The organism is Neisseria subflava (genome assembly GCF_024205745.1).
Taxonomy (GTDB): domain Bacteria; phylum Pseudomonadota; class Gammaproteobacteria; order Burkholderiales; family Neisseriaceae; genus Neisseria; species Neisseria flavescens_B.
In genome coordinates this window covers 287,050-344,720 of sequence record NZ_CP073117.1, presented here as the reverse complement: position 1 = coordinate 344,720, position 57,671 = coordinate 287,050, and the positions used below count along the sequence as shown (strand labels likewise).

Annotated in this window: 47 protein-coding genes, 2 tRNA genes, 3 rRNA genes and 2 pseudogenes (2 of these 54 only partly in view); 27 read left to right on the top strand and 27 right to left on the bottom strand. The window is 48.3% G+C overall.

Annotated features, from left to right (window positions below):
• The 6 genes from KCG55_RS01640 to KCG55_RS01615 form a co-directional block, all read left to right on the top strand.
• Window positions 1-77, top strand: the 3' end of a protein-coding gene (locus tag KCG55_RS01640; RefSeq protein WP_049329536.1) for a histidine triad nucleotide-binding protein. The gene continues 247 nt to the left of window position 1, outside the view; the window shows 77 of its 324 coding nt (coding positions 248-324); its start codon lies beyond the left edge, outside the window; the stop codon is at window positions 75-77.
• Between the two features lie 35 nt (window positions 78-112).
• Window positions 113-316 carry a Sec-independent protein translocase subunit TatA gene (gene tatA, locus KCG55_RS01635; RefSeq protein ID WP_003679438.1) on the top strand — a complete coding sequence of 68 codons (204 nt, stop codon included), beginning with the start codon at window positions 113-115 and terminating at the stop codon, window positions 314-316.
• Window positions 317-319: 3 nt separating this feature from the next.
• Entirely contained in the window at window positions 320-982 is a 663-nt protein-coding gene (tatB, locus tag KCG55_RS01630; protein ID WP_254323199.1) for a Sec-independent protein translocase protein TatB, read from the top strand.
• A 15-nt stretch (window positions 983-997) separates the two neighbouring features.
• A complete protein-coding gene (tatC, locus tag KCG55_RS01625; protein ID WP_254323198.1) occupies window positions 998-1,774 on the top strand; it encodes a twin-arginine translocase subunit TatC in 777 nt (258 codons plus the stop codon).
• A gap of 575 nt (window positions 1,775-2,349) precedes the next feature.
• Window positions 2,350-3,735 (top strand): GntP family permease, encoded by a 1,386-nt coding sequence (locus tag KCG55_RS01620; protein WP_254323197.1) that lies wholly within the window; start codon window positions 2,350-2,352, stop codon window positions 3,733-3,735.
• Between the two features lie 90 nt (window positions 3,736-3,825).
• Complete coding sequence (locus tag KCG55_RS01615) at window positions 3,826-4,347, top strand: gluconokinase, GntK/IdnK-type (RefSeq protein WP_254323196.1); 522 nt, start codon at window positions 3,826-3,828, stop codon at window positions 4,345-4,347.
• 56 nt (window positions 4,348-4,403) lie between these two features.
• Here KCG55_RS01615 and dtd read toward each other — a convergent pair whose 3' ends face one another.
• From dtd to KCG55_RS01585, 6 genes and pseudogenes are all read right to left on the bottom strand, one after another.
• Window positions 4,404-4,865 (bottom strand): D-aminoacyl-tRNA deacylase, encoded by a 462-nt coding sequence (gene dtd / locus KCG55_RS01610; protein WP_254323195.1) that lies wholly within the window; start codon window positions 4,863-4,865, stop codon window positions 4,404-4,406.
• Window positions 4,866-4,960: 95 nt separating this feature from the next.
• Window positions 4,961-5,725 carry a peptidyl-prolyl cis-trans isomerase gene (locus KCG55_RS01605; RefSeq protein WP_188209891.1) on the bottom strand — a complete coding sequence of 255 codons (765 nt, stop codon included), beginning with the start codon at window positions 5,723-5,725 and terminating at the stop codon, window positions 4,961-4,963.
• Window positions 5,726-5,767: 42 nt separating this feature from the next.
• The gene (locus KCG55_RS01600; RefSeq protein WP_254323194.1) at window positions 5,768-6,640 is read right to left on the bottom strand and encodes a peptidylprolyl isomerase; all 873 of its coding nucleotides are present in this window, start codon (window positions 6,638-6,640) and stop codon (window positions 5,768-5,770) included.
• Between the two features lie 51 nt (window positions 6,641-6,691).
• Window positions 6,692-6,964, bottom strand: a complete 273-nt coding sequence (locus tag KCG55_RS01595) for a BolA family protein (RefSeq protein WP_250580680.1) — start codon at window positions 6,962-6,964, stop codon at window positions 6,692-6,694.
• A complete protein-coding gene (locus KCG55_RS01590) occupies window positions 6,961-7,251 on the bottom strand; it encodes a YciI family protein (RefSeq protein WP_004519663.1) in 291 nt (96 codons plus the stop codon). Before KCG55_RS01590 ends, KCG55_RS01595 begins: the two co-directional genes overlap by 4 nt.
• Window positions 7,251-7,783: pseudogene (locus tag KCG55_RS01585) on the bottom strand (septation protein A). The gene KCG55_RS01590 and the pseudogene KCG55_RS01585 overlap by 1 nt, the downstream one beginning before the upstream one ends.
• Window positions 7,784-8,136: 353 nt before the next feature.
• On the opposite strand from KCG55_RS01585, the gene KCG55_RS01580 reads away from it, so the two are divergent.
• The 10 genes from KCG55_RS01580 to KCG55_RS01535 all read left to right on the top strand — a co-directional run bounded on the left by KCG55_RS01580 (window position 8,137) and on the right by KCG55_RS01535 (window position 22,377).
• Window positions 8,137-10,113: a FimV/HubP family polar landmark protein gene (locus tag KCG55_RS01580; RefSeq protein ID WP_254323613.1), complete on the top strand. Its 1,977-nt coding sequence runs from the start codon at window positions 8,137-8,139 to the stop codon at window positions 10,111-10,113.
• 232 nt (window positions 10,114-10,345) lie between these two features.
• A complete protein-coding gene (gene truA, locus KCG55_RS01575; RefSeq protein ID WP_254323193.1) occupies window positions 10,346-11,191 on the top strand; it encodes a tRNA pseudouridine(38-40) synthase TruA in 846 nt (281 codons plus the stop codon).
• Between the two features lie 311 nt (window positions 11,192-11,502).
• Window positions 11,503-12,564 carry a trimeric porin PorB gene (porB, locus tag KCG55_RS01570; RefSeq protein ID WP_250580672.1) on the top strand — a complete coding sequence of 354 codons (1,062 nt, stop codon included), beginning with the start codon at window positions 11,503-11,505 and terminating at the stop codon, window positions 12,562-12,564.
• 487 nt (window positions 12,565-13,051) lie between these two features.
• Window positions 13,052-15,325: a NosR/NirI family protein gene (locus KCG55_RS01565; RefSeq protein WP_254323192.1), complete on the top strand. Its 2,274-nt coding sequence runs from the start codon at window positions 13,052-13,054 to the stop codon at window positions 15,323-15,325.
• A 109-nt stretch (window positions 15,326-15,434) separates the two neighbouring features.
• Window positions 15,435-17,402, top strand: coding sequence for a TAT-dependent nitrous-oxide reductase (gene nosZ, locus KCG55_RS01560; RefSeq protein ID WP_254323191.1), 1,968 nt, complete (start codon window positions 15,435-15,437; stop codon window positions 17,400-17,402).
• Between the two features lie 198 nt (window positions 17,403-17,600).
• Window positions 17,601-18,962 (top strand): nitrous oxide reductase family maturation protein NosD, encoded by a 1,362-nt coding sequence (locus tag KCG55_RS01555; RefSeq protein ID WP_432761065.1) that lies wholly within the window; start codon window positions 17,601-17,603, stop codon window positions 18,960-18,962.
• A 59-nt stretch (window positions 18,963-19,021) separates the two neighbouring features.
• Window positions 19,022-19,915: an ABC transporter ATP-binding protein gene (locus KCG55_RS01550; protein ID WP_254323190.1), complete on the top strand. Its 894-nt coding sequence runs from the start codon at window positions 19,022-19,024 to the stop codon at window positions 19,913-19,915.
• On the top strand, window positions 19,912-20,742 hold the full coding sequence (locus tag KCG55_RS01545) for an ABC transporter permease (protein WP_254323189.1): 831 nt from the start codon (window positions 19,912-19,914) through the stop codon (window positions 20,740-20,742). Before KCG55_RS01550 ends, KCG55_RS01545 begins: the two co-directional genes overlap by 4 nt.
• The gene (locus KCG55_RS01540; RefSeq protein WP_254323188.1) at window positions 20,739-21,233 is read left to right on the top strand and encodes a nitrous oxide reductase accessory protein NosL; all 495 of its coding nucleotides are present in this window, start codon (window positions 20,739-20,741) and stop codon (window positions 21,231-21,233) included. Before KCG55_RS01545 ends, KCG55_RS01540 begins: the two co-directional genes overlap by 4 nt.
• Window positions 21,234-21,417: 184 nt before the next feature.
• On the top strand, window positions 21,418-22,377 hold the full coding sequence (locus tag KCG55_RS01535; protein ID WP_254323612.1) for an FAD:protein FMN transferase: 960 nt from the start codon (window positions 21,418-21,420) through the stop codon (window positions 22,375-22,377).
• Between the two features lie 589 nt (window positions 22,378-22,966).
• Here the strand turns inward: KCG55_RS01535 and KCG55_RS01530 are convergent.
• The 5 genes from KCG55_RS01530 to ybeY all read right to left on the bottom strand — a co-directional run bounded on the left by KCG55_RS01530 (window position 22,967) and on the right by ybeY (window position 26,857).
• Window positions 22,967-23,878 (bottom strand): MetQ/NlpA family ABC transporter substrate-binding protein, encoded by a 912-nt coding sequence (locus tag KCG55_RS01530; protein ID WP_254323187.1) that lies wholly within the window; start codon window positions 23,876-23,878, stop codon window positions 22,967-22,969.
• Window positions 23,879-24,075: 197 nt separating this feature from the next.
• Window positions 24,076-24,762: a methionine ABC transporter permease gene (locus KCG55_RS01525; RefSeq protein WP_070587440.1), complete on the bottom strand. Its 687-nt coding sequence runs from the start codon at window positions 24,760-24,762 to the stop codon at window positions 24,076-24,078.
• A gap of 1 nt (window position 24,763) precedes the next feature.
• A complete protein-coding gene (locus tag KCG55_RS01520) occupies window positions 24,764-25,501 on the bottom strand; it encodes a methionine ABC transporter ATP-binding protein (RefSeq protein ID WP_254323186.1) in 738 nt (245 codons plus the stop codon).
• Window positions 25,498-26,340, bottom strand: coding sequence for an HlyC/CorC family transporter (locus tag KCG55_RS01515; RefSeq protein ID WP_070589562.1), 843 nt, complete (start codon window positions 26,338-26,340; stop codon window positions 25,498-25,500). Before KCG55_RS01515 ends, KCG55_RS01520 begins: the two co-directional genes overlap by 4 nt.
• A gap of 1 nt (window position 26,341) precedes the next feature.
• A complete protein-coding gene (gene ybeY, locus KCG55_RS01510; protein ID WP_070632480.1) occupies window positions 26,342-26,857 on the bottom strand; it encodes an rRNA maturation RNase YbeY in 516 nt (171 codons plus the stop codon).
• Between the two features lie 118 nt (window positions 26,858-26,975).
• Here ybeY and hemC point away from each other — a divergent pair, with 118 nt between their 5' ends.
• The gene (gene hemC / locus KCG55_RS01505) at window positions 26,976-27,911 is read left to right on the top strand and encodes a hydroxymethylbilane synthase (RefSeq protein ID WP_254323185.1); all 936 of its coding nucleotides are present in this window, start codon (window positions 26,976-26,978) and stop codon (window positions 27,909-27,911) included.
• A 62-nt stretch (window positions 27,912-27,973) separates the two neighbouring features.
• Here the strand turns inward: hemC and yegQ are convergent, their stop codons facing one another.
• Complete coding sequence (yegQ, locus tag KCG55_RS01500; RefSeq protein ID WP_254323184.1) at window positions 27,974-29,329, bottom strand: tRNA 5-hydroxyuridine modification protein YegQ; 1,356 nt, start codon at window positions 29,327-29,329, stop codon at window positions 27,974-27,976.
• 326 nt (window positions 29,330-29,655) lie between these two features.
• Here yegQ and KCG55_RS01495 point away from each other — a divergent pair, with 326 nt between their 5' ends.
• On the top strand, window positions 29,656-30,402 hold the full coding sequence (locus KCG55_RS01495) for an amino acid ABC transporter permease (protein WP_003684370.1): 747 nt from the start codon (window positions 29,656-29,658) through the stop codon (window positions 30,400-30,402).
• 77 nt (window positions 30,403-30,479) lie between these two features.
• Here the strand turns inward: KCG55_RS01495 and nagZ are convergent, their stop codons facing one another.
• From nagZ to KCG55_RS01445, 10 genes and pseudogenes are all read right to left on the bottom strand, one after another.
• Window positions 30,480-31,565, bottom strand: coding sequence for a beta-N-acetylhexosaminidase (gene nagZ, locus KCG55_RS01490; protein ID WP_254323183.1), 1,086 nt, complete (start codon window positions 31,563-31,565; stop codon window positions 30,480-30,482).
• Window positions 31,566-31,662: 97 nt separating this feature from the next.
• A complete protein-coding gene (locus KCG55_RS01485; RefSeq protein WP_254323182.1) occupies window positions 31,663-33,183 on the bottom strand; it encodes a Na+/H+ antiporter NhaC family protein in 1,521 nt (506 codons plus the stop codon).
• A gap of 134 nt (window positions 33,184-33,317) precedes the next feature.
• Complete coding sequence (locus tag KCG55_RS01480; protein ID WP_254323181.1) at window positions 33,318-34,817, bottom strand: DegQ family serine endoprotease; 1,500 nt, start codon at window positions 34,815-34,817, stop codon at window positions 33,318-33,320.
• Between the two features lie 245 nt (window positions 34,818-35,062).
• Complete coding sequence (gene hemA / locus KCG55_RS01475; protein WP_254323180.1) at window positions 35,063-36,316, bottom strand: glutamyl-tRNA reductase; 1,254 nt, start codon at window positions 36,314-36,316, stop codon at window positions 35,063-35,065.
• Between the two features lie 148 nt (window positions 36,317-36,464).
• On the bottom strand, window positions 36,465-37,328 hold the full coding sequence (rpoH, locus tag KCG55_RS01470) for an RNA polymerase sigma factor RpoH (protein WP_254323179.1): 864 nt from the start codon (window positions 37,326-37,328) through the stop codon (window positions 36,465-36,467).
• 280 nt (window positions 37,329-37,608) lie between these two features.
• Window positions 37,609-39,156 carry an apolipoprotein N-acyltransferase gene (gene lnt, locus KCG55_RS01465; protein WP_254323178.1) on the bottom strand — a complete coding sequence of 516 codons (1,548 nt, stop codon included), beginning with the start codon at window positions 39,154-39,156 and terminating at the stop codon, window positions 37,609-37,611.
• A gap of 55 nt (window positions 39,157-39,211) precedes the next feature.
• Window positions 39,212-40,078: a DUF808 domain-containing protein gene (locus KCG55_RS01460; RefSeq protein ID WP_254323177.1), complete on the bottom strand. Its 867-nt coding sequence runs from the start codon at window positions 40,076-40,078 to the stop codon at window positions 39,212-39,214.
• Window positions 40,079-40,190: 112 nt separating this feature from the next.
• Window positions 40,191-41,572: pseudogene (locus KCG55_RS01455) on the bottom strand (TolC family protein).
• Between the two features lie 63 nt (window positions 41,573-41,635).
• Window positions 41,636-43,573, bottom strand: a complete 1,938-nt coding sequence (locus KCG55_RS01450; RefSeq protein ID WP_254323176.1) for a MacB family efflux pump subunit — start codon at window positions 43,571-43,573, stop codon at window positions 41,636-41,638.
• Between the two features lie 81 nt (window positions 43,574-43,654).
• Window positions 43,655-44,836 carry an efflux RND transporter periplasmic adaptor subunit gene (locus tag KCG55_RS01445; protein WP_254323175.1) on the bottom strand — a complete coding sequence of 394 codons (1,182 nt, stop codon included), beginning with the start codon at window positions 44,834-44,836 and terminating at the stop codon, window positions 43,655-43,657.
• Between the two features lie 289 nt (window positions 44,837-45,125).
• Here KCG55_RS01445 and KCG55_RS01440 point away from each other — a divergent pair, with 289 nt between their 5' ends.
• Window positions 45,126-45,548: a type IV pilin protein gene (locus tag KCG55_RS01440; protein WP_254323174.1), complete on the top strand. Its 423-nt coding sequence runs from the start codon at window positions 45,126-45,128 to the stop codon at window positions 45,546-45,548.
• A gap of 117 nt (window positions 45,549-45,665) precedes the next feature.
• Here KCG55_RS01440 and nusB read toward each other — a convergent pair whose 3' ends face one another.
• The 3 genes from nusB to KCG55_RS01425 all read right to left on the bottom strand — a co-directional run bounded on the left by nusB (window position 45,666) and on the right by KCG55_RS01425 (window position 47,112).
• The gene (gene nusB, locus KCG55_RS01435; RefSeq protein WP_049350952.1) at window positions 45,666-46,094 is read right to left on the bottom strand and encodes a transcription antitermination factor NusB; all 429 of its coding nucleotides are present in this window, start codon (window positions 46,092-46,094) and stop codon (window positions 45,666-45,668) included.
• 121 nt (window positions 46,095-46,215) lie between these two features.
• Window positions 46,216-46,695, bottom strand: a complete 480-nt coding sequence (ribH, locus tag KCG55_RS01430; RefSeq protein ID WP_036493252.1) for a 6,7-dimethyl-8-ribityllumazine synthase — start codon at window positions 46,693-46,695, stop codon at window positions 46,216-46,218.
• Window positions 46,696-46,788: 93 nt separating this feature from the next.
• The gene (locus KCG55_RS01425) at window positions 46,789-47,112 is read right to left on the bottom strand and encodes a DUF2185 domain-containing protein (RefSeq protein WP_003748560.1); all 324 of its coding nucleotides are present in this window, start codon (window positions 47,110-47,112) and stop codon (window positions 46,789-46,791) included.
• Between the two features lie 253 nt (window positions 47,113-47,365).
• Between KCG55_RS01425 and rnc the strand changes: the two genes are divergently transcribed.
• Window positions 47,366-48,085: a ribonuclease III gene (gene rnc, locus KCG55_RS01420; protein WP_254323173.1), complete on the top strand. Its 720-nt coding sequence runs from the start codon at window positions 47,366-47,368 to the stop codon at window positions 48,083-48,085.
• Between the two features lie 64 nt (window positions 48,086-48,149).
• Window positions 48,150-49,079: a GTPase Era gene (gene era, locus KCG55_RS01415; protein WP_036493257.1), complete on the top strand. Its 930-nt coding sequence runs from the start codon at window positions 48,150-48,152 to the stop codon at window positions 49,077-49,079.
• Between the two features lie 57 nt (window positions 49,080-49,136).
• On the opposite strand, the gene coaBC is transcribed toward era, so the two are convergent.
• Together coaBC and KCG55_RS01405 are read right to left on the bottom strand one after the other, a co-directional pair.
• Window positions 49,137-50,315, bottom strand: coding sequence for a bifunctional phosphopantothenoylcysteine decarboxylase/phosphopantothenate--cysteine ligase CoaBC (gene coaBC, locus KCG55_RS01410; RefSeq protein WP_254323172.1), 1,179 nt, complete (start codon window positions 50,313-50,315; stop codon window positions 49,137-49,139).
• Window positions 50,316-50,359: 44 nt separating this feature from the next.
• Window positions 50,360-51,589 carry a tetratricopeptide repeat protein gene (locus tag KCG55_RS01405; protein WP_254323171.1) on the bottom strand — a complete coding sequence of 410 codons (1,230 nt, stop codon included), beginning with the start codon at window positions 51,587-51,589 and terminating at the stop codon, window positions 50,360-50,362.
• Window positions 51,590-52,112: 523 nt separating this feature from the next.
• Between KCG55_RS01405 and KCG55_RS01400 the strand changes: the two genes are divergently transcribed.
• From KCG55_RS01400 to KCG55_RS01375, 6 genes are all read left to right on the top strand, one after another.
• Window positions 52,113-53,653, top strand: a 16S ribosomal RNA gene (locus KCG55_RS01400).
• A gap of 105 nt (window positions 53,654-53,758) precedes the next feature.
• A tRNA-Ile gene (locus KCG55_RS01395) sits at window positions 53,759-53,835 on the top strand.
• A 5-nt stretch (window positions 53,836-53,840) separates the two neighbouring features.
• Window positions 53,841-53,916: transfer RNA gene (locus KCG55_RS01390), tRNA-Ala, on the top strand.
• A 348-nt stretch (window positions 53,917-54,264) separates the two neighbouring features.
• Window positions 54,265-57,152, top strand: a 23S ribosomal RNA gene (locus tag KCG55_RS01385).
• Between the two features lie 95 nt (window positions 57,153-57,247).
• Window positions 57,248-57,361 (top strand): 5S ribosomal RNA (gene rrf, locus KCG55_RS01380).
• The 16S, 23S and 5S rRNA genes sit together here with 2 tRNA genes alongside, the layout of an rRNA operon.
• A 307-nt stretch (window positions 57,362-57,668) precedes the next feature.
• Window positions 57,669-57,671, top strand: partial view of a ComEA family DNA-binding protein gene (locus KCG55_RS01375; protein ID WP_254322411.1) — the start only. Its footprint extends 285 nt past the window's final position; 3 of the gene's 288 nt are visible here — the first part of the coding sequence; the start codon lies at window positions 57,669-57,671; its stop codon lies off the right edge, out of view.

The following is a 57,671-nucleotide window of genomic DNA, read 5'->3' as shown; positions in this document are numbered from 1 at the left end:
CCCTGATCAACACAGGCAAAGGTGGCGGGCAAGAAGTCTTCCACCTGCATATCCATATCATGGGTACGCCTGCATAATTATTATCTATTTTTAACAAATTCAAGGATTTATCATGGGTAGCTTCTCTCTCTGGCACTGGATTATCGTACTGATTATCGTCGTTTTGGTATTCGGTACCAAAAAATTGCGCAACGTCGGCAAAGACCTCGGCGGTGCGGTACATGACTTCAAACAAGGCCTGAACGAAGGTACAGACGGCAAAGATGCCAAAAAAGACGAAGTCATCGAACACAAAAAAGACGAAGACAAAGCATAATCCATGTTTGATTTCGGTTTGGGCGAATTGCTGCTGGTCGGCGTTGTCGCCCTGATAGTGCTTGGCCCCGAACGTCTGCCGCAAGCCGCGCGTACGGCCGGTCGTTTGGTCGGTAAATTGCAAGGATTCGTCAACAACGTCAAGCAGGAGCTTAACACTCAGGCTGAGTTGGACGAATTACGCAAGGTGAAGCAGGAATTTGAAACCGCCGCATCTGAGTTTCGCGACGGTATCAAGGACTTGGGTAACGATGCACAAAAAAATCTGAGCGATATTTCAGACGGCCTCAAGCCGTGGGAACGCCTGCCCGAACAGAAAACGCCTGCCGATTTCGGTGTGGATGAGTTTGGCAATCCTTTGCCTGATATGGCTTCAAACGGCACTGAGAATGAAAGTGCAATCCAAGCTTCTGAGCAGGGTGGGGCAGTGCAAACCCAAGAGCTTGTCGAGGCTGAAAATGCCGAGTCCGAGCAAGATCGCGCTTGGCGTGAGTATTTGACGGCTTCGGTTTCACCTGCTCCTGCGGTAGAAGTCAGCTATGTCGAATCTCCTGTTGCCGATGTTCCTCCGCCGCATACGACTTCTTTGCGTAAGCAGGCGATGAGCCGCAAACGCGATATGCGCCCGAAATTCCACGCCAAGCCCAAACTGCGCGTCCGTAAGTAAAAAGTGAGTCAACCGGTGTCCGAACCTCAACACGAACAACCCGTCCAACCGCTTATCGAGCATCTTCTCGAGCTGCGCCGCCGCATGATGTGGATCGTCATCGGTATCGTCGTCTGCTTTTTGGGCATGATGCCGTTTGCCCAGCAGCTCTATACCTTTGTTGCCGAACCATTGATGGCCAATCTGCCTAAAGATACCAGCATGATTGCGACCGATGTGATCGCGCCGTTTTTTGTGCCGGTCAAGGTTACTTTGATGGCGGCGTTTCTGTTGTCGTTGCCGCACACGCTGTATCAAGTTTGGGCGTTTGTCGCTCCTGCCTTATACCAAAATGAAAAACGTTTGATTACGCCGCTGGTGTTGTCCAGCGTGACGCTTTTCTTCGTCGGTATGGCGTTTGCCTATTTTTTGGTGTTTCCCGTTATTTTTAAATTCTTGGCCGGTGTAACCCCTGTCGGCGTCAATATGGCGACCGATATCGACAAATACCTGTCCTTTATTTTGGGCATGTTTGTGGCATTCGGTACGACGTTTGAAGTTCCCGTCGTTGTGGTGTTGCTTGCCAAAATGGGCATTGTTTCGACTGGACAGCTTAAGAATGCGCGTCCGTATGTGATTGTCGGTGCGTTTGTCGTGGCCGCAATCATCACGCCGCCTGACGTAATTTCTCAAACCCTGCTTGCTGTTCCGCTGATTCTGCTCTACGAAGCAGGCATTTGGTTTAGTCGTTTTGCCAAAGTGAAAACGCAGCAGGAAGATGAAAATACACCGCAACCACCGGCAGAAGTTTAAGAATTAAGGCCGTCTGAAGAATTTTTCAGACGGCCTTTGTATCATGGCACTTTCAGAGTTTTTAAGAAAAAGTATGATGGATGTTTAGGAGTCGTATAAAAACGCTATCGCCCCAAATTCTTTTGATGCGACTAAAAATTTAGACCGAGGATTTTGCCGAAATCGAAGCAGTAATGCGTAACAGTCCCTCATGCGTCAATGGGCTGTTGCTCTGAAGATGATTTCAATACCAAACAGCGGAATTCCGTTTGGAAAAATGAGTTGATTTTACCAAGGTATAAATCAAGAATCTTAATATTAGGTAATTGATAAAAAAATATTCGTTTCTGTCTTATTGAAAGCATGATGTCAGGCCGTCCGAAAATTAACTACATTTCAGACGGCCTTTTTATTGCTCTTGTTTTTTCTTTGCCATCCTTAGTTATCAAGCATCTGGCAAAAGGGTTTTGAAAAAGAGAAGGTTATATTTTGACTAAATCCAGCCATATAATTCTGTGTAAAAATGTGTTATCGTATCCAAATGTGTTAAGAAACATTAATAAGTTTGTATTTTTCTTACAGAGAAAGGCTTCAAAATGGATGGATGGACTCAAACGCTGAGTGCCGGCACCTTGCTCGGTATCGCCGCGGCAGCGATTTTGCTGATCTTGATTTTGATTGTAAAACTGCGCGTTCATGCCTTGCTGACGTTGGTATTGGTCAGCCTGCTGACTGCCATCGTAACAGGTCTGCCTATGGGCAGCATTGTTAATGATGTGTTGGTCAAAAACTTTGGCGGTACGCTCGGCAGCGTGGCGTTGCTGGTTGGTTTGGGCGCAATGCTCGGCCGTTTGGTGGAAACTTCCGGCGGTGCTCAATCTCTGGCAGATGCGCTGATTCGGATTTTTGGTGAGAATCGTGCGCCATTTGCTTTAGGTGTGGCTTCTTTGATTTTTGGTTTCCCAATTTTCTTTGATGCCGGCTTGGTGGTGATGTTGCCGATTGTGTTTGCAACGGCACGCCGTATGAAGCAGACTGTTCTGCCATACGCGCTGTCATCTATTGGCGCATTTTCGGTCATGCACGTCTTCCTGCCGCCTCATCCCGGCCCGATTGCTGCTTCTGAATTTTATGGTGCAAACATCGGTCAACTGCTGATTTTAGGTTTGCCTGTTACCTTGATTACTTGGTATTTCAGCGGCTATTTATTGGGTAAAGTTTTGGGTCGCAGCATTCATGTGCCTGTTCCTGACCTGCTCAGCGGCGGTACGCAAGATAACGACCAACCGAAAGCACCTGCAAAAGCATCTACCGTTGTCGGTATTATGCTGATTCCTATGCTGTTGATTTTCTTGAATACTGGTTTATCCACTTTAATCAGTGAGAAAGTCGTCAGCGCAGACGGAGGTTGGGTGCAATTTGGTCGCATGATCGGTTCGACACCGATTGCTTTGCTGATTTCCGTTTTGGTAGCCCTGTATGTATTGGGTGGCAAACGTGGTGAAAAAGCCAGCGCATTGGAGAAAACCATCGATGGCGCATTGGGTTCGGTTTGCTCGGTCATTTTGATTACCGGTGCGGGCGGTATGTTCGGCGGCGTGTTGCGTGCCTCCGGTATCGGTAAGGCTTTGGCAGACAGCATGGCGGACTTGGGTATTCCTGTTTTGCTGGGCTGTTTCTTGGTGGCTTTGGCTTTGCGTATTGCGCAAGGTTCTGCGACCGTTGCATTGACTACCGCTGCCGCGTTGATGGCACCGGCCGTTGCGACGGCAGGTTTCAGCGATTGGCAGATTACTTGCGTGGTCTTGGCTACGGCGGCAGGTTCCGTTGGTTGCAGCCACTTTAACGACTCCGGCTTCTGGCTTGTCGGTCGTTTATTGAATATGGATGTGCCGACGACCTTGAAGACGTGGACGGTCAACCAAACACTTATTGCACTCATCGGTTTTGCCTTATCTTCAGTATTGTTTGTTTTGGTTTAATCGGAAGAACGGGCGGATAGTGTTTTTGAGATAACACAATCTGCCCGTTTTTAAATACCGTTAAAATCTAGATAAACAAGGAGTAGAAAAATGACGACACATTTTGTCATGATGGGCGTGTGCGGTTGCGGTAAAACCACTGCCGCGCTGTCTTTGCAAAAACATCTCAACCGATGTCCGTATGCCGAAGGCGACGATTTTCATACCCAAGCCAACCGCGACAAGATGGGTGCCGGTATTCCGTTGACGGATGAAGACCGTTACCCATGGCTGGGCAATTTGCGTGACTGGATGACGGAGCAGGCAAAAAATGGGGAAAAATATTCCATCGTTACTTGTTCCGCACTCAAACGCCAATACCGCGATATTCTGCGTGGTGCGGAAGGGAAGGTGGCTTTTATCCATCTGACTCCGCCTCAAGCAATTAATCTTGAGCGTATGCTGTCGCGTCAGGGGCATTATATGAAAGCCGGAATGCTGGATTCGCAGCTGGAGATTTTGGAAGAGCTGGGTGCTGATGAATACGGTGTCAAAATCGACAATCCGGGTTCGCCTGAAGCCGTTGAGGCAGATATTGTGAACTGGGTGAAAGCGCAAGGCTTGATTTATTAATGATCAGAAATGGAAAGGCCGTCTGAAATATTTCAGACGGCCTTTTTTGATGGGGTTTAGAATGTTTTTTGCGAGTCAAGCAATAAAGTGACCGGCCCGTCATTGCAAAGGGAAACCTGCATATGGGTTTGGAATCTGCCGGTTTCGACTGTCAAGCCATGTTCGCGTAGAAGTTGTGCGGTGTAGTGATAAAGCTTATCCGCTTGTTCTGCGGGCGCGGCATTGGAGAAAGATGGGCGGCGGCCGCTGCGTGCATCGGCGTAAAGGGTAAACTGGGAAACCAGTAATATCGAGCCGCCGACATCTTTGAGCGATAAATTTAATTTGCCGTTTTCGTCTTCAAAGATACGCAGGTTGGCGGTTTTATCCGCAATATATTTGGCGTCTGCTTCTGTATCGGTGTGGGTAACGCCGAGCAATATCATAAATCCATTGTTGATTTCGCCGCAGGTTTCACAGGAGTTTTCAGACAAAACGTCGACTTTGGCTTGGGTAACTTTTTGGATAACAGCACGCATGATGTTTTTGAATAAAAGGAGTTGTAAAAAAGGGCGTAAGATACGCCCTCTGGGTTTAAATATAGTTTCAGACGGCCTGAAACCATTGAATCAATTTACGGATTAATGCCGTTTTCTTTCAAGATACGTTCGATCTGATTCTCGACTTTTTGTCGTTTGACAGCTTGGGCAAGCTGATTGCGCACCAGCTCGAAAGGTTCGGCATTGGGATCGCGTTCTACTGCACTGAGTTTAAACAGATAAAAACGGTTTTCTATTTGAATCGGTTCATGCGTTACATCGCCTCGGTTCATGTCGGCAAAAGCGGTAGCCAGTTGAGGAGAGAGCTGCTGCGGAGAGATGAAACCGTCGAACTCCTGTTCGGGGTTTGGATAGCGTTTCATCAGCTCTTCAAATGACAAGCCTTTGAGCAGGAGTTCTTGCGCTGCGAGTACTTCTTCGGCTGAAGCAAAGCTGACTTGTTGCAGCTTGATAATGCGTGTTTGCTGGTCGTAGAAACGGCGCAACTCGGCATCGTCAACCGCGATTTGGCGTTCTAGATAAGCAGCGTATTGGTTGGCATAGAATTCAGCTTCGACGTTTTTCAACTGATTTTGCACTTCCGCATCTTTGTCCAAACCAGCCTTGATGGCTTCATTTTTCAAAATTTCCAAAGTCTGCAAACGTGTAACCACATCTTTGCGGATTGCCTGGCCATCGGGTTTGGCAGTCTGGTTGGGGTGTTGATCAGCCTGTCTCAATACTTCGGCGACCATGCTGTCGATACGTGCGGGATCGATTTCAGGTGCTTTGGCAGTTGCCAAGCCGACGGTTGATAGGGCAAGGATAGCCAAAACGGCAGTTTTGGGCTTGATGTTCATGTGAGTTCCTTATTGCCCGCCGCCATCACGGCGGGCACGTTATTATTTGTTGACTTTGATACTGGCTTTTTTCAGCAATGATTGAATGGCCGCATCAACACGGGCTGCCTGTAAGTCGCTGCCAATCTCGTTTTTAGCGGCTTCGTAAGAAGGTACGGTAACGTTACGGCGGTCATTGACGTAGAAAACGGCGTACAAATTACCGTTTTGCAGCGGCGTTTTAGTGTGCGCACCTTTTTTCAGGTCTTTGACAGCTGCGTAAAGCGGAGGCGCTGATTCTTGCAAATCTTTAAGCGGAACATAAGCTTTAGGGATACCGCCGGCTTTTTTGGCCGCTTCGTCAATTGAGTATTGGTTTAATACCGAAACAAAGCTTTTTTTCGCATCCAAATCGGCAATGGCTTTTTGGGCATTGCTGCTGCTGTCGGTTACGATTTCGCCCAGTTGGACTTCCTGAGTACCTTTATAGAAGTTGCTGAAATCGTTGTAAGCGGCTTTGACATCTTTTTCTTGAACAGGATATTGACGGACGATATGTGCCGCGAAAGCTTGGCCTAACAAATCATTTTCGAAAACTGCCCATTCGGTTTTAAATGTGGCTTTTTTATCTGCGCCTTGCTTGGCGGCATCGGCACGCGCTTGCTCCAATGCAGCTTTGAATTCAGCGCTTTGATCCAGTTTTAATTTTTTGGCTTCTTGGGTAACAACAGTGCTGATAACTTGGCGTTCGGTCAGCATTTGACGCAATTCAGGCGTGTCTTGAATGTTGGGGTTGCTGGCGCGTACGGAAGCAACTTGGTCATCGATAACGCTGCTGTCGATGGCTTGACCGTTGACGGTAACCAAAGTTTGGGCAAACAGGGTGCCGGAAGTCAGGGCAAGCATCAAGGCTGAAGCAAAGTAGGTTTTTTTCATCGTATTTCTCTTTTAAATTAATGATTGGAAATCAAAGTTTGGGCAGTAATCTTAATGGAAGTATTCGTCCGGCGTGGCCGCTTTGATACTGAGTGCATGAATCAGGCCGTCTGAAAACAAGTCCTGCAAAAGCTGTTTAATCATACGTTGTCGCTGGAGGCGACCAATGTTTTCAAATGCGTTGCTGACCACCACTATGGCGTAATGCCCGCCGCCTTTATTGCCGGCATGGCCGGCATGCAGATGGCTTTCATCTTCAAAATCGAAGAACTCAGGCTCAAGCGTCCGCAGGTGTTCCTCGATAATTTGACGCATATTGCTCATTTGAACACGGCTTTAAAGGGTTTAATCAATACTTCTGCGTATACGCCGGCATCGACGTAAGGGTCTTGTTCAGCCCATTCTTGTGCAGCGTCCAAAGATTCAAATTGAGCCACGATTAGGCTGCCGGAAACGCGTTCCGGATTGTCTGGTAGAGGATTGGGGCCGGCAGTCAGCAGACGGCCTTGCGCTTTCAATTCTTCCAAGCGTGCCAAATGAGCAGGGCGTGCCGCCATGCGTGCTTCGTGGACATCTTCGGCATCAGTGGCCAAAAGCATGAAATATTCCATTATTGATCCTCCTTAGACTGGAAACGCATCAGATACATACCCTGTGCGATGGAAAAAATGATTGTGAAACCCAATGTGCCGAACAGTTTGTAATTGACCCATTGGTCTGGAAAATACGTAAAGACAAAGAGGTTGGCTGCACCCATAAAAATCAGGAAGCCAATCCATGCATAAGTCAGGCGTGTCCATACAAAATCAGGGAGCTGCATTTCTTTGCCCATGACGGCTTTAAGCCCGTTTTTACCGGCAAGGTGGCTGAACAGCATGACGATCGCTCCGATCCAAAACAGAACGGTCGGTTTCCACATGATGAAGCGGTTGTCTTTCAGCAGAATCGTTGCGCCGCCAAAAAGACAATCAAAATCAGGCTGACCCATTGCATGGTGTCCAGTTTGCGGTGTTTCCAAAAGGTCAGTGCAGCTTGGGCAATGCCGACGATAACCGCAACAGTCGTTGCGGCAATCATGTCTTTGGTGATGATGTATGTGATGAAAAATAAGAATACAGCGAATAAGTCGCTCAAAATCTTCATATGTTAATGATGAAACTAATTGAGTAAATGCTAATCATACAGGGAGATGCGTTTTTTTGCACCTTTCCCCATGACTTCAATATCACATATATTTATATAAAATATTTGTTTTGGGTTGGCGAAATTTGTAAAAAAGAAACACAAGCATGCAAAAGTAATAGATTTGCTAAGGAATTTTAGGCTGAACAGCCTCTATTGCTTGGCAGGAATGGGTTAAAAATATATCATGACGTAATATCTAGTAAATATATGGTTAAATGCGCGCACATTGGTTAGTACCATAATTTCCGAACAGGGGATCAGTTTTGAAAAAACATCACAATATTAAATTAATTACAGCTTCTATCGCTTTAATGACATCGCTCAGCGCTTCTGCAGGTTTGGGCGGCTTGAATGTTCAATCTCATTTGGGTGAGCCTTTTACAGGCAGTATCACTGTGACTGGCGAGGAAGCTCAGGCTCTGCTTAATGGCGGTAAGGCTACTATTTCAAATGGTAATTTGCGCGCGGCGGTACGCAAATCAGGCGATAAGGCAGTCGTTACCATCCGCTCTTCTAAAGCCATCAAAGATCCTGTTTTGGTTTTCCAAGTGGGTGTTGGCGCGCAATCGCGTGAGTACACCGCTATTATCGACCCGGCCGGATATGATTCTAAAGATGCTGCATCTGTTCGTACCCGTCCGGCCACTGAATCTCAATCCTCCGAGCCGACACGCAATGCCCAACAGCCTGCAACTAAAAACAATAAAGCAGCAGGTAATCAGGCAGCTCAAGCGCGTAAGGATGTGCAGCGTAAGGCTGAGAAAAAACAAGTTCAGACGGCCCCTGCTAAAAACGACACGGCTGCACGTTCAGGCAGACAGCATTTGGTGCGTACTGGTGAAACCCTGATTGCCATTGCGTCCAGCATCCGTCCGCAAGGTATGACCCTGGATCAAACTATCCAGGCTTTGGTAAATGCCAACCCGGATGTGTTTATCGATAATAATGCCAACCGTATGTTGGCAGGTAAAGTGCTGAATATTCCAAACCGTAGCGAATTGCAACGCTTGGCTGCTTCTGCGCCTGTTAAAACCAATACAGCAGCAGAGAAAGGTAATGCAACCGTCAATGCAACAGAAGCTAAAACAGAAAAACCTGTTGTTCAGCCTGAGGCTAAAACTGAAGCCCAGGTTAAAGATGCTGGCGTAAATACACAGCAACAGGAAGAAGTGAAACAAGCTTCAGCTGAACAAACAGAACAAGCAGCATCTGCAGCTGTCAATGAAAATGCCGCATCGACTGTTCCTGCGTCAGATATTCAAGAAGCTATGGCTTCTGATGCCCAAGAGGATGTAGTGGCTTCTGAGCCTGTTGCAACCACGGATTCTGTCGCGGAGCAAACAGAAGGCGAATCAGACGGCAATTTATGGAAATGGTTATTGGCAGGCGGAGCAGCCCTTATTGCTGCTTGGTTGTTGTTGAAAGCTGCCGGTAAACGTAAAGACGAGCCGGAAGCAGAGTCTGTAAGCCGTAAGAATGAAGAGAAGGCTGTGCAGAAAAATGTTGCTGCTGCGGTTGCTGCAACTAAAGTAACGCCGTCTGAAAAAACTCAAGACGGCCTGCTTATCGAAGATGATTTCGAAGATGATGTGGTTATCAATGAAGTAGAAGAATCTTCCAATATCGATGATGTCAAACTTGATTTGGGTAAGATTGACAATAGTCAGGCAGGTATTCTTTCAGGTGCAGTAACGCATGATGTTGAGACAGAGCAACGTCGCCATGCTGATTGGGACAATATCGAATCAACGGAAAGCGTGTACGAGCCTGAACCAGAAAATCCGTATCAGCCGGTATCTGTTATTATGCCGGAACGTAAAGAAGAGCAGACAAATACATTTGATGAGTTTGATTTGGCGGCAGAGAAAAAAGTCTCCGAGTCAAGAAATGAAGAGCCACTCGAGTTTACGGTAGAAACTCCTGAAGCTTCAGACGGCCATGCGCTGCCATTTGATGTCAAGCAAGATCAAGACTTGCAAATTCAAGAAACCAAAGAAGAAGTAGAGAAAGAAGAAGCTGCTTCTGAGTTTGTGATTGAAGAAGGTGCATTGGAATGGGGTGCTGAAGATGTTTCAGTAGCCGCCGATAAAAGCAATAGTGAAAGAGGTTTTGTTTCAGAATCAGTCGGCATGACTGCACCGCTTGAAGCTAAATATGATTTGGCTAAGATGTATATCGAAATCGGTGATCCTGAAGCGGCTCGAGAAACATTGCAAGGGCTGATTGAAGAGGCTGAAGGCGATATTCTGCATAAAGCCCAAAAACTGATGAAAGAACTTGGCGCATAAGTGCCAGTAAAATGAAGATGCCGTTTCAGACGGCATCTTTTTTATGGTAAATTAAAAAGCAAGATTTTGGCTGAGTCTATTATTGGTTGGGTAAGATTTCGGTTTTATTTTATATGATGGTTGAAGATAAAGGCCGTCTGAAATACATAATGGAGGCGTGTGTTGATCACGCCTTTTTAATATTTGTTACTTGAGTATAGACAACAATATCAATTTACAAGAAGTATAAGAAATGACTGAACAAGTAAATACAACAGGGCATCTCGTGCAGCGCTGGGCTTTGACCCTTTCTTATGACGGTAGCCGTTTTTATGGTTGGCAAAAACAGGCCGGAGATTTGCCGACTGTTCAGACGGCCTTAGAGCAGGCATTGTCTTCAATAGCGGGGGAACAAATTAATACTATTGTTGCGGGAAGGACGGATACGGGTGTGCATGCAACAGCCCAGGTGGTGCATTTTGATACATCAGTAAGTCGTCCGGAGCAAGCATGGGTGCGGGGTGTCAATGCATATTTGCCTGATGGTGTTGCTGTGTTGGTTGCGCAAAAAGTTGCACCTCATTTCCATGCCCGATTTGATGCTTATGGCCGCCATTATCGTTATTTATTGGAATCTTCACCGGTTCGTTCTCCATTATTGGTTGGCAGAGTAGGGTGGACGCATTTGAAATTAGATTTAAATCTAATGAAGCAGGCTGCTGCCTTATTGGAGGGTGAACATGACTTTTCCAGCTTTCGTGCAGCTGAATGTCAGGCGAAATCCCCTGTAAAAACACTATATAGTGCAAGTATTAGTGGAACTTCTCGCTATCTGTGCCTTGATTTGCATGGGAACGCATTCTTACATCATATGGTACGCAATATTATGGGTGCATTAGTGTATGTGGGTAGTGGCAGGATCAGTGTGAATGAGTTTGAGTCGGTCTTTCATGCAAAAAGTAGATTGAAGGCTCCGCCAACGTTTATGTCAGATGGCCTGTATCTAACAGGTGTTGACTATCCTGATGAGTTTGGATTGATGCAACTATCGTTGCCCGAGTGGATGAGTGTTCTGGGTAATGATTTTCAGACGGCCTAATTGCGGATTGTTGGTATAAAAGCAACAAAATAGCGTGATTAATGTGTAAATTGATAAAGTGTTGTAAAATGCAAATATGGTTTTAGAAGGAATTTATCATTGATTTTAAATAATAAATTTCCATTATTTGGGTTGTGCCTACCTTTATTTGGTTTCCGAGGTAGTGGGGAGGATTGAATAAAGTTTGTTTTTTTAGAGAGGAGCAATTATAGTAACAGTCATGGAATCGCTGATTCCAGCGATAATGTAAGCCTAAGCGGATTGTCCGGTCTGCTTAAGTTATTTCTTCACAATAGAAAAGGAATACAGCAATGAAAAAATCTCTGATTGCTCTGACTTTGGCAGCTCTGCCTGTTGCAGCTATGGCTGATGTGACTCTGTACGGTCAAATCAAAGCTGGCGTAGAAATTTCTAAAGTAAAAGAGGGTAAGACTTCTTCTAAAACTGCTACTGAGATTGCTGACTACGGCTCTCGCATCGGTTTCAAAGGCCACGAACACTTGGGTAGCAACCTGAATGCTATTTGGCAAGTTGAACAAAACACTTCTATCGCCGGTGGTGACTCTGGTTTTGCTAACCGTGAATCTTTCATCGGTTTGGAAGGTGGTTTCGGTAAAGTTCGTGCCGGTAACCTGAACACTGCTCTGAAAGACAGCAGCGATAGCTTCGACCCTTGGGAATCTAGTAATGCTAACGCAGACGCTCTGCAATTGGGTAAAATTAAACGTGTAGATACTCGTAAAGTATCTGTACGTTACGACACTCCTGTATTTGGTGGTTTCAGCGCAAGCGTACAATTCCAACCTCGCGACAATGCTAACCCTGGCGACAAATACGATCACGCTGTGAAAAGCCGTGCGTCTTACGATTTGGGTCTGAACTACGAAAACTCTGGCTTCTTTGGTCGCTATGCTGGTTCTTACGCTAAACATGCTGTCTTGGATGCTGGCTACTTGGATACATTCAACCACAATACTACTTTGGCTGCTGGTACTTACAAAGATCACCAAGCTCACCGTCTGACTGCTGGTTACGATGCTAACAACCTGATGGTTGCTGTTGTAGGTCAATACGAAGGCTTCAAAGCTGACGTAGCTGGTGCTAAGAAAAACGAACGTACTGAAGTTGGTGCAACTGCCGCTTACCGCTTCGGTAACGTAACTCCTCGTGTTTCTTACGCTTACGGCTTCAAAGCTAAAGAAGATGGCGTAAAACAAGAAAACAGCGCTTACAACCAAGTTATCGTTGGTGCTGACTACGACTTCTCTAAACGTACTTCTGCCCTGCTGTCTGCTGGCTGGTTGAAAGAAGGCAAAGGCGACTACAAATATGAGAAAACTGCTGGTACTGTTGGCCTGCGTCACAAATTCTAATCTGACTTAAGATTAGTCTGAAAAAGAGCCTGTTTTATACAGGCTCTTTTTGTTTTTGTAAGAAATGTATTTTGTCATTGCAGGGGCAGGTTAAAGTATTTTCGATATTCGTTTTCAGACGGCCTATGGAAATTTAAGTCAGGTTATATTCTATTTAATATATGCTAAATGAAATTTTAGAAATTGTTTTGAGTATTATTATAAATAAGTTAACGATATTGAGATGGTCATTGGATTGATTTGATTTTCCTATATTTCATGTCTACTAATAAAAGATTTATTTTTATAGTTCTAAAGTATTATTAGCATGTAGAATTTGGTTTTAAGATTTGTAAACTTGATTTTAATCAAATTATTGCCGATAGATGATTCATATAATATAAGTGTTTAGAGTATCGATATATCGGGAATAGTCATGTCCTGTCTTGAAATGAAGTGCTTAAGTAGCATTTGGAAACGAATCCTTGTGCTGTTTACTGTGTTTTCTATGATGATAGTAAGCCTGCCTGCTTACGCAGAGCGCTTGCCTGATTTCTTGGCAAAAATTCAGCCTTCTGAAATTTTTCCTGGTGCTGATCGCTACGGCAAACCTGAAGGTAAGCCTTTGGTTGCTCGTGTATATAAAGGCGAAGAGCAGCTTGGTTTGGTTTATATCACGACTGATGTGGTCAATACGCGTGGTTATTCGAGTAAGCCGATTGATACAATGGTTGCATTGGCCAATGATGGCACTATTGCGGGAGCAAAATTGGTTGAACACCATGAGCCGATTATGCTGATCGGTATCCCTCAATCCCGTGTTGATAAATTCATTGACAAATATATCGGCTTAAATTTTATTAAAAACCCGCCTCAACCAGGTGTTGCGCCAGGGGATATTATTAGTGGTGCAACTGTAACCCTGATGGTCATCAATGACAGTATTCAGCGTTCTGTTAAGGCGGTAATCCATCAATATCATTTGGGTACTGATAAAGCAGTTCAAACCGATGCAGCAGCTGCTTCCGGCGAACAGTCTGCCGAACCTGCCGTTCAAACCCGTCCGCGTCGCGTTGCCAGTCAAGACAAACAAGATATCCTGTCATGGAATGCGCTTTTGGAACAAAAAGCCGTCGGTCATTTGCATATTTCTATCGATGAAATCAATAAACTGTTTGAGAAAAGCGGTAAAGCAGGTGTGGCAGATCATGCGGAACAGGGCGATGGTAATGATACATTTATTGATCTGTATGTTGCCTTGGTCAGCCAACCTTCCATCGGTAAAAGTCTTTTAGGCGAAGCCGGCTGGAACAACCTGCAAAAACGTTTGAAACCTGGTCAAGAAGCCGTGATGGTGGCCGGCGAGGGTCGCTATTCTTGGAAAGGTTCGGGTTATGTTCGCGGCGGTATCTTTGACCGTATTGAAATGATTCAAGGCGATACCAGCTTCCGCTTTACCGATGCGCAACATGAACGTGTAGTTGCTTTGGCAGCGGAAGGTGCACCTGCATTCAAAGAGGTATCTTGGTTCGCAATCCCTGAAGGTGTGGAATTTGATGGTGCCGAGCCATGGCGTTTGCAATTGATGATTCAACGCGTATTGAGCGTAAATGATAAAGCTTTTGTAACGACAGATTTGGATTACGAATTGCCAAAAGGCTACTACGTTGACGATCCTAAAGCACCGCCGGTTGAAATCAGCGCGCCGGTTGAGCAAGTTGCGGCTGCAGCTTCAGCCCCTGAAAGTACAGGTATTGCCGAAGATGCAACTGCCGGTGATGATGGTGTTTCCAACCAACTTTGGAAACAGGTTTGGAAAGCCAAACAAGGTCAAATCGTGGTTGTCGGTATTGCTTTGACAATTCTTCTGTTGGTATTCTTGTTCCAAGACTGGATTGTTCGTTACGAAAAATGGTATGACCGGTTCCGTCTCTGTTTCCTGATCTTTACGCTGTTTTATATCGGCTGGTATGCTCAGGCACAATTATCGGTAGTGAATACTTTGACGTTGTTCTCAGCCATTTTGACTGAGTTCCACTGGGAATTCTTCCTGATGGATCCGCTGGTATTCATTCTGTGGCTTTTTACAGCGGCGACCATGCTGTTGTGGAACCGCGGTACATTCTGTGGATGGTTGTGTCCTTTCGGTGCATTGCAAGAGTTAACCAACCGTATCGCCAAAAAATTGGGTCTGAAACAAATTACAGTACCACACTTGTTGCATACCCGTCTGAGTGCGATTAAATATGTAATTTTCTTCGCCTTGTTGGCAATTTCCCTGTACGATTTGGGTACGGCTGAAAAATTTGCTGAAATTGAGCCTTTCAAAACTGCAATCATTTTGAAATTTATGCGTGAATGGTGGTTTGTTCTGTTCGCTGCCGCTTTGCTGATCGCAGGCTTGTTTATCGAACGTTTCTTCTGCCGTTATCTGTGTCCTTTGGGTGCAGGTATCGCATTGCCGGGCCGTTTCCGTGTGTTTGATTGGCTGCGCCGTTATAAAATGTGCGGTAACCCATGCCAAATTTGTACACACGAATGTCCGGTTCAGGCCATTGCACCAGAAGGCGATATTCATCCGAACGAATGTATCCAATGTCTGCATTGTCAGGTAATGTATCACCACGATACGCGTTGTCCTCAAGTAGTGGCAACGAATAAGAAAAAACAAAAACAAGCGGCGGCAAAATCTGAGCAGCACGATGCGGCAGTAGCGCAAAATGCTCAAGAACAAGTTGTTCAGTTTGTTAAAAAAGAATCAGCAATCAGTGTTGACAAGTAGTAATTTATAAATAAAAAAGAGGGCTGTATCGGCAGCCCAACTTAGAAAGTTTTTCATCGGCAGGCCGTCTGAAAAAATCGGCCGCCAGATTTTATCCAAGGAGTGTCGTATGTCAGACGAAAAATTAGAACAAAACGGCTTAAGCCGTCGTTCATTCTTAGGTACTGCCGCTGCTTCCGGTGCAGGTATTGCCGGTGCCGGTTTGTTGGGCTTGGCCGGTTGCTCTAACGGTGAGGGTGATAAAGCTGCCGCTTCTGGCGCAGCTCCTGCTGAGAAAGCAGCAGCTCATTCTGCCGAACCGGGCAAACAAACTTCCGAAGTAGGTCCAGGCGAGCTTGACCAATACTACGGTTTCCTGTCAGGCGGTCAATCAGGCGAAATGCGCTTGATCGGTTTGCCATCTATGCGCGAACTGATGCGTATCCCTGTATTCAATATGGACAGTGCTACCGGTTGGGGTCGTACCAACGAGAGCCTGAGCGTTTTGAACGGAAATATTACGCCGGAAACCCGTAAATTCCTGCAAGACAGCGGTCTGCGTTGCTACCCTAACGGCGACTTGCACCACCCACACTTGTCTTTTACCGATCAGACTTACGACGGTCGCTATGCATATGCCAACGATAAAGCAAACACCCGTGTTTGCCGTATCCGTTTGGATGTAATGAAAACCGATAAAATCATCGATATTCCTAATGCTTCAGGTATCCACGGTCTGCGTCCGCAACGTTATCCGAAAACCGGTTACGTTTTTGCCAACGGCGAGCATATCGTTCCTGTTGACGGCGTAGGCAAATGGGATGATCCTAAAACTTGGAATGCCGTTTATACAGCAATTGACGGCGAAACCATGGACATCGCATGGCAAGTATTGGTAGACGGTAACTTGGACAACGGTGATGCCGACTACCAAGGTAAATACTCTTTCTCTACCTGCTATAACTCTGAGCGCGCTCTGACTGTACAAGGTGCATCTTCTAACGAACAAGACTGGTGTGTGGTATTTAACCTGGCCGCCATCGAAGAAGGCATCAAAAAAGGCGACTTCAAAGAAGTTAACGGTGTGAAAATGTTGGATGGTCGTGCGGAAGCCAACTCTCCATACACTCGTTACATCCCGGTTCCTAACTCTCCTCACGGCTGTAACGCAAGCCCTGACGGCAAATACATTATGCTCAACGGTAAACTGTCTCCAACCGTTACCGTATTGGATGTCAGCAAACTGGACGATTTGTTTGCAGGCAAAATCAAAGAGCGTGATGTTGTCGTAGCTGAGCCTCAACTGGGTCTTGGCCCATTACACACTGCATTTGACGGTCGCGGCAATGCTTATACAACATTGTTTATCGACAGCCAAATGGTGAAATGGAACATCGACGATGCGATTAAAGCCTACAAAGGCGAGAAAATCGATCCGATTAAACAAAAACTGGACGTTCACTATCAACCTGGCCACAACCACACTACCATGGGCGAAACTAAAGAAGCCGACGGTAAATGGTTGGTGTCTTTGAATAAATTCTCCAAAGACCGCTTCCTGAACGCAGGTCCTCTGAAACCTGAGTGTGACCAATTGATCGACATCTCCGGCGATGAAATGCGTCTGGTTCACGACAACCCGACTTTTGCAGAACCACATGACTTCTGTCTGGTTTCCGCTTCCAAAGTGAACCCAAGCAAAACTTGGGACCGTAAAGACCCATGGTTCTGGAAAGATGCTTTGGAACAAGCGCAAAAAGACGGCGTTGAGCTGGAAAAAGCCGCTAAAGTCGTACGCGAAGGCAACAAAGTACGCGTGTACATGACAGCCGTTGCGCCTGCATTCAGTATCCCTCAATTTGAAGTGAACCAAGGCGACGAAGTGACCGTATACGTAACCAACGTTGAGACCATTGAGGACTTGACTCACGGCTTCACTTTGGAAGGCTACGGTATCGCTATGGAGATCGGCCCGCAAGCGACATCTTCTGTAACCTTCAAAGCAGTCCGTCCAGGCGTACACTGGTACTACTGCCAATGGTTCTGCCACGCATTGCACATGGAAATGTCAGGCCAAATGATTGTTAAACCAAAATAATTTTGGTTTGATGATTTAATCCTTCAGGCCGTCTGAAAAGACATTCTTTCAGACGGCCTTTATAGCAAAGCTGTTTGTCTGCAGATATTGCAATGAGATATAAGCCATCATCAGACAGCTTTGCTATAACACCAAAATACCTGTTTCCGCATCGGTTTATCATGTGGCAAACAGGCCGTCTGAAACAGAGATATGATTATGACGCACACACAAATCCATCGTTCCAAATGGCAACGTGCCGCACTCGTATTGCTGCTTGGCAGTATGGTTCAGACGGCCTTTGCCGCAGTCATCAACGTATCCGCACAAGACAATCTCAATGATGCTTTAGCGCGCGCCCAAGCCGGCGATACGCTCAAGCTTGCCTCCGGTACATACAAGACCAAACTCTATATCGACAAACCGATTACCATTGAAGGTCCGGCCGACCGCTCCGCCAAGATTGTCGGCGACAGGAGCGGGCGTACCATTGCCGTTCATGCGCCTGACGTGACTCTGCGCAATCTGACAGTTTCCAATTCAGGTTTGAGCCTGCCGGCCATGGATGCAGGGATTTACCTCGAGGAAACGGCTCCGCGTGCATTGGTTGAACACAATAATGTTTTGGACAACTCTGTCGGCGTGTACATCCATGGCGCGGCAGAATCGATGGTGCGCGAAAATAAGATTGTCGGGGAAGCCACATTGCGCGTGAATGAGCGCGGTAATGGCGTAACGGTTTGGAATGCGCCGGGCGCGCAAGTCGTCGACAACGATATTTCCAAAGGCCGTGACGGTATTTTCTCCAATACCAGTACAAACAATACCTATAAAGGCAATCGTTTCAGTGATTTGCGTTTTGCAGTGCATTATATGTACACCAACGACAGCGAGATCAGCAACAACATCTCCGTCGGCAACAATATGGGCTATGTGTTGATGTTCTCAGAGCGTCTTAAAGTGTATGGCAATATCGCCGTGGGCAGCCGTGACCAAGGCATCATGCTCAACTACGTCAACTATTCCGATATTAACGACAACATTATCAATAAAGCCGGTAAATGCGTATTCGCCTATAACGCCAACTTCAATAAAATTTTTGACAACCACTTTGAAAACTGTCAAATCGGCATCCACTTTACCGCAGCTATTGAAGGCACAAGCCTGTTCAATAATTCGTTTATCAACAACGAAAGCCAAGTTAAATACGTCAGCACCCGTTTCCTTGATTGGGGAGAGGGCGGCCGAGGCAATTATTGGAGCGACAACAGCACATTCGACCTTGATGGCGATGGTTTTGGCGACAACGCCTATCGACCAAACGGCATCATCGACCAAATCATTTGGCGCGCCCCCGTATCCCGTCTGCTGATGAACAGTCCTGCTGTCAGCATTGTCAAATGGGCGCAATCGCAGTTCCCCGCTATTTTGCCGGGCGGCGTCATCGACAGTAAGCCATTGATGAAACCGATCAGCAACAAAACAAGCACCAAATACGAAGCCATGAAGGATGAGCTGTTGCACGAAGCCAATACGCGCCAATCCGATTGGAGCGATGCCGAAAACGGATCTTTGAATTAAACATGTTTTCAGACGGCCTTTTGAATGAGGCCGTCTGAAACGGCACAAAGGAATTATTCATGACCAACCACGTCGAATTAAGAAACGTGACCAAACAATTCGGCAGTCAAAAAGCCGTCAACCAAGTCGATTTAGTCCTCAAAGCAGGCGAAAGCGTCGGCATGGCAGGGCATAACGGTGCGGGCAAATCCACCATCATGAAGCTGATACTCGGCCTGATTACGCCGACCGAAGGCGAAGTCATGTTGCTGGGCGAGCGTACCGGCAGCAAGGCAGGCGCACTGCTTCGCAGTCAAATCGGCTACCTGCCTGAAACCGTCGCGCTTCATCCTTCATTGACCGGCATTGAAACCATGGATTTCTATGCCAAGCTGAAAAAACAGCCCTTGAGTAAAAACCGTGAGTTGTTGGAACGCGTCGGTATTTCTCAAGCGGCACGCCGCCGTGTCGGCACTTACTCCAAAGGTATGCGTCAGCGTCTCGCTTTGGCACAAGCCTTGTTGGGCGAGCCTAAAGTCTTATTGTTTGACGAACCGACCACTGGCCTTGACCCGGCTTCACGCCAAATGTTTTACGAAGTCGTGCGCGAACTGAATGGCCGCGGTGCAACCGTATTGCTTAGCACGCACGCGCTTGCCGAACTTGATGGCCACGCCGACCGCATTATCGTCATGAAAAACGGCGTGAAAGTTGCCGATGGCAGCATGGATGAGCTGCACGTCCAAAGTGGTTTGCCGTTGACCGTCAATGTCCGTTTGAAAGAAGCGCGCCTGTTGAGCGAGCGTTGGCAGCCGCTTTCAGACGGCCTGTCGTATAAAGCGCAATGTAAAGCCGAAGAGCGTATGGGACTTTTGAGCGAATTGGGTGATTTGGGCAACCTTGCCTATATCGATATCCATACCCCGACACTTGACGATATGTACGCACAATTCTTAAAAAGGGAAGACGTATGAACCCCGTTTGGATTATTACCGGCAAAGAAGTCCGCGACAGCCTGCGCAACCGTTGGGTACTTGCCGCCGCGCTTCTGCTTGCCGCGCTTGCCCTGTCATTGGGTTTCCTGGGCAGCTCGCCCACCGGCACAGTCAAAGTCGATCCGTTGACTGTTACCGTTGTCAGCCTCTCCAGCCTGTCGATTTTCCTGATTCCGCTGATTGCGATGTTGCTCTCTTATGATGCGCTGATTGGCGAAATCGAACGCGGCACGATGGCGCTGTTGTTGAGCTATCCGATTTCGCGCAACCAAATCCTTGCCGGTAAATTTATCGGCCATCTTATCATCCTTGCCCTTGCCACCACGGCAGGCTACGGATTGGCGGGTATTACCCTCCAGCTTGCAAACGGCAGCTTTGATCTTGCCTCATGGAAACCTTTCGCCCTCCTGATTGTTGCCAGCGTGATTCTTGGTGCAGCCTTTTTGTCTATGGGTTATTTGATCAGCGCAAAAGTCAAAGAACGCGGTACTGCCGCCGGTATCGCCATCGGCGTATGGCTGTTTTTTGTGGTGATTTTCGATATGGCGCTTTTGGGCATTTTGGTTGCCGATACCGAACAAGTCATTACCGCGCCTGTTGTAGAGACCATTCTATTGTTCAATCCTTCCGACATTTACCGTCTGCTCAACCTGACCGGTTATGAAAACACCGCCATGTACGCAGGTATGGCCGGTTTGAGCGATCAAATCAGCCTGACTATGCCGGTTTTGCTGACGGCGCAGGTATTATGGGTTATCATTCCTTTGGTCTTAGCCGCCTGGATTTTCGGAAAGAGACAAATATGAGAAAAATATTATTTACAGCATTCACCATCCTTGCTTTATCTGCTTGTAGTAAAGAGGAAAATACTCCTCCGCCTGCGCCCCAACAAATCAGCGACAGCGCAGTCGGTCATTACTGCAGCATGAATTTGACCGAACACAACGGCCCTAAAGCGCAAATCTTTTTGAACGGCAAACCTGACAAACCGGTTTGGTTTTCTACCATCAAGCAGATGTTCGGCTACACCAAGCTGCCCGAAGAGCCTAAAGGCATTCATGCCATCTATGTTACCGATATGGGCAAAGTCAAAGATTGGGAAAAACCCAATGCCGACGCCGAATGGATAGATGCGAAAAAAGCCTATTACGTTATCGAAAGCAGCTTTATCGGCGGCATGGGTGCGGAAGACGCGCTTCCGTTTGCCGACAAGGCTCAGGCTGAAAAATTCGCCAAAGAAAAAGGCGGCAGAGTAGTCGGTTTTGCAGAAATGCCCGACGAATATATTTTCAAATAAAATAATCAATAAAAGGCCGTCTGAAACAGTTTCAGACGGCCTTTGTGTTGGAAGCTGCCGATTGATGATTTAATGAATGCGGCTTTCAATGTAAAGATAAAAAATCCAAGGAATACTTTATGTCCACCCTTTAACGCGCCGCCGTTTCTTTGCCATCGCCGCCACACTTGCCGCCGGCGTCGGCATTCCTTTTGCCATCAGCCGCAAAACCAATCAGCTGACTCATCCGGCCAGTCCGAATCAAGAAGAGCAGCCAGTTATTTGGAGAGGCATTGCATTGGGTTCGGGCGCGGAATTGCGTTTGTTCGGCGTTGAGCGCAAGCAGGCGGAAATATTGGTCAACAAAGTATTGGCGGAAGTTTCACGATTGGAAAAAATCTTCAGCCTGTATCGGGACGACAGCCTGATTAGCTGTTTAAACCGAGAAGGCCGTCTGAAAAATCCTCCATCCGATTTTTTGCAGCTGCTCAGCATCAGTCGAGATATTCATCAGCTGACACAGGGTGCATTTGATCCCAGTATTCAGCCTTTGTGGAATCTGTATGCCGACCATTTCAGACGAAACCCCAAAACCGAAACACCGCCATCCGAACGCAGTATCAAAGACACGCTCAAATTAGTGGATTTCAACAAAGTTGATTTTGATACCAAAGAAATCCGTTTTGCCCAAAAAGGTATGGGCTTGTCGCTCAACGGCATTGCGCAGGGATATATCACTGATAAAGTAGTTGAATTGTTAAAGCAGCAAGGCGTTACCCAGGCATTGATTGATATGGGGGAGATTTACGGCTTTGATAATGCCAACCGGCGCGAGTGGAATGTCAGCATTCGCAATCCCGACCAAGAAGACCAAATCCTGACTACTATTGCCATGAAAAACCAAGCCTTTGCCACATCGGGCGGCTACGGCACGGTAATGGACGAAGCTGGCAAATTTACCCATCTTTTTGATCCGCGTACAGGCGGAAGCCAACCGCGTTATAAAAGCATGAGTGTCATGGCGGAGAGTGCGGCGGTTGCTGATGCCTTTTCTACCGCATTCTCCATTATGGATGAGGCGTCCATCCGTACTGCGGCTCAAGTTAAAAAGGCACAGGTTTGGCTGGTGATGCCGAATAATGAATTGAAGAAGATTGGAGGTTGAGGAGAAGGGCGCCTTGCTTGCGGTTTTGACTATGAGTATAGGGCAGGGAAGTCTTGATTACTGAAAAAATGGAAGATAAAAAAGAAGGGCTGCCCAAGGGGCAACCCTGAAACTCTTGCAGCTGGGAGTAATTAGCAAGAGATTACGACACTTAAAACAAAAATTCACTCATTTCAAAGCACGAAGCTTTAATATCTAAGCAATACGGTATTTCGACCGCTCAAACCCCTTCGATACGGAGAAACACAACATACATGGGAAAATCCGACAAAGTGGTTTGAAGCAATTCAGATGAACGGTCTGTAATGCAGATAACCGGATGTCTTTAGATGAGCGGTATAATATCAGGATAAGCGGAACATTACTAGTGAATATTATAAAAAAGTAGAATAATTCATTTAGTGATTGATTATATTGAATAAAAACATGATTTTTTATTGAACTTTTTTACAACATATTGATTTGGTTTAAAAAGGGAATTGTGTAAGTATTTGGCGTTAATCAAAAAACTTGTTTTGAGCTTTGGGAAGAGATAATCAATAGAAAAAGGCCGTCTGAATGTTCAGATGGCCTTTTTTCAAAAAGTTACTTATTTGGTTGCAGAAGCAGTAGAAGCAGCTTCGGCTTGAGCACCTGCAGCTGCGTTTTTACCCCATGCAGCAGGATATTTGTAACCGGCAAAGCGTTTTTGTGCGTAGGCTTTGAACTCGTCAGAGTTGTAGGCTTCGGCTACATCTTTCAGCCATTGGCTGTCTTTGTCGGCAGTGCGGACGGCAGACCAGTTAACGTAGGCAAAGCTTGGCTCTTGGAACAGGGCTTCAGTCAGTTTCATGCCGCTGCTCATGGCGTAGTTGCCGTTAACGATGGCAAAGTCAACGTCGGCACGGCTGCGTGGCAGTTGGGCGGCTTCAAGCTCCACGATTTGGATGTTTTTTGGATTTTCGGCAATATCGTTTTTAGAAGCAGTCAGCGGATTAACGTCGGCTTTCAGTTTAATCCAGCCCAATTCGTTCAACATAACCAATGCACGGGCAAAGTTAGATGGGTCGTTAGGTGCAGAAACGCTGGCACCGTCTTTCACTTCGTCCAAAGATTTCAGTTTGCCAGGGTACAGGCCCAAAGGTGCAGTCGGTACTTGGAAGGCTTCAACGATGTCCAGTTTGTGTTCTTTTTTGAAGTCGTCCAGATAAGGTTTGTGTTGGAAGATGTTGATGTCCAATTCGCCTTCAGCCAAAGCAAGGTTGGGGCGCACATAGTCGGTGAATTCGATCAGTTTGACTTTATAGCCTTTTTTCTCCAAAGCCGGTTGGATTTGGTCTTTTACCATATCTCCGAAGTCGCCGACGGTTGTACCGAAGACGATTTCTTTTTTCTCTGCGCCGTTGTCGGCAGAAGAAGCGGCAGAAGCAGCAGGCGCGCTGTCTTTTTGACCGCCGCAGGCAGCCAGTACGATGGCGAGCGCAGCGGCTGAAAGGGTTTTGAAGAATGTGTTGATTTGCATATTTTACTCCTGATGGATGATAAAACGGTTTCAGACGGCCTCAAGCTACCGTCGTCAAAAAAGAGGGATTGTAAATCTATTTTGGAACTATGAGGATGTTTTTTGTAAATTTATTTGGAATATATATCCTAATATGTTCTAAATAGATAACAGGCCGTCTGAAAAATAGTAAATCCCTTTCAGACGGCCTGGTTTGTTTAACGTTTGTCCAGTTTGCGTGCCAATCTGTTGCCGATACCTTGAATCAGGATAACGAGTAAAACTAGGATGGCAACGATGAAGATGATGACTTCCATTTGATAGCGGTAGTAGCCGTAACGGATGGCAAGGTCGCCCAAGCCGCCACCGCCAATCATGCCTGCCGCCGCGCTGTACGACAGAAGGCCGATAGCCAGTACGGTAATGCTGGAAACCATACCTGCGCGCGCTTCATTCAAAAGCACTTTGCAGATGATGCTCATGGGCGAGGCACCCATTGCGGAGGCTGCTTCAATCACGCCTCTGGGTACTTCACGCAGATTTTGCTCGACCAAACGGGCGAAGTAGAACAAGCCGGATACGCTCAATACCAATGAGGCGGCAACCGGGCCGATGGTCGTGCCGATGATGGCGCGTGTAACAGGAATCATGGCAATCATCAGGATGACGAAAGGGAATGCGCGCATCAGGTTGACTAGGTTGTCCAAAAACAAATTCAGCTGTTTGTTGTAGTGCAACTGATGACTTGATGTCACAAACAGCAATACGCCCAAAATCGTACCGAAGATGACGGCGAAAGTAGTCGATAGGCCGACCATAATAAAGGTTTCGCCCAAGGCTTGGATAATTTCGCCTTTCATGCTGACGATGGTCTCAACAGCACTTTCAAATGTTAAATCTGCCATATTAGTCCTCTCGAATCAGCTCTTTCCCGATTTCGGATTGGGCATGGATTTGGTTGCCGTGTACTTCAACGATTTCCAGCAGACGGCCTTTGTCCAAGAGGGCGGCACGGTCGCACAGGCGGCGGATAACGCTCATTTCGTGGGTAACGATGACGATGGTTACGTTAAAGCGTTTGTTAATGTCTTCCAAACACTTCAAAACGCTGCGCGTAGTGGCAGGGTCGAGGGCGGAAGTGGGTTCGTCGGCGAGGATGACTTGCGGTTGCGGCGCCAGCGCACGGGCAATGCCGACACGTTGTTTTTGACCGCCGGAAAGTTGGGACGGGTAATGGTTGGCGCGGTCTTGCAAATCGACGATTTCCAAACATTCTTCAACACGCGCTTGGATTTTTTTAGACGGCCATTTGGCAATTTCTAAAGGAAAGGCGACGTTTTCGGCAACGGTACGGTTGCTCAACAGGTTGAACTGTTGGAATACCATGCCGATGTTTTGTCGGGCGTGGCGCAGTTGCGTGGCGTTGAGCGCGGTCAGTTCTTGGCCGCACACGCTGACGGTACCTGTATCCGGACGTTCCAATAAGTTAATCAGGCGCAGCAGAGTAGATTTGCCTGCGCCGGAGTAGCCCATCAGGCCAAAGATTTCCCCCTGTTTGATTTCGAGGCTGGTCGGCTCGACGGCGACAAAGTCTTTTTTGTCGCGTGTTTGATAGTGTTTGGAGACGTGATCCAGAATAATCATGGTTTATCCGTGTTTTCTTTAATTCGTGTGGCCATCAGGGTGTGCAGACGGCGGTTGTCGGCGCGTGCGACGGTAAATTGCAGGCTGCCGATGATGACTTTTTCGCCGCGCACGGGCAGGTGTCCCAACTCTTGAATGACCAGGCCGCCGATGGTGTCGGCTTCTTCGCTGCTGTATTCCGTGCCGAAGAAGGTGTTGATGTCTTCGATTTCGGTAGCCGCGTGGATGCGCCAGCGTTCGGAAGAAACGGCGTGGATATTGTCGGCGCTGTCGTCTTCGTCAAACTCGTCTTCGATTTCGCCGACGATTTGCTCGATGATATCTTCAAAGGTAACCAGGCCGGATGTGCCGCCGTATTCGTCGATGACAATCGCCATGTGGTTGCGCTGTTCGCGGAACTCTTTTAAAAGGGCGGTCAAAGATTTGCCTTCGGGAACGAAAACGGCAGGGCGCAAGACGGATTTCAGGTGGAACTGCTCGGGGTTGAACATATATTTGAGCAGGTCTTTGGCGTGCAAAATACCCAAAACTTCGTCTTTGTCTTCGCCGATGACGGGGAAACGCGAATGGGCAGTTTCGATGACGTAGGCCGTGATGCGCTCGATGCTGTCGTTCTCTTTCAATACGTTCATGCGGCTGCGCGTAATCATGGCGTCGCGCACTTCCAGTTCGGCAAAGTCCAATACTTTTTCCAGCCGGGTCAGTGTGTCGGCGTCAAAAACTTCCTGCTCGTGCGCTTGGCGCAGCAGGGTCAATACGTCTTCGGCGGAGTCGGGCTCACCGGCAAGTCGGGAGATTAGGCGTTCGAAAAACTTGGGTTTCGACTGCGTACCGTCCATTTTAATATTCGTCCTCTTGGTAGGGGTTGGGGAAGCCTGCCGCCAGCATCAGGCGGATTTCTTCGGCTTCCATTATTTCGGCTTCATCGTCTTCGATGTGGTCGTAGCCCATCAGGTGTAAAGTACCGTGTATGGTCAGGTGGGCAAAATGCTGCTCGGGTGTTTTGCCTTGTTCGGCGGCTTCTTTCAAAACCACTTGCGGGCAAATCACCAAATCGCCATACAGGCCGTCTGAAAACTGGTCGGGCAGAATTTCGCCTTCATTGAGCGCGAAACTCAATACATTGGTGGCGTAATCTTTGCCGCGGTAGTCGCGGTTGTAAGCGCGGGCTTCTTCTTCGTCCAGAAGAATCAGGCTGATGTCTGCGCGGCAGTATTCGTTTTTCAAGGCAGACCACGCCCAGCGGTAGAAGTCGCGTTCGCTTGGAAGGTTGGCGGCGGAAGAGGCGTTTTCAAAGTTCAGATGAAAACGTTGCCGCTGTAAGGATAAAAAAGGATATTGTTTGGCGCGTTTCATGTTGTTCGGAAAATTTGGTTTTTAGGTGTAAATATAACATATTCACTCCCATGCCGTCTGAAAAACCGCCCAAAATATGATAGACTTCATGCCGTTTTCCATCTTTCAGGCAACCATTATGAACCCGAAAAAACTCGTTATCGCCAGTCGCGAAAGCCTGCTTGCCATGTGGCAGGCAAAACATATCCAAGGCCGTCTGAAAGCCCTGTATCCCGATTGCGAAGTCGAGATTTTGGGCATGACCACGCGCGGCGACCAGATTTTGGATAGAACCTTGTCAAAAGTTGGCGGTAAAGGCTTGTTTGTCAAAGAGTTGGAACAGGCTTTGTATGACGGCCGGGCTGACTTGGCTGTGCATTCGATTAAAGATGTACCGATGGATTTGCCTGAAGGTTTCGCGCTTGCAGCCATCGGCGAACGCGCCAATCCGTTTGACGCGTTTGTGTCCAACCAATACGCGCGTTTGGAAGAAATGCCCAAAGGCACCATCGTCGGCACATCCAGCCTGCGCCGCGAAGCCCAGTTGCGTGCGCGCTATCCGCATTTGGTTATCAAACCTTTGCGCGGCAATGTGCAAACCCGTTTGTCCAAACTCGATAACGGCGAATACGACGCGATTATCTTGGCTGCCGCCGGTTTACAGCGTCTGGAATTGGACGAACGCATCCGCATGATTTTGTCGGAATCCGACAGCCTGCCTGCCGCCGGACAAGGTGCATTGGGTATTGAAATTGCAGGGCATCGCGAAGATTTGTATGAAGTCTTGAAGCCATTGAACCACGATACCACCCACGCCTGCGTTACGGCCGAACGCGCGTTGGCGCGCGCTTTGGGCGGAAGCTGCCAAGTGCCGCTGGCCGCATATTGCACTGAAGAAAACGGCTTGCTGACCTTGCGCGGCTTGGTCGGTCATCCTGACGGTTCGGTCATTTTGCAGGCGGACGCGCAAGCCCCCGCCGAATACGCCGATGCCTTGGGTCGTGCAGTCGCCAAAAAACTGGCAGATGATGGTGCGGAAGAATTGATTGCCGCCGTATTACAAGAACAGGCTTAAAACAGCATAGATAATTTAAAAGGCCGTCTGAAACTTTCAGACGGCCTTTATTTTGTTGACGCTTAAGGATTCATAATCCGCGCAACCAAAGCTTTTTCTTTGCCCTGCATGTTGGGGATTTTGACCTGAATACCGTTGCCTGGGGCAACATCGACAGGCTGGCCTTTGCGGGTCATTTGTTCCAATTTGATGGTTTGGTTGCCGCTTGGGTGGATGATTTCGAGTGAATCGCCGATGGCAAAGCGGTTTTTGACTTCGATGGTCGCCCAGCCGTTTTCATCGATTTCGGTAACGTGGCCGACATATTGGCTTTGTTTGGCGATGGAGTGGCCGGTCAGGTAGTTTTGATAATCCTGAGTTTGGTGGCGCTCGAGGAAGCCGCTGGTGTAGCCGCGGTTGGCAAGGCCTTCGAGTTCGCTCAACAGGCTGTAATCAAACGGACGGCCTGCAACGGCATCATCAATCGCTTTGCGGTAGGACTGGGCCACGCGTGCAACATAATAAAGCGACTTGGTGCGGCCTTCGACTTTAAGGCTGTCCACGCCGATTTTGGCTAGTTTATCAACCACTTCGATGCCACGAAGGTCTTTGGAGTTCATGATGTAGGTGCCGTGTTCGTCTTCCATAATCGGCATCATTTCGCCCGGGCGGTTGGACTCTTCAATCAGGAAAACTTTATCGGCGTAGGGATGGCGTTTTTGACCGTTGATGCCTTCAAAGTTTTGGTTGGCTTCTTCTTGGGCTTTTTCAAAGTTGAAACCTTGCAGAAGTTGGGCGTCGCCCGCATCGCTTTCAACGGCGTTGTGAACCTTGTAGTCCCAACGGCAGGAGTTGGTGCAGGTGCCTTGGTTGGGGTCGCGGTGGTTGAAATAGCCGGAGAGCAGGCAACGGCCGGAGTAGGCGATGCACAATGCGCCGTGAATGAAGACTTCGAGTTCGATGTCGGGGCATTCTTGGCGGATTTCGGCGATTTCTTCCATGCTCAATTCGCGTGACAGAATAATGCGTTCGACGCCGATGTTTTGCCAGAATTTTACGCCCCAGTAGTTGGTGGTATTTGCCTGTACGGACAGGTGAATCGGCATTTCCGGCCATTTTTCGCGCACGGTCATGATCAAACCTGGATCTGCCATAATCAGCGCGTCGGGTTTCATGGCAATCAAGGGCTCCATATCGGAAACAAAGGTTTTGAGTTTGGAGTTATGCGGTAGCGTATTGACGGTCAGGAAGAATTTTTTGTTGCGCTCGTGTGCTTCTTTGATGCCTTGCTCGAGAACGTCGAGTTTGGCAAATTCGTTGTTGCGGGCGCGCAGGGAGTAACGCGGGCTGCCGGCGTAAACGGCGTCTGCGCCGTAATCGTAGGCAGCACGCATACGTTCGAGGCCGCCTGCTGGCAATAAGAGTTCGGGTGCTTTCATGTTTTATGCTTTTTAAAATGTTTTCAGACGGCCTTCAAGGGAAGAGGGAAGGCCGTCTGAAAGATGTTTGAAGAATGGGCGGATTATCCGCTGTTTTTGTGTTTCGGTCAATTTTGTCTCGGGTTTGCGCTTTGTTTTTTATACGGAAAATGTCTTATATGAAGAAAGGTTAAAAGGGGCTGAAATTCATTGGAAATGTAAAAAAACAGGGTTGGGCGGAATAATTTAACAAAAAACCGTTCAAGCAATGTATTTTCTTGTAAAATATTAAGCTTCATTTTAAAAAATATTCGGATTAGTTACCGATTTTGACCGACGGAATGGTTATGGATTTTCGTTTTGACATTATTTATGAATACCGCTGGATGTTTTTATACGGCGTGTTGACAACGCTGGGACTGACGGTGGTTGCAACGGCAGGTGGCTCGATTTTGGGTTTGCTGCTGGCATTGGCGCGTTTGATCAATCCGGAAAAAGCCGGTGTGCCGATGCGTGCCTTGGCTTGGGTGTTGCGTAAGATTTCTTTTTGGTATGTTACGCTGTTTCGCGGTACGCCATTGTTTGTACAAATTGTGATTTGGGCTTATGTTTGGTTCCCATTTTTCGTTCATCCGGCCGACGGTGTATTGATTAGCGGCGAAGCAGCCATTGATTTGCGCCGTTCTTATGGTGCGTTGATTGCCGGTTCTTTGGCGTTGATTGCGAACTCGGGTGCGTATATTTGTGAGATTTTTCGTGCCGGTATTCAGTCGATTGATAAAGGCCAAATGGAAGCTGCGCGTTCTTTGGGACTGACCTATACTCAGGCGATGCGTTATGTGATTTTGCCGCAAGCTTTGCGCCGTATGTTGCCGCCATTGGCCAGTGAGTTTATTACGTTGTTGAAAGACAGCTCATTGCTTTCCGTTATCGGCGTGGCAGAGTTGGCTTATGTACAAAGCACGATTACCGGCCGCTATTCTGTTTATGAAGAGCCGCTTTATACAATCGCGCTGATTTATTTGGTGCTGACAAGCTTTTTGGGTTGGGTATTCCTGCGATTGGAAAGCCGTTACAATCCGCAACACCGCTAATCGGTTTGAATCAAAAAAGGAAGACTTTTTCAAGTCTTCCTTTTTTATTTGCCGTCAATGTTTCAGACGGCCTTGAATCAGAATGCTTCGCCGACTTTGACACCGCCTGCGATGTCTTTGGGCGTTGCCAGTTTGGCAGTAGCCTGTTGGGCGGCTTGGAATTCTTCGGTTGCCATGATGTCGGCAGCTTCTTGTACGGTCAATGTGTTGGCCATGTATTGCCAACGTGCTGCCAAATCGGCGTTTGCCGGTGCGTGGAAACCGTCTCGCAATTCATCGACCAAGTCAGGGCGGTTGCACACCAGTACAATATCGCAGCCTGCTTCAAAAGAAAGGCGGGCACGTTCTTTAATACCGCCGACACCGCATGCGCCTTCCATGGTCAGGTCGTCTGAAAAGATAACGCCGTTAAATCCGATTTCTTGGCGCAGGATTTGTTTCAGCCATTTTTCGGAGAAGCCGGCAGGTTGGCTGTCGGTTTGCGGGTATACGACGTGGGCAGGCATAACTGCGGCCATGCCTGCTTGGCTCAATGCGCGGAATGGGATAAGGTCGGCAGCTTCCAGTTCTTCGCGGCTGCGTTCGTCACAAGGCAGGACGTGATGGCTGTCGCCTTCGACAAAGCCGTGGCCGGGGAAGTGCTTGCCGCAAGATTTCATGCCGCCTTTGTTCAGGCCTTTTTGCAGGGCAAGGGCAAGCTGGGTCACGATGTTGGCGTCGCGGTGGAAACTGCGGTTGCCGATGACAGCACATTGACCCCAGTCCAAATCCAATACAGGCGTAAAGGATAGGTCGATACCGCAGGCGGAGAGTTCGGTTGCCAAAACCCAGCCGACTTGTTCTGCTTGGACGCAGGCGGCTTCTTTGCCTTCGTTGTCCCAAATTTCGCCCAATACGTTCATGGCAGGCAGGCGGGTGAAGCCGTCAATAAAACGTTGAACCCGTCCGCCTTCGTGGTCGACGGCGATGATGAGTTCAGGTGTACGGACGGCTTTGATTTCTTGAACCAAAGCTTTGAGTTGGGAAACGTTTTCAAAGTTGCGGCGGAACAAAATAACGCCACCGACGGCAGGGTCGAGCAGGCGTTGTTTTTCTTCTTCGGTCAGATGATAGGCGGCGACGTCGGCCATAACTGGGCCGCGTGGAAGATAAGGCGTATTCATTAGTTTGTCCTGAATAATGTATCTATTGGATAATCGTTATGTTCAGACGGCCTGAGAGTATAGGAATATCTCAGGCCGTCTGAATATTGGTTTTGAATTAGGCAGTTGTTTTTTTCTTGTCTTTCAAGATCAGAATCAACACAACCATCACGATACCGGTTACCACAAAACCTAAAGGCGCAGAGCCGGTCATGCCCAGTGCGAGATAGCCTGTGGCAGCAGACGCGGCTACGGTCAGCGCGTAAGGGAGTTGTGAGGTAACGTGGTCGATGTGGTTGCAGTGTGCGCCGGTAGAAGAGAGGATGGTGGTGTCGGAAATCGGCGAGCAGTGGTCGCCAAATACGGCACCGGCCATTACGGCAGACATGCAAGGGATAATCAGCGAAGGTTCGACTTTGACGGCCATGGCGGCGGCAATCGGTAACATGATGCCGAATGTACCCCAGCTTGTACCGGTAGCGAAGGCCATCACGCCTGCGAGCATAAACAAAATCACGGGCAGGAAGCCTGCGTGGATATTGCCTGCCACTAAAGTGGAGAGGTATTCGCCGGTGTGCATCTCGCTGACGACGGTGCTGATAATCCATGCCAAAATCAAGATGATAATGGCACCACGCATAGAGATGATGCCCTGCCAAATGGCTTTAGGGTAGTCGCTGGTTTTGATGGTGCCGATGGTGCAGAGGATGACGGCCAATACGCCGCAAGTACCGCCGAACACGAGGGAAGTGTTCACGTCGGTATTTTCAAATGCGCTGAGCAAAGAGAAGGTTTCAGAAGCTTGTGCGCCAGTGTAAATCATGGCGGAAACCGTGGCGACGATCAGTACCAAAACCGGCACAATCAGCGCGAATACACGGCCGTTGGGATGACCTGTTTCAACGGTTTCATCATGAATTTCATTCAAAGCGGCACGTTCCAAACGAGCCATAGAGCCGATGTCGAATGAGAACCAGGCAACGATAAACACCATAATCAATGCGAAGACGGCGTAGTAATTCATCAGGCTCATGGCCACGAATGCGCCCATTGGTGTGTAGTCTGTGATGTTGTAAGTCACCAAAAGGCCGGCCAAAGTAGCGATAATCGATGCGCCCCAGCTGGATACTGGCATCAAAACGCACATCGGCGCGGCAGTGGAGTCAAGGATATAAGCCAGTTTGGCGCGGGAAACTTTGAATTTGTCGGTTACAGGGCGGGCAATCGCACCGACGGCAAGACTGTGGAAATAGTCGTCAATAAAGGTAACGAATACCAAACAGGCGGTCAGCAGTTTCGCACCGCGACGGCCTTTGATGTGCTGTTTGGCCCAATCGGCAAATGCTTGGTTGCTGCCGGAATGCGTCAGCAGGGAAGTGAAAATCCCCAAAAGCACCAAAAAGAGCAGGATTTTGGGTTTGCCCAAAGACCAATCGCCATCCGCCCAAGTCAGGCTGACCGCCATGTCTTTTAAGTGAACCAAAGCATCGAGTGGATTACCGCCTACCAGCAGGAATGAGCCGACGATAATGCCGACACCTAAGGACAGTAATACACGGCGCGTGGCAATGGCCAAGGCAAGTGCAATGGCTGCCGGGACGACAGATAAAATAGAATTTGAATAATTAATAAGTTGCATAATTATATTGTATATAAGCGGTGAAATATTTTCAGACGGCCTAAATTGGAAGGCGGATAACAAAATACCCACCGCCTCTGACAGATGGGTATTTTATCATCTAACACATCATCATGCCGTCTGAAAAAATCGGACTACTGCAGATTTAGCGCGAGGAACAAAGTATTGCCGTCGCGTTGCACCAAAAGCGGTACGTTTTTGCCTGCGCTTTCCAATGCGCTACGGAAAGTGGATTCATCATTGACGCTAATTTGGCTGACGGCAATGATTTCGTCGCCGCGTTTGAGGCCGGCACGTTCGGCCGCACCGCTAACGCGCAGAACGATTAAGCGTTGTTTACCGTCTGCGTTTTCAACCTGCAGGGTAACACCTGCATTTTCAACGGTGAATCCATCATGGCCGCCTTCGTGTTGCGGATGTTCGGCTTCTTTTGCAGAAGTTTCCGTTTGCTCGGCTGCGCTGCCAAGTTTTACTTTGACATCGGTTTGTTTGCCGCCGCGCCAAATGCTCAAAGTCACTTCTTTGCCCGGCATAATCGAGCCGACCATAACAGGCAAATCGCTGGAAGCGCGGACTTCTTCGCCGTTAACTTTGCGTACGATGTCGCCAACCTGCAAACCGGCTTGTTGTGCTGCGCTGTTTGGCATGATTTTGGCAATCAGCGCGCCACTTGCTTTGTCCAAACCGAAAGATTTGGCCAAATCGTAAGAAACTTCTTGAATAACCACGCCTAATTGACCGCGTTGGACTTTGCCGTTGGCTTTTAATTGTTCGGCCACATTCATGGCAACATCAATCGGAATGGCAAATGAAATGCCCATGAAACCGCCGCTGCGGCTGTAAATTTGCGAATTGATGCCGACTACTTGGCCGCGGAGGTTGAATAACGGGCCACCAGAGTTGCCTGGGTTGATGGCAACGTCGGTTTGGATGAACGGCGTGTAGTTTTCATTCGGCAGGCTGCGGCCTTTGGCGGAGACGATGCCTGAAGTTACGCTGTTGTCAAAGCCGAAAGGCGCGCCGATGGCGGCTACCCATTCACCCGGTTTCAAATCTTTCGGGTTGCCGATTTTGACAACCGGCAAGTCTTCTTGCGGCTCAATTTTTAAGAGGGCAACGTCGGATTGGGCATCTGAGCCGACCAGTTTGGCTGTGTATTCGCGTTTGTCGTTGAGCAGGACTTTGATATTGCCCATGCCGGCAACCACGTGGGTATTGGTCAGGATATAGCCGTCTTTGCTGATGATGAAGCCGGAACCGAAATTCAAAGCGTCGCTTTCGGTATCTTCTTGCGGCATGTCGGGCATATTGGGAACGAGGCGTTTGAAGAATTCGTAAAACGGATCGTTGTCGGGGAATTGACTCAGGTCCATGCTGTGGTCGTCATCCGGTGTCGCAGTGCGTTTTGCCGGTGTCGCTTGAATATTGACGACTGCCTGTCCTTCGTTTTGCACCAGTTGGGCGAAGTCGGGCAACAACATGCCGACCTTTCCGTCATCGGTATTGGTTTCTATGCGTTGGACGAGCTCTTTGTTTTCGTCTTTGCCAAAAAAGGTGCTGACTTTGTCGCAACCTGAAAGAAGGGAAGCTGAGAGGACAGCAAGAGCCAGATATGTGTTTGTTTTAGTATTCACGAAAGTTCCTTTTGCCGGTGCCTATCGTATTGTCGGCATGCGTTTGAACCGGCAGACAGTTTTATTGTTTGAATGCTGTTTAAATGTATAAGGTAGGATTTTTACACTTTAACGGTTTTTTTTCAAGCATTTCATTTTAAATGAAAAAATGATAATTGGGATTTTATTGTTTTAAGGCCGTCTGAAAGCTTTTGAATATGACCTGTCGGTCGGTTCGCTTCTTTCAGACGGCCTTTAAATTGTGATCAGTCGTGTTGATCCAAATGGTAGATCTGCGCCACGGCATCGATTAATTCGCTGTTGTCCGAGCCGGCTTTATTGAGCGTGCGTGTCGGAGAGTGGAGCAGTTTGTTGGTCAACTGAATGGAGAGGCGTTCGAGGACATCCTCGGCGGATACACCTTTTGCCAGTTGCTTCATGGCATTTTCCAATACTTGGCGGCGCGCACGTTCGCCTTCGTCGCGCAAGGCGCGGATAAGCGGAACGCTTTGACGGTTTTTCTGCAGGCGGATAAATTCGCTGACTTTTTCTTCCACCATGCTTTCAGCCGCCGCCGCTGCCTTTTTACGTGCATCTTTACCGCTTTGGACGATGTCCATCATGTCGTCTACGGTATAGAGATATGCGTCTTCCAATTCGCCGACTTCGGCTTCGATATCGCGCGGAACGGCCAAATCCAGCAGGAAAACAGGCATGTTGTGGCGTTTTTTCAATGCGCGCTCGACCATGCCTTTGCCGACGAGGGGCAGTTGGCTGGCGGTGGAAGAAACAACTACGTCGTAATCGTGCAGAATATCGGGCAATTCATTCAGCAGGCAGGCTTCGGCGTTGACACCGAGTTTGTCGCACAATTCTTGCGCACGCTGGTATGTACGGTTGGCAACGGTAATGAGCTTGGGATTTTTGGCGGCAAAATAAGTGGCTACCAGCTCAATCATTTCGCCTGCGCCGATAAAGAGGACATTCAGATCGGAAATGGAAGGGAAAATTTGCTCTGCCATTTTGACCGATGCAGAAGCCATGGATACCGAGTTTTCGCCGACAGCAGTGTCGGTACGCACTTCTTTGGCAACGGCAAAGGTTTTTTGAAACAGGGCGTTTAAGTGGGTATTGATGCTTTCCTGTTCTTGCGCAACGCGGACGGCATCTTTGATTTGACCGAGAATTTGCGGTTCGCCCAAGACCATGGAATCTAAACCGCAGGCGACGCGGAAGGCGTGGCGGACGGTTTCATTGTTATCCAAGGTATAGAGGTAAGGGCGGATTTCTTCGACAGGCAGGTTGTGATATTGCGCCAACCAGTCGATGATTTTTTCGGTTTCACCGACGCAGTAGAGCTCGGTGCGGTTGCAGGTAGAAAGAATGACTGCTTCTTCCGCCGCCTCACTGCGCGCTAGGTTGGACACGGCATCCGGCAGATTTGCAGCTGCAAATGCCAGTTTTTCGCGTATGCTCAAGGGCGCGGTTTGGTGATTGAGTCCGACGACGGTAAGTTGCATGGTTATGGTATGACTGGGTAGTGTGTGTGGTGGGTATTATAGCTTAAGTGGGCTTTAAAATGAATGTGTTGGGGGAGAAGATGCAATGAGGTTTGCCATCGAAAAGGCCGTCTGAAAAGATTCAGACGGCCTTTTTATCAAGAAAGGCTTAAACCGCTTCTGCTTCTTCTGCCAAGAAACCGCGCAATTTTTGCATGGCTTTGGCTTCGATTTGGCGGATGCGTTCGGCAGATACGCCGTATTCGTCAGCCAATTCGTGCAGGGTCAAACCGCCATCGTCTTGCAACCAGCGGCTTTCAACAATACGGCGGCTGCGGTCGTCCAGTTGCGCCAAGGCGTTTTGCAGGCCTTCGGTTTGCAGGGCATAGTGGGCTTGTTTGGATAACTGACGGCTAGGCTCTGCATCGTGATCGGCCAACCAGTCGATAGGGGCGAAGTTGTCCTCGTCATCGTTGTTTTCTGCCATGATGCCGATGTCGTGACCGGTCATGCGTTGTTCCATTTCCAAGACTTCGGACAATTTGACGCCCAAATCGTCGGCGATTTCTTGCGCTTCTTTTGGAGACAAGGCATTCAGGTTTTTACGCATGCTGCGCAGATTGAAGAACAGTTTGCGTTGCGGTTTGGTGGTGGCGACGCGGACCAAACGCCAGTTGCGCAAAATGAATTCGTGGATTTCGGCTTTAATCCAGTGCACGGCAAACGAAAACAGGCGCGCGCCGCGGCTTGGTTCGTAGCGTTTGACGGCTTTCATCAGGCCGATATTGCCTTCTTGAATCAGGTCGGCTTGGTTGAGGCCGTAGCCGTCGTAGCCGCGTGCAATGGATACGACGACGCGAAGATGGGACAGGATAAGCTGTTTGGCGGCGTTGAGATCGCCTTTTTGTTGACGTTCGGCCAGTTGTGTTTCTTCTTCGGCGGTAAGCATGGGAATGCTGTTGACAGTATGAATGTATTGCTCGAGGCTACCGTTGCCGCTGTGGATAACGGGTAATGCAAAAGCTTTATCCATAAAGGATGCTCTCCTTGATTAGGCCGTCTGAAAACGGCTTTTTGTTTATTGTGTGACAAGCAGTATAACACTGCCTGCGGTTTGTTTTGTTATGGGTTGGATTTTTTCTGTAAATTAACGATAGATTCAATAGTTTTTACTGCTTGAATCGCAAGGGTTGATTGTCTTAGAAAATTTGAGTGATTTGCTAGGTTTTGGATAAGTATATTACAAACATTTCTGTATGTAAATAGTTTTAGTAATAAAAAAGACCTTGTATAACAAGGTCTTAAAAATTTTTTTATTCTGATTTCTTCCGGCCAATCAGGATAAGGAATGCGCCGATAACGGCCAAAATGCTGATAAGCCATGTTGAGCCGCCTGCTTTCATATAGGGCGTTTCTCCGATATAGCCTTTAACGTGGCCTTCGAGGACGGTCTCTGTATCCGGTTGGGCTTCGGCAACAATCGTACCTTTAGGGGAAATAATGGCGGTTGCGCCGGTATTGGTGGCGCGAACCATATAGCGACCCAGTTCCATTGCACGCGCTTGGGACTGTTGAAGCTGCTGATACATGGCATTGGATTTGCCATACCACGCCATATTGCTGATGTTGGCGAGTAGGGTAGAGCGTTTCGCCGTTGCGATGAGTTCGTCGCCGAAACCGTCTTCATAGCAAATATTGAAGGCGACTTTTTGATCTTTCATTACCAAAGGCGCTTGGTTGTCGCCGCCTTTTTGAAAGTCGGCCAAAGGCATATCCATCATTTTATAGAGACGCTCGGTAATGGCGGGCAAGGGCTTGTATTCGCCAAATGGAACGAGGTGGTTCTTGGCGTAGTAGGGGATGGTATCGGAAGTGCTGTTGTGATAGTCGCTCAAATTGATGACAGCATTTTCGTAGCCGTTGCCATCGGGCGTATATTGGCTGATGCCGATGGCCAATGCACTGCCGTTGCTTTGCGCTTGTTCGGCGAATTGTTCCAAGATGCCTTCGGGCAGGTCTTGGCGCATCAGTGGCAGGGCAGTTTCAGGCAGAATGACGATGTCGGCACTGGTCTTGCTGATTTGTTCGTAGTATTTCTGAATGGTCGGAATGATTTGCTCTTCCTTCCATTTCAGATTTTGCTCGATGTTGCCTTGAATCAGGGCAACCGTGCTGGTGCTGCCGTCGGGGCGGGTGTATTCGGTTTGTTGGGAAATGTAGCCGACGGAGCAGAGCGCAACGATAAGGAATAAGGGTAGCAGGCGGTGTTTCAGACGGCCGTGGTTGTCAATCAGCAACACCAGCCATGCGCTGAGGAAAGCAGTTGCCAGCGTAACCATATGAATGCCGCCCAAAGGCGCGAAGCCTGCCAATGGGCTGTCTTTGATGATTTGGGAATAGCCGATTGCGCCCCAGCCGAATCCGGTCAGGAAACGTTCGCGGGCAAATTCTGCCAGCGTCCACAAAATCGGCAGCAGGAGGCCGGTTTTGGCCCAGCGCGACAGGTTGCATTTTCTCCACACCCAAAAACAGATGGCCGGATAAAGCGCGAGAAATGCCGGCAGTAGGAAGGTGAGGGGGATGGCGTATGAATCCGGCAAACCCGAAACATCATGCAAGGCAGTGTGTATCCAATAAAACTGCGCCGTATAACCGATTAATCCGAACAGATAGGCAGTCATGACGGCAAAGCGCGGACGCAATTCAATCAGGCGTATCAGCGCGCCAAACAACAGCGGCATCAGCCAGAAATGATAATACGGGGCGAAAGTGAACGGTGTCGCGGCGGCAATCAAGATGACCAGCGGCCAGTAAAGCAGCGGATGTTGCCAATATTGTTCGAGTTTACGGAAAATATTCATGCTTTAAATGGTATTGAGGCCGTCTGAAAAGTTTTCAGACGGCAGGGAAACAAAATCAGTCTTTTTGAAACAATTTCATTGCAGGCAGGACGATTGCGCAGGCCAATGCACCGGCGGCTACTCCGACCACCAAATTGGCGATATGTTCCATCATGCCGCTGTCCCAATGCTGCGCGTGGAGGAAATCGTGCAAAAAGCCAAGGTTGTGGGCGATCAGCCCGCCGCCGACCAAGAACATCGCCAGCGTGCCGACAATACTCAAGCCGCGCATAAACCAAGGCATAAATGAAATCAAACCGCGTCCGATACCTTGCACGGCGGCACTTTTTTGGCGCATCAACATCATACCGAGGTCGTCAAGTTTGACAATAATGCCGACCAAACCATAGACCAATACCGTCATGCCGACACCGATGGCGGCCATCACCAAAGAACGTGTCATCAGGTCATATTTTTCAACAACGCCCAGCGCGATAATGATGATTTCGGCGGAGAGGATGAAATCTGTGCGGACCGCGCCTTTAACTTTTGTTTTTTCATCTATGACTTCAGGCTCGGCATCGTGTCCGTCTTCGTGTTCATTGCGGTGCAGGAATTTGTGCAACAGTTTTTCCACGCCTTCAAAACACAAATACACACCGCCGATCATCAGCAACGGCGTAATCAGTGCGGGCAGGAAAGCGGAAAGCGACAGCGCAAGCGGTACCAGAATCAGCTTGTTGACCAGAGAGCCTTTTGCCACCGCCCAAATAATCGGCAATTCGCGCTCGGCAGATACGCCGGTTACCTGATTGGCGTTGAGCGCCAAATCGTCACCGACCACGCCGGCGGTTTTTTTGGCGGCGACTTTGGTCATCATCGCTACATCGTCCAAAACGGCGGTAATGTCGTCCAAAAGCGTAAAGAGAGAGGCGAAGGCCATAATGTTGTCCGGATAAAATCAAATAAACGCGCGATTATATATGAAAATTCAGTTGCTTGAATGTTTTTCAGACGGCCGTTGACGGAAATTAACCAAAGGCCGTCTGAAAATGCTATTTCGGCGTATAACGCCCCGCCATGGCTTTATACACCATATTTTCGTATTTTAAGGCTTCATAGCGTTGGTTCAGCAGGTTTTGAGCCGAGCTGTATTCCGAATTCAAAGCCTCCAGCCAGTCTTTCAGTTCATTTTTACCATGTTGGTAGCGGACTTGATAGTAATGGCTGTTTTTCTTGTCCAACTGATAACGCTGTTCCTGATTGGCAAGGCTGGCCTGCGCGTTTTTGTAGGCAAGGTAGTTGGTGTTGACCTCGTTGAGCGCAGTGGTCAGGGCTTTTTCAAAATTCAGTTTGGCACTGTCCATCTCCGCTTGTACGGTTTTGTCTTTCCATTTCATGGTCTGCCAGTTAAGGAAAGGCAGATTGATGGTGGCCGAGCCGCCCAACATGGGGATATTGAACGTGCTTTTCGCTTTATCGGAAGACGTACTCAGACTTGCACCCAAAGTAATCGACGGATACCAACTGCGTTTTTGCGCGTTGACCGATTGTTGTGACGCTTGCAGGCGGTATTCGGCGGCGCGCAGGTCGGGGCGGTTGGCCAAAACGGTAATCGGTACGTCCAAGTTCACGCCTTTGGCCGGCAGCAGGCGGAATTGTGTCGGATCGGCGGCCATGTTTTCAGACGGCCTTAAATTCAACAAATTACGCAAAACCTGTTTTTGCGTATCCAAATTGTTTTGCAAAGACAACAGGCTGTTTTCTGCGCTCAGCAATGACTGTTTGGCTTGGGTCGGCTGGCTTGAGTCGGCACGGCCGTAGCGAAACTTGGCATTCGCAATGCGATTGATTTCCTGATATTGCTTCAGCGATTTTTTGCCAACTCGATGGCTTCGTTCAGGTAGGCGATATTGAAATACGCATCGGCGACATTATTAATCAAAGTCAGGCGTGTGTTGGCCATGTCTTCATGCGTGGCTTGGTATTCCCATACCTGCGCATCGGCAGTGGCACTGAGTTTGCGCCATAAATCCAATTCGTAGCTCAAACCAAGCTGGCTGCTGAAGGTATTGCCGTGGCTGCCGGTTTTCAGGTTTTTAGAAGCGTTCGCGCCCAACGAGCCGCTGAACGAAGGCACCAAATCCGCACCCAAAATATTGGCTTGGTACAAAGCCTTGTTGACGCTGATGGCCGCCTGTTTCAAATCGACATTGTTGGCCAGCGCCTGCTCCATCAGCGCATTGAGCTGCGGGCTTTGGTAGATTTCCCACCAGTTGCCGTTTACATCGTAGCGTTCGGCAGTTTCCGCCGTGCTCATGACTTGGCCGGTCGCTTCCAGTGTCAGGTTCGGGTTGGCTTTAGGTGCGGCGCACGCACTTAGGGCAAGGGCAACAGCCAATGATAAGGCTGCTTGGGAAAAAGGTTTCGTCTTCATAAAAAATCTTTCGGGTAACAGCATTTCAGACGGCCCTAAGATAATAGGCCGTCTGAAACATAATCAATCCTGAGCCAGCGCATCAATCGGGTTGAGCTTGGAAGCTTTGTTGGCGGGCATAAAGCCGAACGCGACACCGATGGCGGTGGAGCAGACAACTGCGCCGATGACGGAAGTCATGGAAATGCTCATCGGGAAGTCGGTGACAAAGTAGTTGAACACCAGGCTGATGCTTGCGGACAACAATACGCCTGACAGGCCGCCGATAATACAGATTAAGACGGCCTCAATTAGAAACTGTTGCAAAATATTGTTGCGGCGTGCGCCGATTGCCATGCGGACGCCGATTTCTTTGGTGCGCTCGGTAACGGAGACCAGCATGATGTTCATCACGCCGATGCCGCCGACCACCAAAGAGATGACCGCGATGGAAGAAATCAGCAGTGTCATGGTGCCGGTTGTGCTTTCAACCATTTCTTTGATGCTGTCGCTGTTGTTCATAAAGAAGTCTTCTGTGCCGTGGCGTGCTTTCAGCAGCTCGGTCAGGCTTTTTTCGGCAACTTGCGTGTTGGCATCGTCTTTGATTTTGACAACGATGGAGTTGGTATGGCTCTCGCCGGTAATTTGGTGCATGACCGTTGTATAAGGCGACCAAAGCATCAGCGAGTCTGAATTGCCGAACGAGTTGTCATCTTTTTTCATAATGCCGATGACGGTTAGCGGGCGTTTTTTGAAGAGGATGGTTTTGCCTAAAGGATCAACGCCTTCGCCGAAGAGTTTGGTTTTGGTATTTTGGTCGATGACGACGACTTGGGCATCGGTTTTTACATCGTCATCATCAAACAGACGGCCTTCTTCCAATTTCAAACCGCGCACGTCGAAATATTGTTCGCCCACGCCGTAAAGCGAGGCGGTCAGGTCGGTGTTGCGGTAGGTCAAGGTGCCGCTGGAGTTGGTTTGAGGAGTGGCGGAGGCGACGTAGCTTTGTTGGCTGATGGCTTTTGCGTCATTAATCGTCAGCGTTTTGATTCGTCCGCTGCGGCGGTCGCCAAAACCACGGCCGGGAAAGATGCTGATGGTGTTTGTGCCCATCGAGTTGATGTCTTCCAAGATTTTTTGTTGCGAGCCATTACCCAACGCCACTACCGATACCACCGAAGCGATACCGATGATAATCCCCAGCATGGTCAGTAACGAACGCATTTTGTGCGCCATAATCGCCTGTACCGACATTTTGAATGCTTCCATAAATTGATCGTAATAAAACGACCAGGAAGCTTTTTCTTTAATCCTCTCCACTTTGCTTGGCAGAATATCCGGATTTTTAGACGTATCCGAAATAATCTGACCGTCGCGGATTTCGATGACGCGGTTTGCGTTTGCCGCAATGCCCGGATCGTGGGTAACCATAATCACGGTATGCCCGTCTTCGTGCAGCTTGTGGATGATTTCCATCACGTTTTTACCGCTGGCGGTATCCAATGCACCGGTCGGTTCGTCGGCAAAGATGATTTCGCCGCCGTTCATCAACGCGCGGGCAATCGAAACGCGTTGTTGCTGACCGCCGGAAAGTTCGCTGGGTTTGTTGCCTTCTTTATTTTGCAAACCCAAATCGCCCAACAGTTTTTCTGCACGTTCCGCGCGCTCTTTGCTGCCCATGCCCATATACACGGCAGGCAGGGCGACGTTGTCTCGGGCGGTCAGCGAGCTTAACAGGTTGTAACGCTGGAAAATAAAGCCGAAACGCTCACGGCGCAAAGCCGCCAGCTCATCCGGCTGCATTTGCGATGTTTCGATGCCGTCGATTTGATAAGAGCCGGAAGTGGCGGTATCCAGACAGCCCAAGATATTCATCAGCGTCGATTTGCCTGAGCCGGACTGGCCGATAATCGCCACAAAGTCGCCTTTCTCAATAGAAAGGCTGACATCTTTCAATACGTGCACACGGTTTTCACCGCTACCGAAAAAACGGTTGATATTCTTACATTCGATTAAACTCATAATCTTTCCGGGCGAAAAATAGAAACATGGGAACTAAGGCCGTCTGAAACACAGCCAAATCTTTCAGACGGCCTTAATCAATCAGCGAGGAGGGCCGCCGCCCATCATCGCGCGTTCGCTGCTCTTATTCTTTTCATCTGCGCTCATTTCTGAAATGATCACTTTTTCGCCTTCTTTCAAGCCGCTTTTGATTTCGGTGTTCATGCTGTCTTTCAAACCGACGGTTACTTCGCGCTCGACAGCTTGATTGTCTGCACCCAAAACGCTGACATAGGATTTGCCGTTATGCTTTTTCACGGTCAGTGTCGGTACCAGCAAGACATTCTTCACGCCGTTGATTTCAATTGTATTTTGAGTGGTCATGCCGATGGAGAGCTTGCCGTCATTATTCGGCACAAGGGCGCGGGCATAGTAGTAAATCGCATTGGAAGTCGTGTCCGTGCTGCTGGTGTAGCTGCCCAAAGACATGGTGGTCATGCCGGGGTCGACGCTGTCTAATTTTGCTTTAATCGGGGTGTCCGGTTCAGACAGAATGGTGAACGAAATATCCTGACCGGCTTTGACTTTCGTGATGTCGCCTTCAGCAATCTGCATTTTGTTCAACATGGTTTCCAGATTGGCCAGTTGGATGATGGTCGGCGTAGATTGCGCCGCATTGACGGATTGGCCTTCTTCAACAGGAATGGCGACCACAGTGCCGTCCATGGTGGCGGTAATCCGCGTGTGGCCCAGTTCGGATTCGGCTGTATTGATGGAGATTTTGGATTGTTTGATGGCGGCTTTCAGTTCGGCAACATTGGCTTTGGCTGCGGCTAAAGAGTCTTGTGCAGATTCCAAGTCTTCTTTGGAAGTTGCCTGTTCTTTCCATAAGGCAAGTTCGCGTTTATATTTTTTCTCCGCACTGGAAAGTGCGATTTCGGCAGAAACCAATTTTGCCTGATAGGTTTCCAGTTTGGATTTTTCGGTATTTAAGGTATTGATCTGATTGGTTGAGTCGATTTCTGCAATCAGATCGCCTTTTTTCACTTGTTGGCCCAGTTTCACATACAGTTTTTTAATCTGACCTGAAGCTTCCGCGCCCACGGATACCAAATTGGAAGGTGAGATTTCGCCGGTTGCCGACACGGTTTGACGGATATCGCCGCGTTTGACTACTTCTGTAATAAAAGAAGACTGAGGCTCAGGCTTCATCAAAGACCAGCCGCCGAAAGCCGCTGCTACCACAACAGCCGTACCGGCCGCCCACTTGAAAACTTTAGACATATAAAAGAAACCAATTCAATAAAATAACGTCGCAGACAAGCAACAGATGTATTGATAGAAACAAAAAAACAACTGGATTTTACTGTAAAGACCAAGGCTGACCAAGAGACGGTCGGCTCAAATTGAAGTTTAACTTATTGAAATAAAAAATAAAGGGTAGTAAACATTTTTCAGAACTTGCACCTCATTTACATAAATTCCCAAACTCCCTCCGAATCTGAACATTTAAGCCGCAAGAAAACTACTATAATATCCACGTCTTATTCTAATTATTTACGACATAACTACAATGAAACACCAACAAGGCTTCACGCTTATCGAGCTGCTGATAGTCGTTGTGATTGCAGCCATTCTTGCTACCATCGCATATCCGTCTTATCAAAACTACATCCGCCAAACGCGCCTTGCCGCCGTCCGCACGCAGATGCTGCATAACGCCCAACAGATCGAACGCTACTACACTCAAAAAAGTACATTTGTAGGGTTTCCTGCTGAAAATTTACAGCAGAATCAATATTTCAATATTAGTTTTTCCGAAGGTACGGCTTCTATGCCTAATCCTTCCGATTCAGGTTATATTTTGAAGGCAGAACCCAACAAAGAAACCAACGCTAATGAAACCTGTACCGTTTATTACAACGACAGCGGTATCATCTGGGCAAGCAGCGACAAGCAAAACTGTCCCGGTTATGAAATGCCAAAATCAGAATAAATCGAAAGATAAAAGGCCGTCTGAATTTCAGACGGCCTTTTCGATGGTTTGGCTGTATAAGCAGATGAGCCTAAACAGGGCAAAAATCAGTAATCTCGACCCGATGTGAAGTCAATTTTAGCCTTTGCGGCGCGGTTCGTCAGGGCGGATGCGTGAAGCCAGTTGGTCGAGGATGCCGTTGACGAATTTATGGCCATCGGTGCCGCCGAAAGTTTTGGTAACTTCGATGGCTTCGTTGATGATGACAGGATAGGGGGTTTCAGGCATGGTGCTCAGCTCATGGCAGGCAACCAGCAAAACGGCGCGTTCGATAGGACTGAGGTCTTTCTCGTCGCGGTCGAGCAGGGGGCTGATTTTTTCCATGTATTCTTCGGCATGGGTTTGTGCACCGAAAAACAGTTTGTTGAACAACTCTTCATCCATATTGGATGTTTGGGACAGTTCGTGGATGTTTTTGGCGATTTCGGGAGCGGCAGTTTTGTTGATGCCTGCTTGATAAATAGCTTGTACGGCAAGCTCGCGTGCGCGGCGGCGTGGGCTTTTCATGGGTATTCCTTGTGAAGAGAGTGCCGATGGTTGTCGGCTGAATATTGAATGATTCAGACGGCCTCAATATCATGATTGAGAGGCCGTCTGAAAATATGCGGTATTCAATACGGGGAGAAGCTTATTCTTCGTCGTCTTCGTATTGTTCTGACAAAAGATGGTTGACCAAGTTGGCACATTCTACGGCAACTTTGGCGGCATCGGAGGCTTTTTCTTCGATACGTGCAACGGCTTGTTCGTCGTTTTCAGTCGTCAGGATGGCGTTGGCGATAGGGATGTTGTAGTCAAGGGCAACGCGGCTGACACCTGCGCCGGACTCATTGGATACCAATTCAAAGTGGTAGGTTTCGCCACGAATGACAACGCCGATGGCAATCAGGGCATCGAATTGTTCGGAGGATGCGAGGTTCATCAGCGCGATAGGCACTTCAAGCGCGCCGGGAACGGTGGCAAGCGTGATGTTGTCTTCGGATACGCCCAATTCTTTTAAGGTGCGGCAGCAAACTTTGACCATTTCGCTGCCGATTTCGTTGGTAAAGCGGGCTTGAACGATGCCGATGCGCAGGTTGGTGCCATCGAGGCGTGGTTCGATAATGTTCATGATGATTCCTTCAATATTTGTGAAATAGGGATTCGGCTCGGTTTCAGACGGCCTTATTATAAAGAGGGCCGTCTGAAACGAAATGGGAATGGGTTATTCTTGCGGCTGCCAATCGGCAACGGCTTGGAACTCACCGTCTTCGTTCAATTCCCACGCGCTGCCTTCTGCCTGAGTCAGCAGGGGCGCGATGTCGGGATTGTCTGCGGTAATGGCGGAGAGGCTGACAATGCTGAAATTGTCGGGATTGTCGGTGTATTCGTCGGTTTCGTCGCCGCTGAAAATACGCCAGCCGCTGTCGTTTTCAAATACGGGGGCTTCGCGGTAGAGGAAGCCGACGGGCTCGCCTTGTTCGGCGACGGTGTTGGTAACGATGCAGCGGTCGAGCGCTGCGGCCAATGCTTGGGCAAATTTGTTCATGGAGTTGACAAAGAGATGATTTGGCATGATTTTACACGATTCGCCGCTTTTCCGCACGGATGTGTGCAGGGGCGGTTTGATGGTACAATGTCGGTAAGTGCCGTCAGGTTTGAACATGACGGCTTTTGATTGTTTATCGGCTTGAGGGACGTAAGAAACAATGAGCCAAAATAAAAAAGTTGCCGGTGTAGCCTTTTTATTTTGTTTCACTGCGGATGAGGCGTGCTTTCCGGCTGTTTTTTGAAAGTATGGAATGAAACCTGATTTGCTCAAACAGCAGGCGCATCGAGCGATTCAAAAGCGTCTGGGCTATGAGTTCCGCAATATTGAGCTGCTTCAGCAGGCTTTGACCCACCGCAGCTACAATGCCAAACACAATGAGCGTTTTGAATTTGTCGGCGATTCGATTTTGAACTATTCCGTGGCGCGGATGTTGTTTGACGCGTTTCCGAAATTGTCGGAAGGCGAGTTGTCGCGGATGCGCGCGGCTTTAGTGAATGAAGGTGTATTGGCTGAAATCGCGTTGGAAATGAATGTTGGCGACGGTTTGTATTTGGGTGCCGGCGAGTTGAAGAGCGGCGGTTTCAGACGGCCTTCGATTTTGGCTGACGCGATGGAGGCGATGTTTGCGGCGGTCAGCTTTGACGCGGATTTTTCTGCGGCGGAAAAAGTGGTGCGCCATTTGTTTGCGGAACGCGTGAAACGTGCGGATTTGAATATCGGCAAGAAAGACAGTAAAACCGCTTTGCAGGAAGCCTTGCAGGCACGCCGCTTTGCCCTGCCAAAATACCGAATCGAAGAGCAGGCGGAGCAGACGGCTGATGCGATGTTTGTGATTTCCTGTGATTTGGGCGAACTTGGTTTCATCTGCAATGCACGCGGCAGCAGTCGGAAAGTGGCCGAGCAAAAAGCGGCATGTGAAGCCTTAGAATGGTTGGAACAGAAGTTTCCTTTGAAAAAAGCTAAAAAATAATATTTCAGACGGCCTTTGAGAAAATGCAAAGGCCGTCTGAAACAATCAAGAAAGTCATATATAAATGGATATCGAAACCTTTTTGCAAAACGAGTCGCAACACCCGACAGATTATCGTTGCGGCTTTGTAGCCATCGTGGGTCGCCCGAATGTCGGCAAATCCACGCTGATGAATCATCTAATCGGTCAGAAAATCAGTATTACCAGTAAAAAAGCACAAACCACGCGCAACCGTGTAACCGGTATTTACACCGACGACACGGCGCAATTTGTGTTTGTCGATACGCCGGGTTTTCAAACCAATCACCGTAATGCTTTGAATGACCGTCTTAATCAAAACGTAACCGAAGCGTTGAGCGGCGTGGATGTGGTGGTTTTTGTGGTGGAAGCCATGCGCTTTACCGATGCCGACCGCGTGGTATTGAAGCAGTTGCCTAAGCATACGCCTGTGGTATTGGTGGTCAATAAAATCGATAAAGACAAAGCCAAAGACAAATTTGCGCTTGAGGCGTTTATTAATGAAGTGCGCCAAGAGTTTGAATTTGCCGCCAGCGAGGCAGTCAGCGCGAAACATGGCCTGCGTATTGCCAATCTGCTGGAACTGCTCAAGCCGTATCTGCCGGAAAGTATCCCGATGTATCCGGAAGATATGGTGACGGATAAATCCAGCCGATTCCTGGCGATGGAGATTGTGCGCGAAAAATTGTTCCGCTATTTGGGCGAAGAGCTGCCGTATGCGATGAATGTTGAAGTGGAGCAGTTTGAGGAAGAGGAAAGCGGACTGTTCCGCATTTATATCGCGGTGTTGGTCGATAAAGACAGCCAAAAGGCGATTTTGATTGGCAAGGGTGGGGAGAAATTGAAGAAAATTTCTACTGAAGCCCGCCTTGATATGGAAAAATTGTTTGATACCAAAGTCTTCTTGAAGATTTGGGTGAAAGTAAAATCCGGTTGGGCAGATGATATTCGTTTTCTGCGCGAATTGGGCTTGTAATTTAATGTGTTTGAACAAAGGCCGTCTGAAAAAATTTTCAGACGGCCTTTGGTTTGATCAAGCCAACAATTCAGTCAAACGTTTGACGATTTCATCTGCTGCTTGGCGTTTGGATGTTTCCGGAAATGAGGTTTCGGCAAGGTCATCAATAATGGTGATTTGATTGGTTGGCTTACCCATGGAAACGGAAACTTGGTTGGCTACCAGCATCGGTACGTTTTTGCGCAAACGTTTTGCCCGAGCAAATTCCAAGACTTGATGGCTTTCGGCAGCAAAGCCGACGCAGAATGGTGGAGAAGGCAAGGCGGCAACAGATGCGAGAATGTCCGGATTTTCCGTCAGTTCGATAACCGGGGGCTGATTGCCGTTTTTCTTCAGTTTCTCATTGCTGCTGTTTTTGACTTTGTAGTCTGCAACGGCTGCAACGGAAATAAAGACATCCTGTTCATGGATATGGCGGTGAACTGCCTGATACATGGCTTCTGCGCTGACAGCTTGTTCGGAATGAGCCAAGCCTGCTGGCAAGGCCGTCTGAATTTGACCGTAAATCAGCGTGACTTTCGCTCCGGCAGCACGGCACGCGCGCGCTAAAGCCATGCCCATTTGTCCGCTGGAAATATTGGTAATGCCGCGGACAGGGTCGATGGCTTCAAACGTTGCGCCGGCTGTAATCAGAACTTTTTTGCCGCTCAGTAGCTTGGGTGTCCATAAATCCTCTAGCAAATCTGCCAGATCGACTGCTTCGACCATTCTGCCAGTGCCTGTTTCGCCGCAAGCCTGTTCGCCACTGTTTGGGTAAAACACGGTAATGCCGTCTGAAACCAGTTGCTCAATATTGCGTAGGTTAGCAGGGTTGTCCCACATTTCGACATTCATTGCAGGCGCAACGGCCAAAGGACATTTTCTGGCTGCAGCTAAAGTAGTCAGCAGGTTGTCGGCCAATCCGTTGGCAATTTTGGCAATCGTATTGGCAGTCGCAGGTGCAATAAGAAATGCGTCAGCTTCACGCGTCAGATTGATGTGCGCCATGCCATTATTGGCAGCACCTGAATAGGTATCCGATAAAACAGGGTTGCCGGTTAAAGCTTGGAAAGTCAGTGGGGAGACAAATTCTGTCGCAGAATCCGTCATCACTACTGATACTGAATGTCCTTGCTTTTTCAGCAGCCTGACCAGTTCACAAGATTTATACGCCGCAATACCGCCGGTAATGCCGAGGAGAATGTGTTTGCTCATAAATAACGGGTTCATTAAATGAGATATATAGGAATCAAATCAAATTAAATTTGTTCGATGTTGATTCTGGCCAGTTTTGCTTTAATCGCATTGCCATATCTCTTCGGTAGGAATGCTGAAACCACCCCGTTTTTCACTTCAGTCACATAACTGCAGACTTTAAATTCAGGAACAACGTTGAGCGAGTAGTCCGGATTGACCAAAGGAGAAGCACTAGAGTACAGCGTCCATCTTGCCAGACTGCCGTCTTCATAATCAGTCGTTGCGTTAAAGCTGGTAACCCCTTCGCTGAAAGCGATTTGATAATTAGAGTAGAACTCGCCGGGAATTTCGTGTGCATTACAGAAATCAAATAATCTGTCATGTGCAAACAGATTCTGACGGATATAGGCCCACAATTCTTTTTCTAGAAAATCTTGGTCGGCAAAATGTCTGGAAGGGTAGCCCTCGTCGACAAAATTCTGAATTCTTTCCTGCATATCTGGGACTGCACCCGCTTTAGAGCCCCACATACCCGCAAGAATCAGGGCAGTATGCGAGCCTGAGTCACGAATAGTGTGGAATAGGGTGCCACTTTTTATCCATTCGGATACGGCCGCTGCATCACGATAGCAAATAATAGAATCTGCATCACGGAAAATAACGTATTCAACCTCGGGATCATTAATGGCAAGAAAGCGCCACATCGTACCCGGCCAGTTGTCTAATGGTGCGCCAACCTTAATTACTTCTGCTCCGTTATTTCTAAATCGTTGAACAGCTTCAGCCGATACAGAATCGTCGACATAAAAACGACATGTCCAACCTGGGAAAAGCACAGGCGCAAGCTGGGTATTTAAGACGGCAGGCTCGATATATTTGGAATTATTGCCAAATAAAGAAAAGGAGATAATCCGTTTGCCGTTTTTTGGAGCTGGTGTCGGAATGATTTCATATTTTAGGTTTGGAATGGCTTTGTCTTTTAGAACCAAAGCCTGATGACCGTAAAACCCGGTTTTTTCCCAATTATCTAGAGCGCCGTAAGCATGTGCAAGTAAATCCAAAGCGGGGATATAGGTACTATCCAGATCTAACGTTTTCATTTCAGCCTCAATGGCTTTTTCCCATTTCAATTGCTTTAGATAGGCATAAGCAACTTTATGATGAAATTCGACAGATTGGGGATTGAGAAGGCAAAGAATCTCGGCACGTTTTAGCGCTTCCTCGTAATTTTCCTCTTCGATAAAAGAGTGATATGCTTGTTCAAATTTTTGTTGAATCTTTTCGTTGCTCATAATAGGGACTATTCTAAATTTATGATTGTTTTATTGGAGAAAGTAGAGATTGTAAGAGTAGATGGGACTAAAGCGCCAGTAATATAGAGATATAGAGTGTTGAATGTGGCAAATAAGAGCAAAGCCGCAGGACTATTTATCTTAGGATATCTGGTTTATCTATTGAATGATAAAATTCAATAAATTTTAAATTATTTAAATACAGATAGTTGTGAAAATTTTTAGTTTTTTTTGAAATTGGGTGTTGACTGGTTTTGTTGTGAGGCGTATAGTTCGGTTCTTCGCTGCTGACGCGGTGAAGAAAACGAAGCAGACAGTATAACACAGTTGGTTGAAATTTTCGATAATTTTAGTTGACATTTGCTAAATGTACTGTATAATTCGATTCGCTCTTTAAAAAACAGATTACCGATAAGTGTGAGTGCATTAGGCCTCACACTGTTTGAAAGACAGACAAGATGATGTTTTAGACATTGTCCTGTCGGTTTCTTTGAAGCAGACCAGAAGTTATAAGTTAGAGATTGAACATAAGAGTTTGATCCTGGCTCAGATTGAACGCTGGCGGCATGCTTTACACATGCAAGTCGAACGGCAGCACAGAGAAGCTTGCTTCTTGGGTGGCGAGTGGCGAACGGGTGAGTAATATATCGGAACGTACCGAGTAATGGGGGATAACTAATCGAAAGATTAGCTAATACCGCATATTCTCTGAGGAGGAAAGCAGGGGACCTTCGGGCCTTGCGTTATTCGAGCGGCCGATATCTGATTAGCTAGTTGGTGGGGTAAAGGCCTACCAAGGCGACGATCAGTAGCGGGTCTGAGAGGATGATCCGCCACACTGGGACTGAGACACGGCCCAGACTCCTACGGGAGGCAGCAGTGGGGAATTTTGGACAATGGGCGCAAGCCTGATCCAGCCATGCCGCGTGTCTGAAGAAGGCCTTCGGGTTGTAAAGGACTTTTGTCAGGGAAGAAAAGGACAGGGTTAATACCCCTGTCTGATGACGGTACCTGAAGAATAAGCACCGGCTAACTACGTGCCAGCAGCCGCGGTAATACGTAGGGTGCGAGCGTTAATCGGAATTACTGGGCGTAAAGCGAGCGCAGACGGTTACTTAAGCAGGATGTGAAATCCCCGGGCTCAACCTGGGAACTGCGTTCTGAACTGGGTGACTAGAGTGTGTCAGAGGGAGGTAGAATTCCACGTGTAGCAGTGAAATGCGTAGAGATGTGGAGGAATACCGATGGCGAAGGCAGCCTCCTGGGATAACACTGACGTTCATGCTCGAAAGCGTGGGTAGCAAACAGGATTAGATACCCTGGTAGTCCACGCCCTAAACGATGTCAATTAGCTGTTGGGCAACTTGATTGCTTAGTAGCGTAGCTAACGCGTGAAATTGACCGCCTGGGGAGTACGGTCGCAAGATTAAAACTCAAAGGAATTGACGGGGACCCGCACAAGCGGTGGATGATGTGGATTAATTCGATGCAACGCGAAGAACCTTACCTGGTCTTGACATGTACGGAATCCTCCAGAGACGGAGGAGTGCCTTCGGGAGCCGTAACACAGGTGCTGCATGGCTGTCGTCAGCTCGTGTCGTGAGATGTTGGGTTAAGTCCCGCAACGAGCGCAACCCTTGTCATTAGTTGCCATCATTTAGTTGGGCACTCTAATGAGACTGCCGGTGACAAGCCGGAGGAAGGTGGGGATGACGTCAAGTCCTCATGGCCCTTATGACCAGGGCTTCACACGTCATACAATGGTCGGTACAGAGGGTAGCCAAGCCGCGAGGTGGAGCCAATCTCACAAAACCGATCGTAGTCCGGATTGCACTCTGCAACTCGAGTGCATGAAGTCGGAATCGCTAGTAATCGCAGGTCAGCATACTGCGGTGAATACGTTCCCGGGTCTTGTACACACCGCCCGTCACACCATGGGAGTGGGGGATACCAGAAGTAGGTAGGGTAACCGCAAGGGGCCCGCTTACCACGGTATGCTTCATGACTGGGGTGAAGTCGTAACAAGGTAGCCGTAGGGGAACCTGCGGCTGGATCACCTCCTTTCTAGAGAAAGAAGAGGTCTGATGCATTCACACTTATCGGTAAACTGTAAAAGATGCGGAAGAGAAAAGCTTGAGTGAAGACAAGATTCGCTTAAGAAGAGAATCCGGGTTTGTAGCTCAGCTGGTTAGAGCACACGCTTGATAAGCGTGGGGTCGGAGGTTCAAGTCCTCCCAGACCCACCAAGAACGGGGGCATAGCTCAGTTGGTAGAGCACCTGCTTTGCAAGCAGGGGGTCATCGGTTCGATCCCGTTTGCCTCCACCAAGAACTTTACAAATCAAAGGAAGCCTGCTATACTTAGCAGCTTATTTTGATTTGCGAAGTGAAATATCGACGCATCGATCTTTAACAAATTGGAAAGCCGAAATCAACAAACAAAGACAATGAGTTTGTTTTGATTTTTTGTTCTTTGCAAAGGATAAAAAATCTCTCACAAGAGAAAAGAAAACAAACACAGTATTTGGGTGATGATTGTATCGACTTAATCCTGAAACACAAAAGGCAGGATTAAGACACAACAAAGCAGTAAGCTTTATCAAAGTAGGAATTTCAAGTTTGCTTCCCTAGTCAACGGGTAGGCAAACGAAGTCAAAGAGGTTCTTGAAATGATAGAGTCAAGTGAATAAGTGCATCAGGTGGATGCCTTGGCGATGATAGGCGACGAAGGACGTGTAAGCCTGCGAAAAGCGCGGGGGAGCTGGCAATAAAGCTATGATCCCGCGGTGTCCGAATGGGGAAACCCACCTCTTAGGAGGTATCCTTATCTGAATACATAGGATAAGCGAAGCGAACCCGGAGAACTGAACCATCTAAGTACCCGGAGGAAAAGAAATCAACCGAGATTCCGCAAGTAGTGGCGAGCGAACGCGGAGGAGCCTGTACGTGATAACTGTCGAGATAGAAGAACAAGCTGGGAAGCTTGACCATAGTGGGTGATAGTCCCGTATTCGAAATCTCAATAGTGGTACTAAGCGTACGAAAAGTAGGGCGGGACACGTGAAATCCTGTCTGAATATGGGGGACCATCCTCCAAGGCTAAATACTCATCATCGACCGATAGTGAACCAGTACCGTGAGGGAAAGGCGAAAAGAACCCCGGGAGGGGAGTGAAATAGAACCTGAAACCTGATGCATACAAACAGTGGGAGCACCCTTGTGGTGTGACTGCGTACCTTTTGTATAATGGGTCAACGACTTACATTCAGTAGCGAGCTTAACCGAATAGGGGAGGCGTAGGGAAACCGAGTCTTAATAGGGCGAACAGTTGCTGGGTGTAGACCCGAAACCGAGTGATCTATCCATGGCCAGGTTGAAGGTGCCGTAACAGGTACTGGAGGACCGAACCCACGCATGTTGCAAAATGCGGGGATGAGCTGTGGATAGGGGTGAAAGGCTAAACAAACTCGGAGATAGCTGGTTCTCCCCGAAAACTATTTAGGTAGTGCCTCGAGCAAGACACTGATGGGGGTAAAGCACTGTTATGGCTAGGGGGTTATTGCAACTTACCAACCCATGGCAAACTAAGAATACCATCAAGTGGTTCCTCGGGAGACAGACAGCGGGTGCTAACGTCCGTTGTCAAGAGGGAAACAACCCAGACCGCCAGCTAAGGTCCCAAATGATAGATTAAGTGGTAAACGAAGTGGGAAGGCCCAGACAGCCAGGATGTTGGCTTAGAAGCAGCCATCATTTAAAGAAAGCGTAATAGCTCACTGGTCGAGTCGTCCTGCGCGGAAGATGTAACGGGGCTCAAATCTATAACCGAAGCTGCGGATGCCAGTTTACTGGCATGGTAGGGGAGCGTTCTGTAGGCCGATGAAGGTGCATTGTAAAGTGTGCTGGAGGTATCAGAAGTGCGAATGTTGACATGAGTAGCGATAAAGCGGGTGAAAAGCCCGCTCGCCGAAAGCCCAAGGTTTCCTACGCAACGTTCATCGGCGTAGGGTGAGTCGGCCCCTAAGGCGAGGCAGAAATGCGTAGTCGATGGGAAACAGGTTAATATTCCTGTACTTGATTCAAATGCGATGTGGGGACGGAGAAGGTTAGGTTAGCAAGCTGTTGGAATAGCTTGTTTAAGCCGGTAGGTGGAAGACTTAGGCAAATCCGGGTCTTCTTAACACCGAGAAGTGATGACGAGTGTCTACGGACATGAAGTAACCGATACCACGCTTCCAGGAAAAGCCACTAAGCTTCAGTTTGAATCGAACCGTACCGCAAACCGACACAGGTGGGCAGGATGAGAATTCTAAGGCGCTTGAGAGAACTCAGGAGAAGGAACTCGGCAAATTGATACCGTAACTTCGGGAGAAGGTATGCCCTCTAAGGTTAAGGACTTGCTCCGTAAGCCTCGGAGGGTCGCAGAGAATAGGTGGCTGCGACTGTTTATTAAAAACACAGCACTCTGCTAACACGAAAGTGGACGTATAGGGTGTGACGCCTGCCCGGTGCTGGAAGGTTAATTGAAGATGTGCAAGCATCGGATCGAAGCCCCAGTAAACGGCGGCCGTAACTATAACGGTCCTAAGGTAGCGAAATTCCTTGTCGGGTAAGTTCCGACCCGCACGAATGGCGTAACGATGGCCACACTGTCTCCTCCTGAGACTCAGCGAAGTTGAAGTGGTTGTGAAGATGCAATCTACCCGCTGCTAGACGGAAAGACCCCGTGAACCTTTACTGTAGCTTTGCATTGGACTTTGAAGTCACTTGTGTAGGATAGGTGGGAGGCTTTGAAGCAGAGACGCCAGTCTCTGTGGAGCCGTCCTTGAAATACCACCCTGGTGTCTTTGAGGTTCTAACCCAGACCCGTAATCCGGGTCGGGGACCGTGCATGGTAGGCAGTTTGACTGGGGCGGTCTCCTCCCAAAGAGTAACGGAGGAGTTCGAAGGTTACCTAGGTCCGGTCGGAAATCGGACTGATAGTGCAATGGCAAAAGGTAGCTTAACTGCGAGACCGACAAGTCGAGCAGGTGCGAAAGCAGGACATAGTGATCCGGTGGTTCTGTATGGAAGGGCCATCGCTCAACGGATAAAAGGTACTCCGGGGATAACAGGCTGATTCCGCCCAAGAGTTCATATCGACGGCGGAGTTTGGCACCTCGATGTCGGCTCATCACATCCTGGGGCTGTAGTCGGTCCCAAGGGTATGGCTGTTCGCCATTTAAAGTGGTACGTGAGCTGGGTTTAAAACGTCGTGAGACAGTTTGGTCCCTATCTGCAGTGGGCGTTGGAAGTTTGACGGGGGCTGCTCCTAGTACGAGAGGACCGGAGTGGACGAACCTCTGGTGTACCGGTTGTAACGCCAGTTGCATAGCCGGGTAGCTAAGTTCGGAAGAGATAAGCGCTGAAAGCATCTAAGCGCGAAACTCGCCTGAAGATGAGACTTCCCTTGTGGTTTAACCACACTAAAGAGTCGTTCGAGACCAGGACGTTGATAGGTGGGGTGTGGAAGCGCGGTAACGCGTGAAGCTAACCCATACTAATTGCTCGTGAGGCTTGACTCTATCATTTGAAGAACTTCAAAAGATAAAAGCTTACTGACTGATTCAGTCATCACCAAATAATTGATTAAGGCTTTACCGATTTGTAACAGTTTAAGTTTGGCGGCCATAGCGAGTTGGTCCCACGCCTTCCCATCCCGAACAGGACCGTGAAACGACTCAGCGCCGATGATAGTGTGGTTCTTCCATGTGAAAGTAGGTCACCGCCAAACACCCATTCTGAAGCCCCCGACTAATGTCGGGGGCTTTTTACATGCCTGTCGTTTCTGTCGGTTTGGTGATGGGTAACAGGTATTGTATGATTGCCCTGTTGTTATTCTTGAACAAAAGTACCGAAAGTTACGGTTAACTGTTTAGAATATTTGAAATCAAACGATATTTGCGTTAATATGTCGTAAGCATTTATGCGGGTATAGGCTGTTGCCCTATCTGCGTATGTGCAGTGTTTACAGAGTGGGATAAAACCATTCGGTAGACTTTATGACTGATTCAATCAAATATGTTATGGGAAAAAATCTGATG

Bases quoted from the DNA above. Each gene is read 5' to 3' on its own strand.
- tatA (WP_003679438.1), top strand. From the start codon at position 113: ATGGGTAGCTTCTCTCTCTGGCACTGGATTATCGTACTGATTATCGTC.
- tatB (WP_254323199.1), top strand. From the start codon at position 320: ATGTTTGATTTCGGTTTGGGCGAATTGCTGCTGGTCGGCGTTGTCGCC.
- KCG55_RS01620 (WP_254323197.1), top strand. From the start codon at position 2,350: ATGGATGGATGGACTCAAACGCTGAGTGCCGGCACCTTGCTCGGTATC.
- KCG55_RS01615 (WP_254323196.1), top strand. From the start codon at position 3,826: ATGACGACACATTTTGTCATGATGGGCGTGTGCGGTTGCGGTAAAACC.
- dtd (WP_254323195.1), bottom strand. From the start codon at position 4,865: ATGCGTGCTGTTATCCAAAAAGTTACCCAAGCCAAAGTCGACGTTTTG.
- KCG55_RS01605 (WP_188209891.1), bottom strand. From the start codon at position 5,725: ATGAACATCAAGCCCAAAACTGCCGTTTTGGCTATCCTTGCCCTATCA.
- KCG55_RS01600 (WP_254323194.1), bottom strand. From the start codon at position 6,640: ATGAAAAAAACCTACTTTGCTTCAGCCTTGATGCTTGCCCTGACTTCC.
- KCG55_RS01595 (WP_250580680.1), bottom strand. From the start codon at position 6,964: ATGAGCAATATGCGTCAAATTATCGAGGAACACCTGCGGACGCTTGAG.
- KCG55_RS01590 (WP_004519663.1), bottom strand. From the start codon at position 7,251: ATGGAATATTTCATGCTTTTGGCCACTGATGCCGAAGATGTCCACGAA.
- KCG55_RS01580 (WP_254323613.1), top strand. From the start codon at position 8,137: ATGACATCGCTCAGCGCTTCTGCAGGTTTGGGCGGCTTGAATGTTCAA.
- truA (WP_254323193.1), top strand. From the start codon at position 10,346: ATGACTGAACAAGTAAATACAACAGGGCATCTCGTGCAGCGCTGGGCT.
- porB (WP_250580672.1), top strand. From the start codon at position 11,503: ATGAAAAAATCTCTGATTGCTCTGACTTTGGCAGCTCTGCCTGTTGCA.
- KCG55_RS01565 (WP_254323192.1), top strand. From the start codon at position 13,052: ATGATGATAGTAAGCCTGCCTGCTTACGCAGAGCGCTTGCCTGATTTC.
- nosZ (WP_254323191.1), top strand. From the start codon at position 15,435: ATGTCAGACGAAAAATTAGAACAAAACGGCTTAAGCCGTCGTTCATTC.
- KCG55_RS01555 (WP_432761065.1), top strand. From the start codon at position 17,601: ATGACGCACACACAAATCCATCGTTCCAAATGGCAACGTGCCGCACTC.
- KCG55_RS01550 (WP_254323190.1), top strand. From the start codon at position 19,022: ATGACCAACCACGTCGAATTAAGAAACGTGACCAAACAATTCGGCAGT.
- KCG55_RS01545 (WP_254323189.1), top strand. From the start codon at position 19,912: ATGAACCCCGTTTGGATTATTACCGGCAAAGAAGTCCGCGACAGCCTG.
- KCG55_RS01540 (WP_254323188.1), top strand. From the start codon at position 20,739: ATGAGAAAAATATTATTTACAGCATTCACCATCCTTGCTTTATCTGCT.
- KCG55_RS01530 (WP_254323187.1), bottom strand. From the start codon at position 23,878: ATGCAAATCAACACATTCTTCAAAACCCTTTCAGCCGCTGCGCTCGCC.
- KCG55_RS01525 (WP_070587440.1), bottom strand. From the start codon at position 24,762: ATGGCAGATTTAACATTTGAAAGTGCTGTTGAGACCATCGTCAGCATG.
- KCG55_RS01520 (WP_254323186.1), bottom strand. From the start codon at position 25,501: ATGATTATTCTGGATCACGTCTCCAAACACTATCAAACACGCGACAAA.
- KCG55_RS01515 (WP_070589562.1), bottom strand. From the start codon at position 26,340: ATGGACGGTACGCAGTCGAAACCCAAGTTTTTCGAACGCCTAATCTCC.
- ybeY (WP_070632480.1), bottom strand. From the start codon at position 26,857: ATGAAACGCGCCAAACAATATCCTTTTTTATCCTTACAGCGGCAACGT.
- hemC (WP_254323185.1), top strand. From the start codon at position 26,976: ATGAACCCGAAAAAACTCGTTATCGCCAGTCGCGAAAGCCTGCTTGCC.
- yegQ (WP_254323184.1), bottom strand. From the start codon at position 29,329: ATGAAAGCACCCGAACTCTTATTGCCAGCAGGCGGCCTCGAACGTATG.
- KCG55_RS01495 (WP_003684370.1), top strand. From the start codon at position 29,656: ATGGATTTTCGTTTTGACATTATTTATGAATACCGCTGGATGTTTTTA.
- nagZ (WP_254323183.1), bottom strand. From the start codon at position 31,565: ATGAATACGCCTTATCTTCCACGCGGCCCAGTTATGGCCGACGTCGCC.
- KCG55_RS01485 (WP_254323182.1), bottom strand. From the start codon at position 33,183: ATGCAACTTATTAATTATTCAAATTCTATTTTATCTGTCGTCCCGGCA.
- hemA (WP_254323180.1), bottom strand. From the start codon at position 36,316: ATGCAACTTACCGTCGTCGGACTCAATCACCAAACCGCGCCCTTGAGC.
- rpoH (WP_254323179.1), bottom strand. From the start codon at position 37,328: ATGGATAAAGCTTTTGCATTACCCGTTATCCACAGCGGCAACGGTAGC.
- lnt (WP_254323178.1), bottom strand. From the start codon at position 39,156: ATGAATATTTTCCGTAAACTCGAACAATATTGGCAACATCCGCTGCTT.
- KCG55_RS01460 (WP_254323177.1), bottom strand. From the start codon at position 40,078: ATGGCCTTCGCCTCTCTCTTTACGCTTTTGGACGACATTACCGCCGTT.
- KCG55_RS01450 (WP_254323176.1), bottom strand. From the start codon at position 43,573: ATGAGTTTAATCGAATGTAAGAATATCAACCGTTTTTTCGGTAGCGGT.
- KCG55_RS01445 (WP_254323175.1), bottom strand. From the start codon at position 44,836: ATGTCTAAAGTTTTCAAGTGGGCGGCCGGTACGGCTGTTGTGGTAGCA.
- KCG55_RS01440 (WP_254323174.1), top strand. From the start codon at position 45,126: ATGAAACACCAACAAGGCTTCACGCTTATCGAGCTGCTGATAGTCGTT.
- nusB (WP_049350952.1), bottom strand. From the start codon at position 46,094: ATGAAAAGCCCACGCCGCCGCGCACGCGAGCTTGCCGTACAAGCTATT.
- ribH (WP_036493252.1), bottom strand. From the start codon at position 46,695: ATGAACATTATCGAACCACGCCTCGATGGCACCAACCTGCGCATCGGC.
- KCG55_RS01425 (WP_003748560.1), bottom strand. From the start codon at position 47,112: ATGAACAAATTTGCCCAAGCATTGGCCGCAGCGCTCGACCGCTGCATC.
- rnc (WP_254323173.1), top strand. From the start codon at position 47,366: ATGAAACCTGATTTGCTCAAACAGCAGGCGCATCGAGCGATTCAAAAG.
- era (WP_036493257.1), top strand. From the start codon at position 48,150: ATGGATATCGAAACCTTTTTGCAAAACGAGTCGCAACACCCGACAGAT.
- coaBC (WP_254323172.1), bottom strand. From the start codon at position 50,315: ATGAGCAAACACATTCTCCTCGGCATTACCGGCGGTATTGCGGCGTAT.
- KCG55_RS01405 (WP_254323171.1), bottom strand. From the start codon at position 51,589: ATGAGCAACGAAAAGATTCAACAAAAATTTGAACAAGCATATCACTCT.